Genomic DNA, 43,777 nt, shown 5'->3' on the forward strand with positions numbered 1-43,777 from the left:
GAATAATAGTAAAAGTTTCGCTCTTTCTTCTGCTAGAATTTAGAAAATGAAAACGCCCTGCATTAAAAGGAGGGTGATGTGAGAAAGTAAAGTTTCCTAAAGATGCCGAAAGAAAAAGAAAATTCAAGATGATTAAAAAATTCATTATAATTCATTATTCAGAAAGCAAGAAATGAGAGAATCACAATAGAACAAATTGTATATGGAGACAAAGTGAAATGGATGTTGAAATTCAAAGAGTTTTTGATCTTCTTAATAACGAAAGATTCAGAGCAGGATTATCACTCCTTAGACTTAACTCACAATTGATAGCGGCTGCTCAAGCCCATTCCAACGATATGGCTAGGCATAACTATCTAAACCACACTGGTTCTGATGGTTCATCAATGGTAGATCGGATGACGCGATATGGCTATAATTATCGGTGGGCTGGAGAGAATATTGCATATGGTCAAACCTCTGCTCAAGAGGTAATGCAATCTTGGATGAATAGTGCAGGTCATCGTAAAAATATTCTCAATCCTAAGTTTCGTGATGTTGGGATTGCATATGCTTACGGAAATACATTCTATTGGACACAAAACTTTGGTGCATAGCTATTTTTGAGAATCTTGGTAAGAAATCCGCGCCAGGGAATTCGTCAACTGTATCTGGGGCATAGGGCATAGGGTATTGGATATTTTCCCCAGTCCCCAGTCCCCAGTTCTCAATTTAAACGTCTTCGGCAAAAATGAAGCGATATAACTCGCTAGGATCTGGTTCAGGACTACTTTCAGCAAATTTAACTGCTTCGTCAATCACAGCTTGAATTTTCTTTTCCACATCTTTGAGTTCTGCTTCTGTGGCTAAATCATGCTCTAGCAAATAAGCAGCTAACTTTTTAATGGGGTCACGAGCAAACCAAAATTCTTTTTCTTCCTTGCTGCGGAGTTCGTCTGGGTCAGCCAGAGAGTGACCACGGAAGCGATAGGTCATGGCTTCAATTAAAGTTGGACCTTCTCCAGCACGAGCGCGGGCTACGGCTTCTTGAGCCACTTGTCGCACTGCTAAAACATCCATTCCGTCTACTTCCACACCCACCATGTTAAACACACTGGCTTTTTTGTAAATCTCTGGTTGGGAAGTGGCGCGTTCGTGAGCCATACCAATCGCCCACTTATTATTTTCTACCACAAACAGAATTGGCAGTTTCCATAAAGCCGCCATATTCAATGTTTCAAAAAATTGACCGTTGTTAGCAGCACCATCACCAAAGAAGCAAGCGGTTACTTGGTCTGCATTTTTATCTCCCAGAACTTCCCGACGATATTTAGATTGGAAAGCCGCACCAGCAGCCACGGGAATACCTTCGGCTACGAAAGCATAACCACCTAATAATCGGTGTTCAGCAGAAAACATATGCATAGAACCACCGCGCCCTTTACTGCAACCTGTGGCTTTACCAAATAATTCCGCCATAACTTCTCGTGCGGGCACTCCAGCACTTAAAGCGTGAACGTGGTCACGGTAGGTACTGGAAACGAAATCTTCACCAGGACGCATTGCTCCTTTGATGATGCCACTACAAACTGCCTCTTGTCCATTGTATAGGTGGACAAAACCAAACATTTTTCCTCTATAATACATTTCGGCACATTTATCTTCAAATAAACGCCCTAATGTCATATCTTCGTATAAGCCCAATCCTTCTTCCTTGGTGATTTGGACTGTGGCGTTATTAAATGTGGGTAATACGCGCTCTTGAATCATGCTTGTGAAGTATTCCTATTGTAAAACAAACAAGTTAAGTTTGTCTTTGATTACGTTAGCGATAAATTAGCCAGCGTTGACAAAATTAAATTAATTAATTAATCAAAACCTATTTTATAGGGTAACAATCAGGATAACTGGCTTTCTGCATAGCGATTAACAATTAACGTGATTTTATAACCTAAGTTACTACTTAAAAAACACCTGTCAACTATCACCTGTCCCCGTGGCGTAGCACCTGTCCCCTGTCCCCGTGGCGTAGCAACTGTCAACTTGAATTATTTCCCCGTGAGTTTGACTAGTCCAATACCACCAAAGTATAGCCCTAAAACTGCACCTGCTAAAAGACTTTGGGTTAAAGGATCTGTAGAAGGTGTTAAAATCGCTCCTAAAACCACTGATACCATAATTACATAACGCCAGCCTTTTAACATGATTTGTGAAGAAACAATTCCCAAGGAAGCCAGCAATAATTGAATAACTGGAACTTGGAACGCTAGTCCTGTAGTGAATAATAATAACAGCACAAATTCAAAATACTTGTCAATTGACCAAAGTTGCTCCACAACATCAGCACCATAGTTAATGAAGAATTGCAAAGCAGCAGGTATGAGAGCAATATACGCAAATATCAATCCCCCTAGAAATAGCAGGCTTGACCCTAGCACTACAGGAATGACTAAACGACGTTCCCGCACTGTCAGTCCAGGCAGCACAAATTGGATGATTTGATAGAGAATAAAGGGTGTAGTTAAGATTAAACCACCATAAGCGGCAACTTTCATGGAGACAAAGAAAAATTCTCCCGGTGCTAATTGCAGAAATTTAACGCCGTGAGCAGGAACTTCTAGTAATTGTACCAGGGGTTTGACTCCGATAAAACAACCAACAATACCGACTACCACAACTATCAGGGAATAGAAAATTCTTTGTCTCAACTCCTCTAAGTGGTCAAAAATTGACATTTCTACTTCCCCCGGTAACTCATCTAAGGGGTTAATAGCTGGTTCTCTCGATCCTTCTGGGTTGAGGTCCGGGGAATTTATAGTATCTACGTCTTGTGAAGAGGTCATGAGTAAGAAATCAAAGGAAACATTTGTGAGGCAATATTCGTTAACTATTTTGACACTCTTATTATAAATAGGCTCAAAAACTCTTGAAGTTGTCGTTAACTCAGGAAAATTATTCTACTGATTTTATTAATTTTTGGTATTATTTGCATATTTATTTTTATTTTCCCATTTTTAACTTTATCAAATTAAAGTATTAATTATGGCAAATGCTGTTGAGCAGATTGCTAAATTAATACTACCGAATTAATCAGTATTAATTGCAGATAAAATCTCATGCCCTAATTAATTAAATGGCTGTATAGCTTATTTTAGATAGGTATTTAGTGCTTATATACATACAAACCATCAAGACAAGAGAAATCAAAGAGTATATTTTTTACAGTATTTTATATGTTGACGCATAATATTCATATTTGTTTATTGTAAAAAAAACTTTTTTTTATCCGGGTTTTACTCATCAGAATGACAGGTGGTGTCATGACCATTACAGTGTAAACCGGATTTTTATGCTTCTTAATTTAGAAAGATTTTATCAAGCTTGTAATCCTTCTCGGCCTTTGATGATTGAGAATTTAGACGACCGGAGCTATTATTATATTGATTTTGCTTCAGTGCGTGGGGGTAAGATCATTGAGGCTTTGCTGCGGACTATTACTAGAATTTCTCCCAATACACCAACTTGTCAACTATTTACCGGACATTTGGGTTGTGGGAAATCAACGGAACTGTTAAGGCTCAAAGCAGAGTTAGAAGCGCAAGATTTTCATGTTGTCTATTTTGAGTCCACCCATGTTTTAGAGATGGTGGATATAGATGTTACAGATGTTCTTTTAGCGATCGCTGGTTTGGTCAGTAAAAGCATGGAAGCAATAAAACTCCGTGTCCAACCTACGTACTTTACTAAATTGTTTAGTGAGGTGGTGGATTTTTTGCAAACACCGATAGAATTAGGAGTAGAAGCCGAATTATCCGTAGGTATTGGTAAAATTACCGCCAAAACCAAAGAAAGTCCACACTTACGCAGACGGTTAAGAGACTATCTAGAACCACGGACAGAAAATATCCTCCAATCAATTAACACAGAACTACTAGATCGAGCCAATTTAGAACTAAAAGCTAGGGGTAAAAAAGGATTAGTAGTCATTGTTGATAACTTAGATAGAGTGGCCATCCGTCCATTACCTTCTGGGCGATCGCTACCGGAATACTTATTTATTGATCGAGGAGACCAATTACGAAAACTGAATTGCCATATAGTTTATACTATACCTTTAGCACTAACATTTTCCAACGATAGCGCCCAACTACAATATCGTTTAGGAGGGGGACTAGCACCAAAAATATTACCACGGTCTGCTCTACTAGTTTTATATTTATTAACCGACGAAAATCACAAAAGACCCTTTAAAACCCATGCAGAATTAAAAGCAGAATTGTCAGAATTAGAAGACCCCAGTAATTTGGATCTAATTTTGAGTATTTTGGTTAATTCAGGATTGGTTGTTATCTTTCATAATTCTCCCAAGCAATATCAATTAATTCACGATTACTTAGTACACCTAATTCGTCATTTATAACAACAGGAATCTGGTCAAGACAACACAATTAAACTGTGGAATCGTAACGGTGAGTTACTGAAAACTTTACTAGGTCATAGTTCTGTAGTCAATAGTGCTAGTTTCAGCCCTGATGGTCAAATTATCGCCTCTGCAAGTACAGATAAAACAATAAAATTATAATCCGAATCTGAATAGAGGTGATGCTGATGGTGATCAAAGTTATCATAATTGGTGTGAGAATAATTAGATCAAAGCAATAATAATTATTAACAATAATAACAACTCAAAACTGAGAAATGACTATGGAAATTACTTTTTTACCAGATGATGTTACTGTTAATGCTCAAGTGGGAGAACCTTTATTAGATGTAGCAGAACGGGCTGAGGTGTCAATTCCCACGGGTTGTCTGATGGGTACTTGTCATGCTTGTACGGTAGAATTGGATGATGGGGAAATTGTCCGGGCTTGTATTACCGCAGTTCCACCCAGAAGAGAGAAATTAACCATACATCTTTTTAGTGATCCAAGTTGGTGATTATTAGAAATTTAGTAAAAATTATAGCGTATTAACATTAGGCTGAGGTACGCTTTTGGCGGTCAGGATGCCTGCACTACAAGATTTTTATTATATGTGTAACTCATAATATCGCCAACTCCTGTAAATATGCGTCCCTAGAAACCGTTGTAGGGACAATTCATGAATTGTCCTTACAACCTTGACGAGAGGTATTTAATTATGCAATTCTGATTTTATAAATTTTGTCAACTACCCTGAGATAGTTGGATAAATAAAAATTAGTGTTTAACTATGATAATGTCATTAAACCGAACAGAAAGTGATGTTTAAACTCTATTATAGAATATGCGGCAATCTACCCCTGACAATTACAAAAATTACCAAAATCACCAAGATTTGATCCGACAACTGATAACTTTATTAGCTGTTGTTGGTTCTTTTTTAGTGAATATAGCATTAAACATTTTTCCACCCTATGGACTTTCCTTAGATGCGGTTTATGAAAAATTTTACAAAGGTGTACTGATTATCCCTGCTAACTATGCTTTTGGGATATGGGGACTAATTTATTTAGGATTATTCACTTTAGCAATTTATCAATTTCTCCCCTACAAAAGAAAAGATGAAGACTTACGAAAGACAGGATATTTATTAGTTATTACTTGTATTTTTCAAAGTATTTGGTTGTATTTATTTCTATCTAGATTTTTTATCTTGTCTGTGGTGGCCATGTTCGGTACTTTAGCACCACTAATGGTTATTTATCATCTTTTGCGTATTGGCAGAAAACGAATATCTGGGAGAAAAAAGTTATTTTTACATATTCCTGTGAGTATTTATCTGAGTTGGACTAGTGTTGCAACTATGGTGAATGTGGCTTGTGTACTATATTTTTATGGTTGGAATGGTTGGGGACTTAATCATCAAGTATGGGCTGTGATCATGCTTGTGGTAGCTGCAACAATTGCGACTTTAATCATAATTACGTGCGATGATATTATTTATGTTTATGTGACATTCTGGACATTAATAGCGATCGCCGTTAGACATAGTAACATTGATTTAGTGCGGAATTTAGGCATATTTTTGCCGATTATTTGCCTTGTGGTGGCACTAATTAAACGTTCCCGTGATTAAATAAAAATGATCTTAAACGCAGATAGAGGCCAAAATCAAAAATTACCCTGATCAAATTCTGACTCTTTGCGCCTTTGCGCCTTTACGTGAGGTAAATTCATAGTTTTATTCACCAAAGACCAGAATAAAGCACTTATAACCAAAATAAAAGGAGTTAACCAATCACCGCAGCGTACATATAAAGTTTGAGTTTGACGAGGATAAATAGTTTCTGCGTGGGTTTCGTAGGTATTGTATCCTGATTTCCATAAAGTTTGACCATGAGGATTAATAAATGCGGAATAGCCGGTATTTGTTGCCCTTACAGCCCATCTATCAGTTTCAATTGCTCGCATGATATCCTGGGCATGGTGTTGATTTGCCATTGCTGGCGTATAATGAGCATCATTAGCAGAACTGAGGATAAATTTCCCACCCCTAGAAGCTTGATAACGGAAATTTTCCGCAAAAGCTGATTCATAACAAATACCAATAATCACCTTACCAAAAGGAGTATCAAAAATTTGATTAACTTGACCCGGAACTTGATGTGCTTCTAGTGGTGATAAACGTTGAATAATTCCTCCTAAAATATTTTCAAAAGGAATATATTCTCCCAATGGTACAAGTTTAGATTTATCGTAACGGCTGGTAATTTCTCCATTACCAAGGACAGTAAATAAACTATTTGTATAGCTAGTTCCTCTTTCCCCAAAAGCGCCTATCCAAGCTATAACACCCCGTTCTCGAATAGCAGCTAACAGAGGAGTTTGAGGTAAATTACGGGCAAAAATAGGTATAGAAGCTTCTGGAGTAAGAACAGCTTGGACACCTTGATTAGTTAAATTTAAATATCCTTGAGTGTAAGCTGTCATAGCCTGACGCAAACCTTGAGGAAGAACCTTAATTTTATTAGGAATATTACCTTGAATAATACCAATTTTTAAAGCTGTATTTGGGGTAAAATTCAGGGGGTTGTTATAGAGAATAAAGCCCATAAAATGGGAGGTAATTAATAGTGTGGTGGCTAGGATTAAGTAAGAATTAACGAACCACAGAGGCACAGAGGACACAGAGGTTTTTGGATGAGGTGTTCTTTCTGCTTTTGCGCTTTTGCGCCTTTGCGTGAGATATTCAGCAACAAAGCCATTAAAAGCGACAATTACCGCAGTGACAGTATTGGGTCCTGAAAGTTGTCCTAAATGGAGAATTACGAGATTGTATGCTGATTGAGTGTAAGCTAGAGAACTCCACCATAGGGGTCCGGTACTCCAGAGGCTTTCTAAGCTACACCAAATGGTTGTGCCAATGAGGACACGCAAATAAGGGTTTCCCCTGTCTAGACGCACCATTAAAGCCGCCCAAATAGAGACGAAAATTCCCCCCCAGAGGCTGATAAATGCCCAACAAAACAGGGTAATAGTTAAGCTCGGTAGCCAAGGGACACCCAGCCAGTCCATGGGATGAATACCTGTAATCCATGACAATGCGACACCGTGATAACCGATGCCCCAGATGAAGCCAAGAACAGGGGGAGATGGATAATTTTTATCTGCCTTTGGTGTAAATTTAACTACTAGCATCCACAAGGGGGTTAGGGATACCCAGGCTAAGAACCATGCACCAATAGGGGCGACGGTTGTTCCCATGAATATGCCACTGAGAAGAGACAAGGTATAATATGTGATATTATTAGTAAATTTTAACGGTCTAAGTTTGATCATTTGCTGTAAATGAAATTGTCATTTTTAAAATATTGGCTGAGTAACTTTTCATTTATGGGCGGACAATTAATATTAGCACCAAATAATCCCTTAACTGTATTTTGATAATCGAATTTTGGTTCGGGGATTTTTTGCTGTGAAGTTGGTGGAAAAAATGCAGACATGATTTCTAATTTTTTATCTGCTGATTTTTGCATCAGATTAATTAATTGGGAGTACCATTCATCATAACTAATCTGTGGTAATTGATAACCTAGTTTACGAATTAAATTAAATAAGTGATTCATAGATATAATCTGCGGGTTTAGCAAGTGAAAAGCTTTTCCTAAAGACTCTTTTTGAAAAGATAAATATACAATTGCTTGACTGACATAATCAACTGGTGTTAAATTATCTTCCCAGTCAATGTTAGGTGTTGCTCCCAATTGCATACAAGTTGTAATGATTCTGGAAAATAAATCTTCAGTATTGCAAATACCAATTTGGCTATGACCGATAATTCTAGCTGCTCTATATATTGTAACAGGTAAACCCCGTTCTCTTGCCTGCATTACTAACTTTTCTGCTACCCATTTACTTTGAGAATATCCACTTAATAATCCTTGATAATAGTCTAAAGGATCTGATTCTAGTAAGACTTCATTTTCAGGATAATTTTCTGGACAGAAGACGGAAGTAGTAGAAACAAAATGTACAGGTTTAATTTTAATTTGACTTGCTAAACGTAAAATCTCTTGAGTACCCAGTACATTAGTAGGTTTTAAAACTGAATAGGGATAAATCAAATTTACAGAAGCACCATTATGATAAATAATATCAATTTGACTAGCTAAATCTTGAAATTCTTTTTCAGACAATCCCAGGAGCTTTTTCTCTAAATTTCCAATGATAGGTATAATTCTTTGACTATGCTGTTCATTCCATAGCTGATAAAATGATAGCTTATTTTTCAACTTATTCCTAGCTTCAAAAACATTCTCAGCGCGGACTAAACAATGAATATTAGCTGAGGTTTTTTCTAAAAGTTCATGTAATAGATGAACACCTAAAAAACCAGTTGCACCAGTTAAGAGAATATGTTGTAACTGATTAGTAAATTGTTGAGGTAGATTTTGTGGTTTAATGCTACTATCTAAAATAGCATCACCATAAAAATCGTCAGTATGAGTGATATTATCTACGGTTTGTAATAACTGATTAATAACTTTTGTTAAACCTGCTATTGTTGGTTCTGTAAATAAATATTGTAATGGTAAATCTATTTCTAGGGTTTGTCTAATTCTAGATATAATTTGGATGGTTGCTAAAGAATGTCCACCTAAGTTAAAAAAGTTTTCCTCGACGCTAACTTTTTCTAACCCTAAAACTTGACACCAAATTTCTGCTAATTTCTGCTCAAGGGGATGACGAGGTAATATATAATCAGTTTCATGATTTAATTCTAAGACTAATGCAGATAAAGCCCGACGATTGATTTTTCCTGTAGGAGTTAAGGGTAATTCTGCTAATCTGACAAAGAACGCGGGAAGCATATAATCTGGTAAGTTATGCTTCAAGAAAGAACGTAAATCCTGCTGAATATTGCTATGGTCTTCGGTGACAACATAAGCGACTAATTCCTTATTTCCCGGTTGAATTTCTCTGACAATTACTGCTGATGATTTAACTAAAGGATGTTGTGCTAAAACTGCTTCAATTTCTCCTAATTCAATTCTAAAACCACGAATTTTAACTTGATAATCAATGCGACCTAAAAATTCAATATTTCCATCTGGTAAATATCTAGTTAAATCTCCAGTTTTGTATAATCTTGATGATTTGGAACTGGGAATGGGATTGGATATAAATTTCTCGTTGGTTAACTGTTTGCGGTTTAAATATCCTCTAGCTAAACCAGCGCCACCAATATGTAATTCTCCAGGTATACCGATAGGAACAGGTTGTAAATTTTGATCAAGAATATATATTTCTGTGTTAGCAATAGGACGACCAATAGGTACAGAATGGGTGGTATTTAATTGATAATTTACTGGAAGTTGATAAACTGTACTGGTGATAGTAGTTTCAGTTAGTCCATAAGCATTTATCCACTGAATGTTTTGTCCTTTTTCTGCTACTAATTTTTGCCATAAAGCTAATTTTTCCGGTAAAACTTGATCGCTACCTGTGATAACTAAACGTAAACTATCAGGAATTTGACTTACTTTTCTATCTATTTCCAATACCCATTCTTGCCAATAAGGTGCAGGTAAATTGACGACTGTTAAACTTTCTTGTCCTAAAAATTCGCTAAACTCTATTAAATTTGTAAACATTTCCTGAGGACGCATGATCAAAGTTGCACCACTTAACCAGGCGGGAAAAATTTCTTCTGCGGCAACATCAAATATAAATCTGGTAAATTGTAAAACCCGATCATGACTATTAATTTGATATTTGTCAATGATACTAGTAGCATGATTAACTATATTTTGATGGGTAATCATTACTCCTTTGGGTTTACCAGTTGAACCAGAAGTATAAATTACATAAGCTAAATTTTCTGGTTTGATTGCACTAATTGGTGTTTCTATATTTTGCTGAGAAATGATTGTTAAATCTGTATCTAATAAGATAATTTTCCCTTGATATGGGCTGAGTGAAGTTTCCCCTGTTTGTAAGGGGGAACTAGGGGAGGTTAATAATTTTTCTTGGGTTAAAATGATAGAAACTTGAGAATCATCTAAGATATCTGCTAATCTTGCTTGAGGATATTTAGGATCTAAAGGTAGATATGCACCACCAGCTTTAAGAGTTGCTAAAATGGCTATTAATATATCTAAAGAACGTTCTAAATACAATCCTACTAATACTTCTGATGTCACACCACAATTTTGTAAATAATTAGCTAATTGGTTAGCTTTTTGGTTTAATTGAGTATAGGTTAATTGTTGATTACCAAATTTAACTGCTATAGCATCTGGTGTTTTTATAACTTGTTGGGCAAATAATTCATGAATACAAAAAGATTCAGGATAATCTTGCTGTGTATTGTTCCAATTTTCCAAAATTTGCTGTTGTTCAAATGCTGAAATTATAGGTAATTGTTTAATAGGTATTTCTGGGTTATTAACGATTCCATTTAACAAGGTTTGGAAATTTTCTGTAATTCGGGTGATAGTTTCCTGGGTAAATAAATCACTGCTATACTCCCAAACTCCAATTAATTGTGTACCCCCATCTTCTATAATTAAAGATAAATCAAATTTTGAAGTTGAATGTTCTCCTAGAAAAGGTTGTAAAGTCAGTCCTGGTAGTTGTAATTTGTCTGTGAGTGAATGCTGAAGATCAAATAATATTTGAAATACAGGATTATAACTCAAGTTGCGTTGTGGATTTAATGCTTCTACTACTTGATTATAAGGGATATCCTGATAATTATGAGCGTTCGTAGCTACTTGACGAACTTGGTTGAGAACTTCCCTAAAGTTGGGATTTTCAGTGAGTTTAGTTCTCAAAACTACAGTATTAACAAAATAGCCAATTAATGATTGTATTTCCTGACGATTTCTACCGGCCATAGGAGAACCAATTAAAATATCATCTTGACCACTGTAGCGATAGAGTAGAATTACAAAAGCCGCTAACATGGTCATAAATAATGTAGCGTCTGACTGTTGGGTTAATGTTCTAATTTTTTGGCTTAAATTGCTATTAATTGAAAATTCGTAAATACCTCCGCGAAAAGATTGAATTGGGGGACGAGGTTTATCTGTTGGTAGTTCTAATAATGGTGGTATGTCTGCTAATTGTTGTTGCCAGTAATTTAGTTGTTTTTTTCTAATTTCTGAAGTAAATTTTTGTTTTTGCCAAATTGCATAGTCAGCATATTGAATTTGTAAATCTGGTAATGGTGATTCATTTCCTGCGAGATAAGCTGCATAAAGTGTAGATAATTCTTGTAATAAAATTCCTGTTGACCAACCATCAGAGATGATATGGTGCATATTTAAAAGCAACACATAGGAATTTTTATTGAGTTGATAAAGTGTAGATTGGAATAAATCATCTTCACTTAAATTTAAAATTTTATCAATTTCTTGATTAATTAGTTGTTGGACATTTTGTAATTGTTGTTTAGCGGGAATTTGATCTAAGTTAATCACTTGCAAGCTAATATTAATTTCTGGTCTAATTACCTGTAAATTCCTACCTTCTATTTGTTGGAAATTGGTACGCAAAATCTCATGTCGTCTAACAATTTCTGTAATTGCTTGTTCTAAAACTGATATATTTAAACTACCACTAATTTGTAATGCAAGAGGCATATTATAGGTGGCATTATCCTGAATTTGGGATAAAAACCAGAGTTGTTCTTGACTAAAAGATAGAGGTGCTGGTTCAGAGTTGGGACGAGGGAGAATAATTTCTGTTTGGAGATTAATACCTTTTTTATTGAGGAGGAGTTTGAGTAAATCGCGTTTCTGGTTAGTTAAAGAATTTTCTGTGCTAGTCATGAGATGTTGTAGTTAAAAGTGAATTGAGTTGTTAGTTTTAAAAATCAAGATCAAGATCAAGAGGGATAAATCCCTCGCTAATAGGTTAGTGGGAAGATGCAGAAGTAACTGCTTCAGGAAAGGTTGTTACTGTTTGATTTGTATCTAAAATTATATCTATATCTGGTAATTCTTCTTCTACTGATCTTAACCGGGGAGAAAGATAAGCCAAGCAGGTAGAGATCATGGTGAGAATTCCTAATAGGATTAATAGAAGGCTCATTCCCCGACCAGGACCAACACCAATAATTTGTCCAATGGTATTAGTTAAGAAATTGTCACCAGACATTAAAGGTTCAAAAACTTTTTCTGCTAAAGGACCAACAATGATGTAACCTAAAGGGTAAAGAGAAAATTCTATAGCATCTTTCATGGCAAATACTCGACCCTGAACATTGATATTTACTTTTCTTTGAAATATTGCTTGCATAGGACTGGAAGCAAAGGTGGAAATGACAAAATATAGGCAAATCGAGACGGTAAACAGAATCAAAGAGGGAGTTAGTCCAGAGATAAATACAAGTATGCCACCAATAAAAGTAGACAGACAAATAATATCTGTATTGCGCTCGAAATTTCCGCAAATACTAACTAATAAACCCCCGATAAGCATACCAGAACCAAAAATAGAAAGGATAGTTCCTAATATATTAACAGAAGCATAAGTTAATACTAAAGGGGTGGTAATGACGTGAATTCCACCAACGGTAAATATGGATATAGCCGATAAAAACATTAATCCTAATAAACCAGGTCTTTCTGTTAAATATTTCCAACCATAAGTTATATCTTCTAAAAATGAAATTGGTACAACTGATTCGGTAGAGGGTTTAATTTCTGGAAATCGCAAAAACATTAAAGGAATAATAGCAAAAAATAAGGTAATAAAATCAATAACTATAATGCCTTGTAAGTGAATCCATCCTAATAATAAACCCCCTAAAGGTGGTGCAATAATGCGGGCTGCACCATGTAAAGAACTCATCATGCCATTAGCACGATTCAGGTGTTTTTGTGGTACTATCATGCTATTGGTAGTCATGTAAGCAGGATGTAGAAAGGCTAAACAAGCAGAACTGAAAGTATTAGCTAAATAAATATGCCATACTTCTAATTTACCAGAGATAAATAAAGCAGCGATCGCTAATGTTCCCAAACTTCCGCACATATCACTAATAATCATTGTCCAGCGCTTATCCCAGCGGTCTATAAATGTACCAGCTATAGGTGAAATTAACAAAAACGGTAATGTATTAAATAAGGTGATTAAGGCAAATTGTGTGACTGAACCCGTACGTTCATATACCCAAACATCCAACGCAAAAGCGGTAATACTAGAACCTATAAAGGTGATGACTTGTCCTAACCAGATAATTAAAAACAGCCGCATTTCGCGGATTGTGGTTATTGCTGTGGTAAACATGGTGTATAAGTAATAAATTGGCAATATTTTTATATTACAATAACAGGTGAATTTTTTATTACTGTGTCGAAGTTATAAACAAACTTCTTCGTATTCTTCTGATCTATTAATAGTTTCAGCAGACGTTACTACCCAATGCAGTATATCAAGTTTATGGGCTAAAGTGGCTACAGTAGGAGACGCAAATAAACTTTGCAGAGATAACTCAATAGCGAAAGTATCACGCAACCGAGAAATTACCTGGCCAGCTAAAAGAGAATTACCTCCTAATTCAAAAAAGTTGTCCTCCACACTCAAAAGAGAGATGTTTAAAACTTGTTGCCAAATTTGAGTAATTTTCTGTTCTACTTCGTTGCGGGGTGCTATATAATCACTTGTTTCCTGACGGATATACTGCCGTATTAATTTGTCTTTGTCAATTGCACCATTTGTAGTCAGGGGCATTTCTAAAAGTTGTACTAATTTACAATTGCAACTAGTACCAAAACTGTCATTTATTTGCCAGTTCTGTAATTTTATATCTGTTGAATTAGTAGTAAAATAAGCGGTTAATGTTTGTAAATTCTCAGATGTCATTAACCAACGACGAATATTAAGACTATTACCATCTAAACCGACAAATAACTGTGTTTGATTATGGTGCAAACTGGCAAACATAGAAGCTATGGCTTGAGAACAAGACATAGCAGAAAACCCCTTGGTATTCATGAGATTTTGAATCTCATAACCCTGACTCATACCTGTATCATTCCACATACTCCAAGCAAAACAATAGCTATTTAATGTACTGTGAAATTGTTGATATTGGGAAAAACGATCAATAAAACTATTGGCCGCAGCATAACCACCTACAGCAGTGCTACCAAAAAAGCCATGTAAAGAAGAAAAATTGATAAAAAAGCTGTGGCTATGATTTTTAATCAATTGGTGTAATGTCCAAGTTCCTAACATCTTAGGAGTTAACATAGCTAATAATTTTTCTGGGCTTTCTTCTAATAATAATTGCTCATAAAATATCCCAGCTAAATGAATAATACCATCCAATTTTTGACCCCAATTTGCTTCAGATTTGGCCACTATTGACTGCAACTGCTTTAAATCGCAAATATCAGCAGCTTCATAGGTAATTTCTCCCCCAAGCTGCTCTAGTTCCTGATAAGCTTGTAGACGTTGGGAAATAGGATCTATTTTTTGTAAATGCAAATCCCAGGTACTTTTTTCTGGTAAGGCAGTTCTACCAATTAATAATAGTCGAGCTTGGTAATTCTTCAACAAATATTTAGCAATTTCTACTCCTATACCTCCCAGTCCTCCACTCAATAAATAAGTTCCACCTCGCTGAAAAGGAATTGGCTGTTTAGGTTCATTGAGCAATTCTACTTTTTGCAAGCGAGTCACAAAACGTCCCCCATTTCTATAGCCAACTTCCCGTTCTTTGCTAGATATTTGTAGTTCTTGAAGAAGATAATCACCATTTTTTTCAACATTTTTTTCAACTTCCTCAAAATTTAAATCAACGTGACGACAATTTAACCAGGGTAGTTCTTGAGGAATGGTTTTTAGCAGTCCCAAAACTGGAGACTTTTCATAAGCTATTAAGTCAGTTGATAAGATAGACTGAACGTAACTAGAAACAAATAGTAACTTAATTTGATGGTCAACTTGATGTTGAGAACTCTGAACTTTAGCTAAGGCTTGAACTAGGAATAACAAACTATATATGCCTGGTGTTTGCGCTTGTTTAATAGCATCTAAACTCGTAACTTCCCCACTATATTTTTCATAAGTCCATAGGTGGATAATTTGCCCAAGCATGATCTTATTATCTGCTAAAGAGTTGAATAATAACTGATAATGTTCTGCTTTTTCGGGATCTATTTCATAGGATAAATTATTGATTTTTAGGAAATCTTCACCAGATGAAACAGTTATGTATGGCAGATTATATTCAGATAATCTATGAGAGATATATTCTCCTAATCCAGAATTATCAGTAAAGACTAAAGTAGAATTGGTTATGTTCAGAGTATCATGGTTAATTATCGGGCATTTTTGTTGCCAAACTTGCCGATAAAACCAATCGGGAATAGTATGATAATTACCAAACAAGATATCAACTTGTTTAATAATTTTTTGAAATTCACCACTATGAAAACGCTGACTTAGTTGAGAGCGTTGAATCTTCCCAATGGCAGTTTTAGGAATAATTTCTTTAGCGACTGGAATCAGATAATCTGGATTAATTCCCACTTGTTTAACTATCTGGGTACGAATCTCTTTCAGAAGATTAAATAAGGCATCATCAACTTTTTCCGTATGAAAGAATATTGCTAATCTATCGGTATTGTTATCATTTAATCGTACAGCACAAGCAGCCGTATAAGAAATTTCTACTCCTTTAACTTCCTCTACAGCAGTTTCGATTTCGTGGCAATAATAATTGACACCATTAATAATAATAGTTTCCTTAGCTCTGCCGGTAATTACTAAATGTCCATGACTAATAAATCCTAAATCACCAGTATCAAACCAACCAGATTCTAATAATGCTTCTTGATTTGCTGGGGAATTTTTATAATACCCCTTAAAAACTGCATCACCTCGTACTTGCAATTTACCAATAGTTTCTTCTAATAACAATGAGTTTTCCCGGTCTACTATTCTGATAGAAACACCAGGAATTACAGTCCCAAGATCAGTAAAAGTTGTACCCTGATGATTACCAATTTCTAATCGTTTTAGTTGTCCTTTTAACGAGGATTTATCTATGGTGTGAAAAGTTAAAGGATGTTCTATTGTGGGCTGATAATAGGTAATTCCTGAACCCATTTCTGCCATACCAAAAGCGGGACGGAGTGCTGTTTTTGGTAATTTATATTTAGTGTGCAGATGCTCAATAAACTCCATTGTTGCTTTATCAGATACGGCTTCTCCTGCGGTGAGGAAAAATTTAATACATTCTAAATTCCAATTTTGTCTTTGTTCTTGTTTGAGGGCATGATTAATCAGACCATAGGCAAAATTAGGAGACCAACTATGAGTAATACGGAATTTATCAATTAAGTCTAACCAATTGAGAGGACGACTTAAAATATATTCTGTTTGCACATAAACCAGTTGACATCCTATATCAATGCAGCGAATATGCCAATCAGAAATACTACCAATATGGTCAAAAGGTAGCCAATTAAGAATGACATCTGAGGAGCTAAAATTACAAAGTATATTCACTCCCCTAGCACGAGATATGAGATTTTTATGGGTTAGACCTATACATTTTGGCATTCCTGTACTACCTGATGTTAGGTTAAAAAAGGCTATATCATCAGGTTGACTAGCATGATAATTTAAGTCGGGGGTATTAATTCGTAATTCTTCGATTACACAAATCTTTAACTCTGGATTTAATTCTGGATTTGGCAACCATTGACTGAGAGAATTGAGATTTTTTTGTAAATATTCATTGGTCAGAATAAATGGATTATCTAATAATTGCCAAACATGACAAATTTTATCTACAGCTTGGTTTTTTTCTTCATAGCTTTGGAGAGGGGGAATGATTACGGGAACAAAACCTCCTAGTAAGCATCCCCAAAAAGCTGGGATAATATCAAAGTTTTGGGACAATTGAAAAATTATTTTATCTTGGGGTTTAAGTCCTAAGTTTCTCAACCCAGTTAAAATCCTTTGGGCTTGTTGCCATAAGTCTTGATAAGATTGTATTTTTTGTGAGCCATCAGATTGAATATAAATAATATTATTACTAATATTAGTATTTGATTTTTGAGCGGTTTTTTCTAGTAATTCTCCTAATGTTTGGGGAGCGTCTTGAGGATAGTTTAGAGGTTCTCCATGACTAATAGCTAGTTTTTTTGGTTCTAGCAATTGTTGATGTTCTCTGTTATTGCTGGATAAGGTTTTTTGTCCGTGAGTTTGATGATCTTCAGAGTTAATAACTGAAATTTCTGGTAATAAATCTGTTAAATGCAGGGCAGGAATTTTGTTAATTTGTGGTTCAACTATGACGGCAACACGATCAATTTCTCCCATTGACTCCAGTTGTTTTTCTACATTAGCAATTAAGCGAGAATCAATCACAGCTAATTTCATTAGAGCAACTTCATCTATCTGCCCTGTAGCTGTTAAGGGAATACTAGAAACAGGAACGTAGATTTTTGGTAATATTGGGAATAAAGATGTCGGTAAATTATTTTGTAGTTGGGATTTAATTTGTTCTGGGGATAGGCGTACACTAGAAACGATGTAAGCAATTAATTGAAATTGACCATTTTCGCCTTTTTTGGTGACTACAGCACAGTCTTCAATAAGGATATTTCTTAATAAAGCTGATTCAATAACTGAGATATATTTGCTGATTTCTAGATTATTAATTGGCTGATTCATAGAGTTAATATTATTGATGTTAAACATTGCTAAAAATCTCCTGACAACTGATTTGATTACTAGTACAACACAGCGTAAGTTAGGCAATAATTAAAAATACTGAAAAATAAAAAGCCTTACACTAAAACCTTTTCAACCCTGTCACCTGTCACCTGTCAACTGTCAACTGTCACCTGCTATAGGCATTTAAATGGCACTGTAACCACCATCTACCATTAAAATTGCACCTGTGACATAAGTAGCAGCGTCGGAAGCGAGAAAAATCACCGGACCAACTAATTCTGTTGGTTCACCTCTTCGCTGCATGGGAATTTTTATTTTTAAATGTGCTTGATCTTGCTCTGGAGGTAAACGAAATTTTTCCGTGCCTTCCATAATATTATTGATATATCCGGGGGCAAAAGCATTAACACGAATCCTATCATTTGCCCATTCTACTGCAAGCGATCGCACTAACTGATTTACACCTCCTTTGGACGCAGTATAAGCAGCACAACCAGAGATACCAATTACACCAGCTATGGAAGAATTCATAATAATTGATCCACCTGTACCTTGTGCCATCATTTGTTTAGCTGCTAATTGAGAACAATTAAAATACCCCTTTAAATCAACATTGATAATTGCATCCCATTCCTCTTCTGCTAAGGAAATGAAAGGTTTGATAATATCAATTCCCGCATTGCAAACTAAAATATCCAAACGGTTGTAATAATTAACAGTTTGCTGAATTAAATTTTGGCAATCTTGACGTTTAGTAACATCAGTTGTTAAGGCTATAGCGTCCCCTCCTGCTGCTTGAATAATTTTCGCTGTTGCTTCGGCTTCTATTTGTTTAATATCAGCAATTACTACTTTGACACCCACAGCAGCTAATCCTTGAGCAATTACTTTACCAATTCCTCTAGCAGCACCCGTAATAATAGCAACTTTACCCGTTAAATCAAAAAGATTATGTTCCATTTGTTTTCTTAATTAATAAATTATTCTTGCTTGTTCATGCCAATGTAGATAATAAATCATCAAGTTCATCTTGACTCAAATCTACATCAGGAAAGTCCGAAGGAGTATAACCACCATTTTCTAAAGAAGTACAATGTGTAATTAATGTTTTTAACTTCGATATATAATCATTAGCGAGATGAGTAATAGTTTCTCTCTGATGAAGATTTTGACTGTAGACAAAATAAATTTCTAGTTTCCCTTCTACCACCTTGCCTACTACATCTAATATATGACCACGCGCTGCTTTAGGGCTAAAAATTCGCCCTGGACTTTCTGAAGCAAATCCTAATAGAATTGGTTCTGATTGAATTTGGTCAAATTGTCCGAGATAATTAAAAGATATCTCAGATTGGGGCAGTTTTTCCAATTGTTGACAAATATCAATATTTTGGCACAGATAACGGAGGATACCATAACCAATACCACGATTAGGAATTTTTCGCAATTGTTCTTTAATAGTTTTTAAATTTTCCCCAAGATCAGAAGTTTTCCCTAACTGCAAAAATACAGGATAAATAGTAGTAAACCAACCCACAGTGCGAGATAAAACTACATCATTAAATAGTTCTTCCCGTCCATGACCTTCTAAGTCAATCAGTAGGGAATCAGCACCAGTCCATTGAGAAAAGGTTTGCACTAAAGCAGTTAATAAAATATCATTAATTTGTGTATTATAAGCAGAAGGTACATCTTGAAGTAAAATCCGAGTTTCCTCTGTTGTTAAAGCCACATAAATCTCTTCAGAACTCTCTTCCGTATTCAAGGCTTTTTGGGCGGCTTTCACGACAGAAAAATCTAAAGGTAAAGGTTGAATATGGGCTGGAACTTGAGATAACCAGTAATTTAATTCCTGTGTGATTGCTGGGGAATTGCCATAGTTTTGTTGACGAATTGCCCAATCTTGAAATGATGTAGTTTTGGCAGGTAATTCGATAGATTTTCCTTGTTCTAGTTGACAATAGGCTGTTACTAAATCATCTAATAATATTCTCCATGATACACCATCAACTACCAGATGTTGAATAATTAAAAGTAAACGACTAGATTTTTCTTGACCTAAATTAAATAACACCACTCGCAACATTGGACCTGTTGCTAAATTTAATGTTCCTTGTAATTCATTAGCTTTAAATTCAATCGCTGCTGACTGTTCTGTACTTGGTATATCAGAAAAATCAATTACTTCAAAAGGCACTAATTGATCATGTTGATCATGATCACTGTTGATATTACTATTTATTTGTTGCCATTGGGAATCAACTTTAATAAAGCGCGTCCGTAGGGCATCATGATGAATAATTAACTTTCCAATGGCCTGTACTAATAATTCTGGCTGAATCTCTGCTGGTACTTGCAACATCATTGCCTGATTAAAATAGTGAGGTTCACACCAATTTTCTGCAAAAAACCATTTTTGAATCGGTGTTAGGGGAACTTCTCCTATTACTAAACCTTGTGCGGCTACAACAGCATTAGTATGACTGGCCACGGTAGCTAATTGGGCAATAGTTTGATATTGAAATAGCTGTTTTGTAGTAATTTGGATACCTTTTTGATTGGCACGGGCAATAATTTGGATACTCAGAATTGAGTCTCCACCTAACTCAAAGAAATTATCATCAATGCCGATTTTTTCTAACCTTAAAACCTCCTGCCAAATATTAGTTAAAACTGCTTCCGTAGGAGTGCGGGGGGCAATAAATGTTTCTAATTCGTTAACTGTTGATGGAATTGGTAATTGTTTACGATCTATTTTACCATTAGGTGTTTTAGGTAAAGCATCTAGAAATACAAAAACAGCAGGGATCATGTAATCTGGTAACTTTTGTTTGAGAAAATTCTGTAAATTAGAGCGATTTAGTGAAGGTTCATTAGTAACTATATAAGCAACTAATTGTTTAATATTTGGGTTATCTTCTCGAACTACAACTGTTGCTGCTGTAATTTGTGAATGAGCAGTAAGAACTGTTTCAATTTCTCCTAACTCAATTCTAAAACCACGAATTTTTACTTGATCATCTACCCGTCCCAAAAATTCTATATAACCATCAGGTAAATAGCGGACTAAATCACCAGTTTTATATAAACGAACGGATGGAGAATCATCAAAGAAATGGGAAATAAATTTTGCCGATGTTAATTCTGGATTATGCAAATATCCTCTAGCTAAACCAGCACCACTAATATGTAATTCTCCAGGTATACCAATAGGAAAAGGTTGTAATTTAGCATCTAAAATATATGTTTTGGCGTTAGGAATTACTCGACCTATAGACTGTTGTTCGCGCTCATCTTCCACTTGAGATACATTACAGAAAGTTGTAACTACTGTGGCTTCTGTGGGTCCATAGGTATTGATTAAAATTGGCAACCTTGACCAAGAAGATAATTTTTCTTGTAAATAGTTTTGCCAAAGTTTTAATTTATCTGGTAGTAATCTTTCCCCACCAATATTGATCAATCTGATGGTTTCAGGCAAAATTATATCTGTAGCTACTAATTCTGATATTAATTGTTGCCAGTAAGCTGTAGGTAAAAATAAACCCGTGATTTGCCATTGACAGCATTTTTGCAAAAATATGGAAAAGGAATTTAACATTTCTGCGGTGCGTAATACTAAGGTTGCACCGGAAGCTAATGCAGAAAATATTTCTTCTAAAGCAGCATCAAAATTAATGGATGCAAACTGGAGTATTTTATCATTATCGGTAATTTCATATTCTTGAATTGCTGCCTGAACGAAATTCACTAAAGACCTATGTTCAACTACTACTCCTTTGGGTTTACCAGTTGAACCGGAAGTATAAATTACATAAGCTAAATTCTCAGGTTTTACCTCACTAACTGGGTTGTCTTGACTTTGAACAGAGACCGTATTTTCTAAATGGTCTAAATAAATAATTTTAGTGCTACTATCAACTGTTAAAGATGTCAGGTACTCCTTAGTTAGTATTACCTTAACTTGAGAATGATCGATCATGTAGGATAAACGTTCAAGGGGGTAATGAGGATCAAGGGGAAGATATGCAGATCCAGCTTTAATAATTGCCAGTAAACTAATAATTAGTTCAGATGATCTTTCTAAACAAATCCCTACTAAATCCTCTGGTTTGACACCCAAATTTTGTAAATAATGTGCCAGTTGATTAGCTTGAGAATTTAACTGTTGATAGGTAAGTTGTTTATTTTCATAAACCAGTGCAATGTTGTCAGGATAAAGTTTAACTTGTTCTTCAAATAATTGATGAATACATTTATCTTTGGGGTAATCTTTGTCTGTTTGATTAAAAGTAATTAATATTTGCTCTTTTTCTGCTGCTGTCAACAAGGGTAATTTGTTAATATATTCATCGGGATTATTCACAATAGCTGATAATAAAGTCTGTAAATGATCTGTCATTCTGATCATTGTATCTGCTGTAAATAAATCCGTACTATATTCCCATTGACCAATAATTTCTGTCTTGGTTTCAAACAGAGCTAAACCTAAATCAAAGGCAGATATTCCCCGTTGCACCATGTGAGGAGTGATGATTAAATCAGGTAACTCTATGGTATCTAAAGATAGGTTTTCCCAGGCAAACATGACCTGAAAAATTGGGTTATAACTGAGAGAACGTTCTGGATTTAATACTTCTACAACCTGCTCAAAGGATACATCTTGATGATCATTAGCGGTTAAACTTGTTTGTCGTATTTGTGCTACTAATTCAGAAAACTGGCAGTTATTTTCAATTTGATTACGGATAACTATTGTATTTACAAAAAAACCAATTAATGTTTCTACTGCTACTTGTTTGCGGTTAGCAACTGGACAACCCACACTAATATCATTCTGACCAGTATAACGATAAAGTAAAACTACAAAAGCTGTCAGGAAAGTATGAAAGGAAGTTACCCCTAATTTTTGGCTTAAATTCCTTAATTGTTGAGTCAAATCACCATCAATTTTAAATTCATGAGTTGCACCAGCAAAACTTTGAATAGCTGGACGGGGTTTATCTGTTGGTAATTCTAATAACGGTGGTTTATCAGCTAATTGTTGTTGCCAATATTTTAGTTGTTTTTGTAATATTTCTCCTGTAATATTTTCCTGTTGCCATACCACAAAGTCGCCATATTGTATATTTAATTCTGGCAAAGATATGGGAGAACCACTAGCAAAACTCTGATAGAGATGACATAATTCTTTAATGAAAATACCCATTGACCAACCATCAACAATGATGTGGTGGATAATAATTAGGAGAATGTACTCATCTGCACCTATACGCAATAGTTTAAATCGCCATAAATTACCGTTTTCTAAGTTAAAAGATTGACGAACTTCGCAGGTAATGTAAGATGATATTTCTGTTTCTAAATAAGTTTGTAAATCTATAATTGGCAAGTGAAAAGTAAAATGAGAATTGATTTTTTGATAGGGATTACCGTCAATAGCAGGAAAAGCAGTTCTTAAACTTTCATGACGACGAATAATTTCTTGAATACTTTGTTCTAAAACCGTGATCTTTAGCTGACCTTTAATTCTCAATTGTAAAGATTCATTATAAGCAGTATTATCTTGATCTAATTGATGTATAAACCACATTGAGCTTTGGTTATAAGACAGTGGTAACATACCCGTTCTATCTACAGACACTATGGGTACAAAAACATCTTGAGTGGAGGTTTTAACCTCTTTAAAAAAAGCAATAATTTCCGGTTTGCGTTGCACTATTTCCGCTTTTAAAGATGGTGTCATTACTCCTTTAGGAGCTTTAATTTTCAGTTCTTCTCCTTCTAGGGAAATTGTGATATCTAAACTTCTTAACTGCGATAGGAAATTAATTGTATTCATGGTATTTTCTTTTAGTATCTTTTATTGATGTATTTTTGAATCTACTGCTGTGCTAACATTGCCTGTACTTGTTCTGGGGAAAGTTGGGCAATTTCTTGGATAGTCTTAGCAATCTCATTGATAATTTCCTCTCCACCAGCTAATTCTCCTAGTACAGTAGCTAATTCTTTGACGGTGGGAGAATTAAACAAATGACGAATAGTAATATCCAATTCTAGTGTCTGGCGAATTTTTCCAATTAATTGTATGGCTTTGAGTGAATGTCCTCCTAATTGGAAAAAGTTATCATCAATTCCTACTTGTTTAACTCCTAATACCTCAGCCCAAATTTCTGTTAGTATTTCTTGAATTGGGGTTTGTGGTGCAATATAGATTTGATTTAATTCTGGTCGCTCATGCGTGGGAATTGGCAAAACTTTACGATTAACTTTACCATTAGGATTCAAGGGGAAAGAATCCATTTGCACAAATACAGAAGGAATCATATAATCTGGCAATTGAGTAGCCAGATATTTTCTCAGTTCAGAAGTATTGACATTTTCACTAACTACCGGAATAAAGTAGGCTACGAGAAATTTTTCCTTAGCATTTTTCCCATGAGTAGTTATTACTGCTTGAGTAATTCGAGGATATTTACTTAAAATTGCTTCGACTTCACATAAATCAATTTGATAACCGCGAATTTTGACGAGATCATCTATTCTTCCTAAAAACTCAATATTACCATCTGGTAAATATCTTGCTAAGTCTCCAGTTTTATACAGACGATGATAAGGTGATTTATCAAAAGGATTAGGAATGAATTTCTCTTTGGTTAATTCTGGACGCTGAAAATATTCTCGCGCTAAACCATAACCACTAACATATAATTCTCCCACAATTCCCACGGGTACAGGTTGGAAATGTTTGTCTAAAATATAAACTTTGACATTGATAGCTGCTTTACCAATGGGTGCATAAACAGGCCATTGTTCTGGATTTTCGCTAAAGGCATAAGTCGTCACTAAATCTGCTTCTGTTGGTCCATATAAGTTATACAAACGGCAATTTTTCAGTTGTTTAAATAAATCAATCATTGGTTGGGTGATTTGTAATTGCTCACCCGCAGCACAGATTTCTCTTAAATTGCTAAATAGTTCTATTTCTTGTCCGTAAAATTCTGCTAATTGCTGTAATAGACTAACGGGAAGAATCACTTTTTGAATGGGATTATTTGCCAATAATTCCATTAATTTTCCTAAATCTAAACGGGTATTTTCGGGAATCAGATACAGAGTTCCACCAGTACCCCAAGCAGCAGCAATTTCGTGATAACTAACATCAAAACTCAAAGGTGCAAATTGTAAAACGCCGACACCACAAGCCATTTTCGCTAAGTGATGTGCTATTAAGTTGGTCAGAGAATAATGGGGAACAGAAATTCCTTTAGGTTTACCTGTAGAACCGGAACTGTAAACTATATAAGCTAGGTTTTCAGATGTAATTTGAGTAATTGGGTTGGTTTTGTTCTCTAAATTAATTTGTGTCCATTCCTGATCTAAAATTAACCGATGATGAGGGAAATCACATGGAAGTAAGCCTTGTAAATTGGTTTGAGTGATCAGCACAGGTACTTGAGTATCTGCTAAAATTAACCCCAATCTTTCTGGAGAATAATTAGGGTCTAAAGGCACACAAACACCACCAGCTTTGAGAGTTGCTAAAATAGCGATCGCTACTTCTAAACCCCTCTCTAAGCACAACCCTACAGGTATATCTGCACCCACTCCTAATTTTTGCAAATAGTGAGCTAATTGATTAGCGCGGTTATTTAATTCCCCATAAGTTAATTTTTGATCAGCAAAAACCAAAGCTACAGCATCAGGTGTTTTTTCTGACCATTTTGTAACTAATTCGTGGATATTTTCTTGGAGTAAATTTTCCGCTGCTGTTTGATTACTATCTACCAAAAGAAATTTTTGTTCCTGGGGAGTTAATAGAGGTAATTTTCCAGGTAGACTGTGAGGATTAGCCACAATTCCCAGTAATAGAGTTTGCAAATGACCTATCATTCTCTCAATTGTCTCACTATGAAAGCGATCGCCCGCATAAATTAAATTTAATTTTAATTCTTTCTCTGGTGTCACTGTCAAAGTTAGCGGATAATCAGCGTGTCCAGTATTGGTAATTTTGATTATTTGTAAGTCATGATCTGCTTGGAGAAGCTCTTGACCCAGGGGTAAATTATTAAAGACTACAAAACTTTCAAATAAAGATTGACCCCGTGGTATATCACTCCAACCTTGAATTTCTACCAATGGAGTATATCCATATTCTTCTCGTTCAATTTGTTCTAGTTGCAACTGTTTTAACCAAGATAAAATTCCCATATCTTCGGGAATTTTCACCCGCACGGGTAAGGTATTCACAAACAACCCAACCATTGATTCTACACCAGATAAAGCCGGAGGACGACCAGAAATGGTAGCACCAAAAACTATATCAGCTTCACCACTATAACGACTTAAAAGTATTCCCCAAGCCGCTTGTATCAGTGTAAATAATGTTAAATAATTTTCTTGAGTCAGGTTTTTTAAACTAGCTGTCTCCTCTGCTGACAAGGAAAAATACTTATGATTATATTCTCCACTAATATCTTTTTTACGGTGAAGATTATCAACTTGTAAAGGTGTAGTTGCCGTAAAACCTTGCAAATTTTTACGCCAATAAATTTCCGCTTGTTGAATATCTTGCTGTTGTAACCAACCAATATAATCTCGATAAGGACGGGTAGGTGATAAATATAAAGTTTCTCCTTTATTTATAGCTGTATAAAACTGCCAAACCTCTTCCATGATCACTGACAAACTCCAGCCATCAGCTAAAATGTGATGGGAACTCCAGATTAATTCATAATTCTTATTTCCCATAAAAATCAGAGTAAATCGCATCAAAGGAGCTTTATCCAGGGCAAAATATTCATCCTGATCAGATTGACAAAAACTATCTAATTGCTCTTGTTGTGCATCTGATGATAGAGAACTCCAATCTAAATTTACCCAAGGAACATTAACTTGTTTTTGGACTATTTGTAAAGGTTGTTTGGGGTTTTTCCACACAAACAAAGTCCGCAAAGCCGGATGACGTTCAACTACTTTACACCAAGCTTTTTCCAAGGCTAATATATCTAAGTTACCCTGCAAACTAATTTGAACTTGCGATAAATAAGCCTTTGATTCTGGGTTATAAAGACTATGAAATAACATCCCCTGCTGCATTGATGATAAGGGATAAATAGCTTCAATATTTTTATTCGTTTTATTACCAGAATTTTGCATAGTTACCATTGCTTATTAATCTCCACAAATACAAATCAATCTACAAACTTAATCACTGAATTACTTAAAAGGCTGAAACAGATAATCCCCCGTCTATAGGAATCGTTATTCCAGTGATATAACTAGAACATTCTGAGGCTAAAAAGACTACTAAATTAGCCACTTCATCAGACAAACCTAAACGACCAGTAGGAATTTTACCAGCAATTCGAGATCTAATTACATCAACTGATTGATTTTCCTCCTGGGCTGCAATTTCTAAATACTGGCGATGTCTGGGTGTGTCAATTAAACCAGGATTAACTGTAGTAATCAAAACATTAAATTTAGCAGTTTGACTAGAAACAGATTTAGTAAAATTCATTAAAGCTGCATTAGCCACGCCTGATTTAATTAACCGGGGTGAAGGTTCTTTTCCTGATGTACCCACAATATTAATAATCCTACCCCATTTGTGATTTTTCATCCCTGGTAACACTAAATTTGTCATGCGAATATAACCCATTAATTTAGCTTCAAATACTAGCCGCCAGTCATCATCTGATAATGTTTCTACTGCCTCACTAGCAAATGATGCTCCTTCAGAATTATTAATTAAAATATCAATTTTTCCAAATTTATCTAAAGCAGTATTTACTAAATTATCAGAATGATCAGCTTTATGAACATCAGCGGATAAAGCAAGTATTTCTAAATTTTCTTTTTCTCGACTTAGTAGCTTTTCAATCTGTTGAATTTTCTCAAAATTGCGTCCACAAATAATTAATTTACATCCTTCCTGTGCTAATGTTTGGGCAACTGCAAGACCAATTCCCGCACTAGATCCTGTAACTAAAGCCACTTTTCCTGTTAATCCTAAATCCATCAAAAATATACCTCTAGTAATAACTAATAATTTAAGAACAATGTGGCAGCACAATTTTTATTAATGTCACTGTTTCTGATGCTGAATTATAACCTGAATGAATTACATTGGCAGGAGCATAATAAATTTCCCCTCTTTTGATCTCCTGTTGTTCTCCTCCTATATTGATCATCATTTTACCATCAATAATCACCCCTATTTCCTCACTGTCAGATTGCTGGTTGGAGGTTTTTTCTCTTGGAGGAATTTGGGTAATAATGGTTGTAAACCAAGAGCCGACGGCGATATGGCTGGGGAAATTTGTAATTTGATCTGAAGTCGGTTTTAGGTCTATAAAAGCTGCTTCATCAGTTGATAAATTAGTGAGCCGTTTCACATCAAAACAGAATATGGATTCATCTGAATAATTTACTGAACCATGGGGAACTTCAGAGCCAGCACTATAAACTTGTTGTAACGGGTTTAAAATTTCTTTCTTACCATTCACATTCATCTCTAAATTGCCAGAAATTACCATCCCCATTTGACTTTCAGGATGTTGATGTAGTGGAAAACAAGCTCCAGGGGCAATGTAAGCAAATTGAAAAACAATATCCTGACATTGAAAAGCCGCTAAATCTACATGACTAACTTTGATATTTTGATAAGAGGGAAAAAATTTAGACATAAGCTACGCTGGGCTTTTTGTAAAAAACTGACCAACTCATAGGTATTGTTCCATGAATTGAAACAAATTCCAAATCATAATATTGTCGTGCTTTTTCATTAGTAATGGCTAAATCAGCTAAACCTTGATGTACTTGTTTAGCTGCTACACTGGTAGAGTTAACTAATTCTACTGTCATTTCTTGATGACTATATTCTGCTGGTAAAAGTTCCGATAACAGCGGTAATGATGCAGGATGGGTAACAATCCTACTACCTATAACTTTAAATTCTTGATCTTTTCTTTTGGCTAATCCGTAGACAGGAGTTGGATGGACAAATATAAAGCCTAAATCAAATTTAGGGTGCATATAAAATTCGTTAATTTTCTCGTATGCGTGAGGTACTAAAGCTAAATCTACTTGCTCGATTTTTAACGCTTGCTGTAGGTCTATAAAACTATCAAATAATTTCACTAAAACATTAATTTCCTCTGGTTCAATTTGACTGATTAGATATTTTAGCGCCGCTTCACTGCTAGTGCCGCTAGGTCCTAATGTCCCTAAAGTTAAAGTCTTGGATATAGGGATAGGGTACTTAAATTCAATTTGAAATTTGATCATAAACTATTGCTATTGCTGAACTAAGTTAAATGTGTAATGTCCCCACAAGTTCAAACCTAAACTAAAAGTATGAAGATTTTTGCCCTTCACTGTGCAAGATTTTTAAGCGAGTAAATCACACCAAAAATCTATCATGTATGCCAAATTTAATTGTATTTTTTGATACACTTGATATTTAGGCTTAATTTCAGCGTTTAATATTAACCAACTACATTTAATTACTTATTGTTCACATTAGTCAATTAGTATTGAAAAAAATATTGTGTGATTTTAGATACTATTGTATATGTAAGAGATATAGTTAATTTAGATTAAAAAATATTCTGTGATTTTAGATAGCATTGTATATGTAGGAGATATAGTTAATTTAGATTAAAAGTTATACCAGAAAATTCCTATCCCCGACTTCTACAAGAAGTCAGGGATCTTGCTAATTAGCTATTGTGCGTCCTCTAGTTCTCCATTATCACCAGTATCGGGGGGAACAATCGCAACTCCGGTAATGGCATCATCTTCATCTAAACGTTGCACTTTAACTCCAGTGGCTGACCTTGACTGAATAGAAATTGCATTCACCGCTTGACGTATAATAATACCCCGATTGGTGGCCATCATGATTTCGTCGTCGCTGTTGACAATTCTTAAAGTGGCTAGTTTGTCTTTGGTTTTGCGGGTCTTGAATTTGGTGGCCATTAAACCTTGACCAGCCCGGTTTTGCAGTCGGAATTGAGAAACAGGAACACGCTTACCATAACCGCCTACGGTAATGACTAGTACCCATGGTCCGGTACTATTGCTGTTACTGGTTTCTGCGGTTTCTTCGATATTTTCAATTTCAGCAATTTCTAAGGTTTCTTCTATTTCTGCTGTTTCTTCTATTTCCCCTTCTGTGCTAGTATCTAAGGTGTCGAGAATGGCCGCAGGTAGGATATCCATACCTATGAGTTCGTCTTTATCCTTGAGTTTCATGGATTTTACACCACGAGTGGCTCTACCCAGAGGACGCAGTTGGTCATGAGTACAGCGGAAGTGAATGGCCATACCTTGACGTGAACCGATTATTATGCTGTCTTCTACTCTGGCTCTTCTCACCCAGCGTAGTTGGTCACCTTCTTCTAAGGATATGGCAATTAGTCCGTTGGCGCGAATATGGCTAAATGCTTCTAGGACGGTTTTTTTGATGTTACCGCCTTTGGTGAGCATCACAAGATATTCTTCGCTGCTAAATTCGTCTACGGGGACAATAGAAGTAATTTTCTCTTCCTTGGGAATGGGTAACATTTGGACTATGGGTGTCCCCCGACTGGTGCGCGAACCTACGGGTATTTGATAGGCTTTGAGTGAGTAGACCACTCCGCGATCGCTAAAGAATAAAATGCTATCATGATCACAGCAAGTTAAAAAATGCTCGATGGTATCATCATCTTTAACTTTAGCACCTGCCTTACCCCTAGTAGCGCGGTTTTGAGATTCAAAGGTGTTGACGGGCATCCGTTTGATGTAACCTTGTTCTGTAACCAGAATCACTGCTTTTTCGTTAGCAATTAGGTCAATGTCATCTATGTCTCCTTCTCCATGGGTGATAACCGTGCGGCGGGGTGTAGCAAAGCTGGCTTTAATTTGGCCGATTTCCGTTTCGATGATTTCTAAAACCCGTTCCCGTCTGGCTAAAATATCCTGTAAGTCGGTGATTTTCACTTGTAATTCTTCGTGTTCCAGGCGAATTTTATCCGCTTCTAGCGCCGTTAACCGTCGCAACTGCATTTGTAAAATTGCGTCTGCTTGCACTTCGGAAAGTCCGTAATTGGTAATTAACTCTCCTTTGGCTGTGGGTGCGTCCGGTGCATGACGAATTAAAACAATAATTGCATCTAATTGTGACAGAGCAATTAGTAATCCTTGCAATAAGTGATCTCTTTCTTCTGCTTTCCGTAATTCGTAGCGGGTACGGCGTTCTATGGAGAAAATGCGGAAGTCCAGGAAAACGCTGAGGAATCTTTTGAGGTTAAGGGTTTGAGGTTCGCTATTGACTAATGCCAACATATTCGCCCCAAAGTTAGCCTGTAGGGGAGTTTGCTTATAAAGGTTGTTTAAAACGACACGGGGATAGGCATCACGTTTTAATTCGATGACGATTCTCATGCCGTCCCGATCGCTTTCATCGCGGATATCTGCAATACCTTCGATTTTCTTATCATTCACCAATTCGGCAATTTTTTCGATTAATGCGGCTTTATTGGTTTGATAAGGTAATTCGGTAATGATAATTGCTTCCCGTTCGGGACGGTTGCGTTGTTCAATGGTTTCAATATTGGCTACACCCCGCATGGTGATTGAACCGCGACCTGTGGTGTAAGCTTCTTTAATACCACTGACTCCCAATATCTGCGCTCCGGTGGGAAAGTCGGGGCCGTGAATATACTGCATTAATTGTATGTCAGTAATTTCAGGATTGTGTATTAATGCTACTAATCCATCAATCAATTCTCCCAAATTATGCGGGGGAATATTTGTCGCCATTCCCACTGCAATTCCCGAAGAACCATTTAACAGGAGTTGGGGAATGCGGGAGGGTAAAACCGTTGGTTCTTGTTGAGAACCGTCGAAGTTATCAGCAAAATCTACGGTTTCTGCTTCAATATCTTGGAGAAGCGCAATACTGGTTAATGCGTGCAATCGGCATTCTGTGTACCGCATAGCCGCTGGTGGATCATTATCTACCGAACCAAAGTTACCATGACCATTTATCAGGGGCGATCGCATGGAAAAATCCTGTGCCATCCGCACCAAAGCGTCATAAACCGCAGTGTCACCGTGGGGGTGATATTTACCCAATACTTCCCCTACGACACGGGCGCATTTTCTAAAGGGGCGATCATGTAGCAAACCTAGTTCGTGCATAGCATACAGGATGCGACGATGCACAGGTTTGAGACCATCCCTAGCATCTGGTAACGCCCGACCCACAATGACGCTCATAGCGTATTCTAGATAAGACCGCGACATTTCATTTCGCAAATCTGTCGGGATAATCCTCTCCTGTGAGGTTGTCATAGACTCCAAAACTCCAAAAAATGTAAATTTTAGCTTTCAACTTGACAAAATACAAAATTATGTCAAATAAACTTTGAATAGTTGTCATATTTTGCTATAATTCTAACACATTGTCACCCAATTTGCACAAATACTATCCAATTGGCCAAAATAGTCAATCAAAACCAGAAAATGAAAGTTGATTTTGTGTTTATTAAGTAATATTAGATCATCTAAAATTCAAAAAAATAAACCCATTAAATCAGCCAGAGAATTAAACAATAGAAATCAATAAGAAATTGAGACAATTTTAATTTATAATTTCTAAATTTATAAATTAACGAGAATGAAAGCGATTAAGTTAGTTAAAACAAACTATACACCAATTATCGATATTATTAAGTACAGATATTAATGATAAAACTCTTGTGGTGCGGGCATCTTGCCCACATAAGGTCTGCCTCACTCAAAGCTACTTGCTGTAAATGCCTATCTATTAATTATTTGATGATAGTTCTTCCTCATCAGTTCTATCATAACAAATTTTAAATCAATTGTCAACCCCTAAATCTTCTTTTTTCCCGCGACTTGATTGAGAAAATAAGACATTATGTGATTTAGGGTGCGTTCAGCTTTGTGTGACGCACCCTTCCATTAGGAAGGAGGATAACCAGCAGCAATTAAAGCTTCTTTGATAGCAGTTTCCGAAGCTTGAGTATCTACATTGACAAGTTTTGTTTGAGGGTTAGCTTCCACAATAGCATTAACATCAACAATTTTAACGGCATTAGTGATTTTATTAGCACAAACAGAACAAGACATTCCCGGAACAGTAAGTTGAATAGTCATAAACAAAAAAGAGGTGAAAACCCAATTACAAATAAGACAATGTTTGCAAAAACAAAAATATTATATCCTAAATCCTCCAGATTAATTAGTTAATATAGAACATATTTGATAAGAAAATCAAGAAAATCGTGGTTTGGGTTAAATAAAACTACAACGAAAGTTTTAACCCTGAATTAATTTTTGAAAATCTGGCTCATTTTTTAGATGATCAAAATCAATATCATTTCCAGCGTCTTCTCGATAATTAGGATTAAACTCAATGGCTTTTTGCAGATTTTCTAAAGCTAATTTAACTTGTCTTTGTAGTGCATAACAAGCAGCTTTGTGATAATATACAATATGATAATCAGGTTTAATTTCTAGTGCTTTATCAAAACTGATAATTGCTTGATTATCTTCTCCCAACCTAACTAAAGTATAACCGCGTTTATCCCAAATTTTAGGAGAATTAGGTTGAAATTCTAAAGCTTTATCAAAAGAAGCAATTGCGTCTTCATAGCGTTCTAACTCTACCAAAGATAAACCACGATTTACCCAAGCAACTCCATCATCAGGTTGAATTTGAATAGCTTTATCAAAACAGTTAAAAGCTTCTTGATGTTTTCCTAATTTTCCACATGATACACCAATATCACACCAAGCTTGATGATATTCGGGATTAATTTTAATAGCTTGATTATAGGAAATAATAGCATCTTTATAGCGGTTTAATCTATTGAATAGAATACCACGTTTGAGCCAATTTTCTGGATTTTCAGGTTGAATTTTAATGATTTGTTCATAAATAGCTAAAGCATCTTGATGACGTTTTTCTAAAAATAGCTTTTCTGCTTCTTTTAGATAATCATTAAGAGATGGTTCTGGTGCTTTTTCTATGACTGGGGGAGGTGTAATTTCCGCTAGTTCTTTGAGAATTATATCTTTACGTTGTTGAGCATCAATTTCTAATTTTTGCAGATTTTCTAAAGTAACAATTTGCTGTTTTTGAACATCATTTTGTAAGTCTGAAAACTGAGATGTAAATTCTTCTCCAGATTTTTCTAAATCGTCTATAATTTGCTGTTGTCGTTGAATAGCTGTATTTTGTAATTCTGTAAGTTCCTGAGAAAATTCACTTTCTAACTTTTGCAGATTTTCCAGAATAGTAATTTTCTGTTTTTGGACATCATTTTGTAAATCTGAAAACTGAGATGTAAATTCACCGCAGGATTTTTCTAAATTGTCTATAATTTGCTTTTTTCGTTGAATAGCTGCATTTTGTAATTCTGTAAGTTCCTGAGAAAATTCACTTTGGGATCTAGATAAATCCTCAATAAATTGATATTTCTGGATTTGCGTATCAGTCTTTAATTCAGTAACTTCAGATTTAAATAGATTATTGAGATTTTCGATATTGTTGATCACTATATCTTTTTGATTTTTAACATCTAATTGAAATTGAGATAATTCACCGGTAAATTCTACTTGTAATTTGACTAAATTCTCAAAAGTCTGATATTTTTGTGCTTGAGCTTCTGACTCTACTACCTGAAATTGAGATATGAGATTACTGCGAGATTGTTCAATGTCAACAATAGCAATATCTTTTTGATTTTCCACCTCTAACTTGAGTTTGATAAATTCAGAAAATAGCTCAGTTTCTAATTTTTTGACATTGTCAATTGTAATTTTTTGCTGTTGAGCAGATAAATTTAATCGTTCTAATTGAGTATTCAATGTAAACTCTAAATTACTGATATTTTCTTGAGCAGATTTCACCTCAATTTCCAAAGCTGTTAAAAACTCTTGTTTTGATTTAGGTAAATCAGATAAAAGCATGGATAAATTTTCTTGTTCACCCTGAATCTTTTGTTTAAAATTATCAACTTCTTGCGCTAATTCTTGCGTAGTATTTTGAGATTCTCGAATCAGGTTTTTAGCTTCTGTTTGAACTGTAGTTAATTGAGTTTGCAAATTTTCAATCCCTTGAATTTGTTGCATTCCTCGTTCTACAATTTCCCTAATTATAGCTCGACGAAAAAACCATAATACCGCAATTAAAGCTACAGGAAATAAACTTAAAATAGTTAACCAAATATTGATTAAGGTATTTGTGCGAGTAAAAGCAATTTCTAAATCAGATTTGACTGGTTTTTGCGCTAATTTTTCCTGGTGCTGATTTGATAGTACCTGAGCGGTAGCAGATGGTACAATGCTTTGGCTAATAAAAGCCGTTAATAGCAGTAAAGGTGAAAAGAAAATGGTGCTTTTTAAAGCTAGATTTGAGAAGATGGGCTTTTTGTTCTTCATGACAATTTTCCCTAGCAGGTGGTTAGTTTTGATAACGGTGTGTTTATACTGCATCTATGATAGATGATTGGTGTCAGGTTACTGAATTTTTAGGCTTTTCGATATTAACAGATTTGGGGACAAATATCACCTATTCTAGGATGGAATTATGGATCAATCGAAGAGAGGACATCTAGAATTAACCCCTGGTTGCTTTTCAAGCTGAAAGGGCTTAAAATGATTAAAAGTAAAATCTAAGAGTTAAAGTAAATTCTGTGTTGGATTACATAACTGCAAATCTACCACTGTTTGCGAATCTAGATAGAAAACTAGTAGTGAAAATAGACGATATTGGTGAAGTTAATTTCCAGCAAGCAAATTTTCTCATCAATGGAGAAGCTTTAAATTCTCTAAAAAAACTACCAGATTCATTAGTGCAAACGGTGATCACAAGTCCTCCTTATTATGGTCAAAGAGACTACTGTAGAGAAGAACAAATTGGAATTGAAGAAAATCCAGATGAATACGTAAACAAACTTTTAGAAGTATTTGATGAGGTCAAAAGAGTTTTAAAAGAAGATGGGACGCTTTGGATCAATTTGGGTGATAAATATATAGATGGAAATTTAGCAGGACTACCTTGGAAATTGGCATTAGCTCTTAAAGAAAGAGGATGGATTTTAAGATCGGATATTATCTGGTATAAACCTAATGCCATGCCATCTTCTGTTAAAAACCGTCCAACAACTGATCATGAATATATATTTTTATTTGCCAAAAGTTCCAAGTATTACTATGATGCAGATGCTATTCGTGAACCTCATGTAACTTTCTCTGAAAATAGTAAAATGCGAGGAGGACGGAATCATTTAGGTAAAAAAGGGGGAACTCCAGAACAAGGCAAAAATTCAGGTAATTCTAATTTGCATAATGGCAGATGGGACCAAGCATTTCATCCTCAAGGTAGAAATAAAAGAACAGTTTGGGAAGTTCCTTTATCTAAATTTAGAGAGGCACATTTTGCTGTTTTCCCAGAACAATTAATAGAACCATGTATTTTAGCGGGTTCGTCTGAAGGGGGAATAGTTCTTGATCCTTTTTTTGGTGCTGGTACTGTAGGATTAGTTTCTATGAAGAAAGGACGGAAATTTATTGGTATTGAACTTAATGAAGATTACTGTAAAATTGCCATCAAGCGAATTTTTTCAACATAATTATTCAATTGATTGGAAAATATCTAAAATCTCCTTGAGTTTATGATTCAGTAATGGTTCTAATTCAATTATTTGATTGGGATTTTTATCAATGTGAATAAATTCTTGTGATTTCAGGGAATCAAAATCTATTTTCCATGCTTCAGCTATGATAATTGGAATACATTTATATCCATCATTTTTCGCTTTTTCAATTGCTTGGTTAATATCTCTGGTAAAAAGTAAAGCATGACCTCCACCAGTTGTTTCTCTGGTTTTAACTGGAATTAAAATTGTTCCTTTCTCTCCCATAATCGTTACATCATAAGTCTCACCACCAAGTTTAATTTGATTTTCTCCAATTCTCAGTTTTATATTGTTATTTTTGAATATTTCTTTCAAATTTGTGCGAATAATTGCCTCAAATAAATTTCCTTTTATAGCTCGACGGCTTCCTTCTAATCGTTCCATCATAACTTCGCAAATAGGAAACCATTCCCATCTTTCTGGTTCAGGTAAAATAGTAGATACATATTCACGCACATGATTTAAAAGTATGGCTTTACGCTCATTAGCTGTTCCATCAATATTTTTGAGGATGTTTTGTAATCTTTGTATGGGAGCATCTCTAAAAATCCAACCTAAAAACAGCCATTTTGCTTTACTTTCAGGATATGGACGAGCAATTCCGTCATATAAATTTAGGTCTTTGGGAACTTTGCGCTTTAAATATTTTAGTAACACTTGTTGTGCTTTGTATGAATTTTTTTCAAGAACAAATTCATGTAGATTACTATAATTTTCTGATTCTATAAAGTTAATAAAATCATCAAAAAAAAGCTTATTTGAGTTAGCAATAATTGCCAGTTCTTTCAATCTGATATTATCAGCAATATTAGTCATTAAAAAACTCTCTAGGTGAAATATTTAACGCATTTGCAATTTTATGAATATTCACAAGACTAATATTTCTTTCTCCCCGTTCTACCCCTCCTACATAACTCCGGTCTAAGTTACATAAATGCGCTAATTCTTCTTGAGATAGACCCATCTTTTGCCTAATTTGACGTAGACGAAGACCAAATTCTTTTTGGACGTTTTTACTGTTAGATGTTGTCATAAAGACAATTAAAAGCTATTAATGTCTTTAAGTCCACGGACTTTAAGTACCATAATCATGTCTAATGAAGTATTAATCTTTCCCCAAAGATAACCTATATAATTTGACATAGTAGTGTACAGAGTGCAGAAACCATGAAACAAAGATACAAGAAAGGCTTACAAACATTGATTAGTTTTAGCTTATTTACCACCTTCCTCGCTCCTTATGGAGTTACAGCTACTCCTCCACGGACTCCAGATAAAACGGTCAACTGTGAGCTTCTAGTCGTGGGTGGTGGACTCTCAGGAGTAGCAACAACTTATGAAGCTTTACTTATGGGAAGAACAGTTTGTTTAACAGAAATAACCGACTGGTTGGGGGGACAAATTTCCTCTCAAGGAACATCTGCATTAGACGAAAGACCAACTCAACGATCTAAACAATTCTATTCTCGCGGTTATTCCGAATTAAGAAACCGCATTGAACGCAAATATGGTAAACTTAACCCTGGTGAATGTTGGGTAAGTGATTCTTGTTTTCTCCCTGGTGATGCTCATGATATTATCACAAAAATGCTCAAAGATGCCGAAAAGAAAGGTAAGGGAAAATTACAATTTTTTCCGAATACAGTAATTAAAGATTTAGAAATTAGTCAAAATGGCAAAATTATTAATAATGCGATCGCAATTCAACATCAACCATTACCAGGTACACCACCTTTAAATACTAATACTTTATCCCAAACTATTGCAGATGCTTATAGTTATGAAAACTCATCTCTATTCAGGAAAACTATTATTCGTTTTCTTCCTAAACCAACTCCCAATAAGTTGGGAAAATGGTACGTTATAGACACAAGTGAAACCGGGGAAATTATTGCTTTAGCAGATGTTCCTTACCGTTTAGGAATTGATGCACTTTCTCACCTTGAACCTTCATCTTCTAGCACAACCAATGATCCTTATTGTACTCAAGGTTTTACTTATACCTTTGCTATGGAGGCAACAAAATCACCGCAACAAATCACAATGCCGTCATTTTATCCCCAATATGCACCATATTTTAGTTATGAATTAAAGCGATTAGCAAACTTTGATTTAGTATTTACTTATCGCAGAATTTGGAGTCCCCAAACAGGACAATTAACTAAATTTAATGGTGTGAAATTTACCGTACCCACACCAGGGGATATTTCCATGCAAAACTGGACTTGGGGAAATGATTACCGTCCAGGAACAGCCGCAGATAATCTGATTTACACTCGTCAACAATTAGAAAATTCTGGACAGTTAAAACCAGGAGGTTGGCAAGGTGGACTACGCACAGAAACCCTCCGCAAAGCTGAAGAAAAGGCTTTTTCTTATTTTTATTGGTTGTATGCAGGAACTACAGATTCTCAATTAGGAGAAGGGGTGAAACAACCGCAAACAAATATTCGTTTTTTAACAGGTTTAGATTCACCTATGGGGACGGTTCATGGTTTATCTAAATACCCCTATATTAGGGAAGGAAGACGTATTATTGGCCGTCCTAGTTGGGGACAACCGGAAGGTTTTGGGATTTGGGAAGTTGATATTTCTCGTCGTGATTATAATGATGAATATTATCGAAAAAATCTCCCAGCAAATATGTATCGCAATTTAAAAGCAACAGTGGCTGGTTTAGAAGTAACATCTGTAATTATGGGTAAAATTTCCCCAGAAAAAGTTGTTCGCAGAAGTCGCTCTACAATTTATCCTGACGCTGTAGGTATTGGTCATTATGCGATAGATTTTCATCCTTGTATGGCAAAAACTCCAGCGGAATTACCTGGTAATACGGAACGTGCAGGAGAAAGAAGAGGTGCGGGTTTTGCTTATCCTTTCCAAATTGCACTCCGGGCAATGATTCCCCAAAAAATTGATAATTTATTGGTAGGAGGAAAAAGTATTGCTACTAGTCATATTGCTGCTGCTGCTTATCGAGTTCATTCTTTTGAATGGTCTGCTGGTGCTGCTGCGGGAACTGTGGCCAGTTTTGCTTTAAAACAAGGAATTGACCCCTATGAATTAGTTAATGATTTACCTAGACAAGAACCACAATTAGAAATTCTAAAACAGATTTTGACGGAAAATGGTAATCCTACGGCTTTTCCTGATACTTCTATTTTTAACGAAAATTGGGATGATTGGCGGTAAGTTTAGTCTTTTTGGGGTTTACTGTGTAAACCCTGATGATTATTGTGAGTTGGGATCAGATTTTTTAACTTTTAACTGGAAAGTCAAGAAGTGAAACTGTAGCTTGTTATATGAATCGAGTCTATGGTTATCTAATTTTTGATAACTTGTCTATCCAACGAGATTACCAGAAAATTATCATCTTACTATGTCGCAACCAAAAAAAGAACCAAATGGATGTGGATGTGCCAATATTCCATTTTCTTTAATTATAGTTATTTTCGGAGGTGGTTATTGGTGGTTTAGCCAGAAAGGAAATTTAGATATGAGTAAATTTTTGCCTCAAAGCCAACAATTAACTATTCCAATTTTAAATCCTACCCCGATTGCTTCTACAATTCCTACTTCTGCATCATCAAAAATTTTCAATATTCCTTCTAATCCCCAGCCAATTGCTTCGGCAATTCCTGTTCCTGCTGGATCAAGCCCTGGTAATATTATTCCTAATAATCAACTGGCCATCAAAAAAAATTTACCCCAAACTAATTGGCAAAAAAAGGTGATTAGAGGAATTTATTTAAGTCGTTACCAAGTTAGTAATAATGCTAATGAACAAACAATTCGGGCTAGAGTTCGTTACTATCACTCTCAAGGTTTTAATACCATTATTCACGGGGTTTGGGGTAATGGTTGTACCATGTACAATAGCAAGGTGATGCAGCAAACTCTAGGTTATAAAAGTTGTCCAAATTTATTTGAAGATCAATGGCTAGATTGGCTAATTGATGAGGCACATAAACAGGATATGCAAGTCCATGCTTATTTTGAGAAGGGAATTAAAATAGATAAAAATAGCCCGATTTTTGATTTGGCGATCGCTCAGAAATGGATTGTTCCTGGTATAGATAAAACTTATGCTGGTATTGACCATTATGTGCTTGATGTAGAAATTCCTGAAGTTGCTAATTTCTTCAAAAATATCTTAGTGGAATTTGTTCAAAGGTATCCCAAAATTGATGCTGTACAATGGGATGATTATTTAGGTTATCATGCTGAATTACCTGGCAAAGTAGATCGTACCACTAAGTTAACTACTTTTGTGCAGCAAATGATCACGGGGATGAAACAAGCTAACTCGACCGTTAGTTTTGATATTTGCCATCATAACCCCTATTGGTCTAGACGATATTTCGCGGCTGATTGGCAAAAATGGAATGTTGATCGGGCATTTATTCAAGCTTATAATGATGCTAATTTTCCAGAGGAATTAAATTATGTGAAAAATTCGGCAGGAATTGCTATTACTGAGAAACAATTCCATCGTTTAAAAGAAATAGTAAATAACCCTACTATTAAGAGTGTTTTAGTTTTTCCCGCTTCTGGAAAACCAGAAGAAACGGCTTCTACCTTCAACAGCTTAATCATGAAATCAAATGGTTTACCTTAACCAAATATTAATCTGGTAGAAATTCAGAATTGAGGGTTTGTTCGCAAGTGTATGGACATATTTCGGGAAATATTTGTTGACCTAATTGAGTTTCTCTCATTGCTAATGCTAAACCTAATTCGTAAGCTGTGAGAAAAACTTCTTCTAAATAAGGTTTCAAACTAGGACTATCTTGTAAAAGTAGTTTGATTTGAATACGTTGTTCTCGAATTGTACTCAACCAACTACTACTGCGTTTTTCTGTTTGAAATTGCCATTTTAATAAATGTCCTAGCAATAGGGCTAATCTATTTCTTAATTCTTGTCTTTCTTTTCTTCCCAAGGTTTCTAATTCTTCAATTAGGTTAACAGTATCTAATGTATCCCATTGTTGAGTTTTGAGTAAATTAACCTGTTCTTGAGTCCAAGCATAAAAATCATTTGTATAGAGTGAAAAGGTGTTCATTTTCGCACCTGTTATCATATTTATAGATTCTGATTTCAATTGTATTCTGGATATTATATCCTAAGTCCTGAAAAGGTAAAGTATTAATTACATGATCTACATGATCAATTTCAATTAATATTTTGACATATTATCGGCTTGTGCTTGACTACTAACCCAGTCAGCAATAGATTAAACTAGTTATTTGTAATCTTAGTTTGAACAAAGTCGTTTTTGGCTCATTTTTCTATGGTGACAAAACTTGTGGATGTGTATACTATGGCCTCAGCACCAACTGTGACACCTGACCGGGTTAATCAAGTGACTCGCAAAACCTATCCTAATTATAAGGTGATTGTCTTGAATGATGATTTTAACACTTTTCAGCACGTCGCTGAATGCTTAATGAAGTATATTCCTGGTATGTCGAGCGATCGCGCGTGGGATCTAACTAATCAGGTTCACTACGAAGGACGAGCAATTGTCTGGACAGGACCCCAAGAACCAGCGGAATTATACCACCAGCAACTACGTCGCGCTGGGTTGACAATGGCTCCCCTGGAAGCAGCCTAATATGTCTAAACCCACCGATGGTAGACTTGTTTGGAATCACTCTACCCATATTCCCGGTCTAATTCCCATTTTAGAACGCTTGTGCCAACACAATGGCATTCTTACTGTCACCCCTGCGGTAATTGGGAGAGCCAGGGGTCATGCTCCAAAAATGCAGTTGCGTGTGTCAGTACCCATTCGCGGTGGTTATAAAATCATTGCGCGTCAGGGTAAAACAGTACAGGAGGTGTTTATCCTCACAACTTTACTACAGGATGAACTGGAAAGTGCGATAGCCATTGCTATGAAAATTGCGTAAATTATGAATTTACAAACAGCAAGGTTAGAACTAAATTTCTGTTTTAACCTTGACTTTTGATTATTCTTCAATTTTATGAATTGCAAATTTATGTAACGGTAAACTCAAGATACAAGAAAATGTTAAAAAATATGACAAAGCTGTAGTAATTCTCAAAAATATGATGATAGCTTCCTCATCAAATAAAAATACTTTTTCCATCGCAAAAGCCAGACAATAAACTAACCAATAACCAAAAGTCATTCTTAATAAATCTGCTTCTGTTTGTTGGATATCGTCTATTTCTTGATGATCATCATTTAGCAACCATAAACCGAGAATACAAGCGACTGAGGAAATAGCAACTACAAACTCATGGCCAGATAAATTTATCGTAGTCATTGATCCTTGTCTCCATTTTCAATGTTTGATATTTCTATGGAAATCTAGTCTAAAGGATTATGCCTAATGGTTGTACAAAATAGTTACAAATTGCAATGCTTCCACAACTTTCTTCACATATAACGGATTATTTCAAGTTTTATGACAATGTTTAATTTTAATTTAATTTAAAGATTTATGCAAGGAATGATACAATTAAGTATTATAACTAGAATCAAGTTGCTCTAAAAAATAGAAGAGTAATATTAGTGTTGAGTTAGTGTTGAGTGAATAATTATCATGCAAATCAAAGCCATAGCCCTCTCCTTAGTTTTGGGTCTTTCTTTACCCATAGTTGCAGATATTTATGTTCCGAGTCAAGCTGTAGCTAATCTTGCTTTTCCAGAGGGAAAATTTTTTGATGTCGAAGGACAACTACAACCACCCAGTTGGAATTTAACACTTTGGCAAGCTCAAGGTAAATATTACTACAAAAACTTAAATCTCAAAACAGGTAAACAAATTTGTTTAATTGGTGCTAAAGCATCTGGTACTCAATCGCGTCCAGTATTCACGTGGACCAATGGTAAATATAAATATCGAGTTTCTTGGCAAATTGTGCAACGGGAATTGATCAGATTAGAGGTAATAGATCCTTCACGTAAGGTGATTTTAAAT

General features: G+C 35.4%; 30 protein-coding genes and 1 pseudogene. 11 read left to right on the top strand and 20 right to left on the bottom strand.

The window, feature by feature from the left end; genetic code table 11:
• The first annotated feature begins 218 nt into the window (after positions 1 to 218).
• Positions 219 to 596 (top strand): CAP domain-containing protein, encoded by a 378-nt coding sequence (locus ACIR310F_RS0109540; RefSeq protein ID WP_028083642.1) that lies wholly within the window; start codon positions 219 to 221, stop codon positions 594 to 596.
• 115 nt (positions 597 to 711) lie between these two features.
• Here ACIR310F_RS0109540 and pdhA read toward each other — a convergent pair whose 3' ends face one another.
• The 3 genes from pdhA to tatC all read right to left on the bottom strand — a co-directional run bounded on the left by pdhA (position 712) and on the right by tatC (position 2,822).
• Positions 712 to 1,749, bottom strand: coding sequence for a pyruvate dehydrogenase (acetyl-transferring) E1 component subunit alpha (gene pdhA, locus ACIR310F_RS0109545; RefSeq protein WP_028083643.1), 1,038 nt, complete (start codon positions 1,747 to 1,749; stop codon positions 712 to 714).
• Positions 1,750 to 1,877: 128 nt separating this feature from the next.
• On the bottom strand, positions 1,878 to 2,021 hold the full coding sequence (locus ACIR310F_RS25465) for a hypothetical protein (protein WP_155963730.1): 144 nt from the start codon (positions 2,019 to 2,021) through the stop codon (positions 1,878 to 1,880).
• A 6-nt stretch (positions 2,022 to 2,027) separates the two neighbouring features.
• Entirely contained in the window at positions 2,028 to 2,822 is a 795-nt protein-coding gene (gene tatC / locus ACIR310F_RS0109550) for a twin-arginine translocase subunit TatC (protein WP_028083644.1), read from the bottom strand.
• A gap of 506 nt (positions 2,823 to 3,328) precedes the next feature.
• On the opposite strand from tatC, the pseudogene ACIR310F_RS21990 reads away from it, so the two are divergent.
• The 4 genes and pseudogenes from ACIR310F_RS21990 to ACIR310F_RS0109565 form a co-directional block, all read left to right on the top strand.
• Positions 3,329 to 4,171 (top strand): annotated as a pseudogene (locus ACIR310F_RS21990) (P-loop NTPase fold protein); the annotation flags it as partial.
• A gap of 285 nt (positions 4,172 to 4,456) precedes the next feature.
• The gene (locus ACIR310F_RS24245; protein ID WP_071604813.1) at positions 4,457 to 4,561 is read left to right on the top strand and encodes a WD40 repeat domain-containing protein; all 105 of its coding nucleotides are present in this window, start codon (positions 4,457 to 4,459) and stop codon (positions 4,559 to 4,561) included.
• 116 nt (positions 4,562 to 4,677) lie between these two features.
• Complete coding sequence (locus ACIR310F_RS0109560; protein WP_028083645.1) at positions 4,678 to 4,917, top strand: 2Fe-2S iron-sulfur cluster-binding protein; 240 nt, start codon at positions 4,678 to 4,680, stop codon at positions 4,915 to 4,917.
• Between the two features lie 327 nt (positions 4,918 to 5,244).
• A complete protein-coding gene (locus ACIR310F_RS0109565; protein WP_028083646.1) occupies positions 5,245 to 6,036 on the top strand; it encodes a hypothetical protein in 792 nt (263 codons plus the stop codon).
• 35 nt (positions 6,037 to 6,071) lie between these two features.
• On the opposite strand, the gene lnt is transcribed toward ACIR310F_RS0109565, so the two are convergent.
• The 13 genes from lnt to ACIR310F_RS0109630 all read right to left on the bottom strand — a co-directional run bounded on the left by lnt (position 6,072) and on the right by ACIR310F_RS0109630 (position 35,567).
• Positions 6,072 to 7,739 (bottom strand): apolipoprotein N-acyltransferase, encoded by a 1,668-nt coding sequence (lnt, locus tag ACIR310F_RS21995; protein WP_081677571.1) that lies wholly within the window; start codon positions 7,737 to 7,739, stop codon positions 6,072 to 6,074.
• Positions 7,736 to 12,235: a non-ribosomal peptide synthetase family protein gene (locus ACIR310F_RS0109575; RefSeq protein WP_028083647.1), complete on the bottom strand. Its 4,500-nt coding sequence runs from the start codon at positions 12,233 to 12,235 to the stop codon at positions 7,736 to 7,738. Before ACIR310F_RS0109575 ends, lnt begins: the two co-directional genes overlap by 4 nt.
• Positions 12,236 to 12,320: 85 nt before the next feature.
• Positions 12,321 to 13,697: an MFS transporter gene (locus ACIR310F_RS22000; RefSeq protein ID WP_051289538.1), complete on the bottom strand. Its 1,377-nt coding sequence runs from the start codon at positions 13,695 to 13,697 to the stop codon at positions 12,321 to 12,323.
• 72 nt (positions 13,698 to 13,769) lie between these two features.
• Entirely contained in the window at positions 13,770 to 18,128 is a 4,359-nt protein-coding gene (locus ACIR310F_RS0109585; RefSeq protein ID WP_196803190.1) for an SDR family NAD(P)-dependent oxidoreductase, read from the bottom strand.
• 159 nt (positions 18,129 to 18,287) lie between these two features.
• A complete protein-coding gene (locus ACIR310F_RS0109590; protein WP_028083649.1) occupies positions 18,288 to 19,064 on the bottom strand; it encodes an SDR family NAD(P)-dependent oxidoreductase in 777 nt (258 codons plus the stop codon).
• A 34-nt stretch (positions 19,065 to 19,098) separates the two neighbouring features.
• Complete coding sequence (locus ACIR310F_RS0109595) at positions 19,099 to 23,946, bottom strand: non-ribosomal peptide synthetase (RefSeq protein ID WP_028083650.1); 4,848 nt, start codon at positions 23,944 to 23,946, stop codon at positions 19,099 to 19,101.
• 41 nt (positions 23,947 to 23,987) lie between these two features.
• Positions 23,988 to 27,272, bottom strand: a complete 3,285-nt coding sequence (locus ACIR310F_RS0109600) for a non-ribosomal peptide synthetase (protein WP_028083651.1) — start codon at positions 27,270 to 27,272, stop codon at positions 23,988 to 23,990.
• Positions 27,273 to 27,327: 55 nt separating this feature from the next.
• On the bottom strand, positions 27,328 to 28,128 hold the full coding sequence (locus ACIR310F_RS0109605) for an SDR family oxidoreductase (protein ID WP_028083652.1): 801 nt from the start codon (positions 28,126 to 28,128) through the stop codon (positions 27,328 to 27,330).
• Between the two features lie 31 nt (positions 28,129 to 28,159).
• On the bottom strand, positions 28,160 to 28,795 hold the full coding sequence (locus ACIR310F_RS0109610) for a cupin domain-containing protein (RefSeq protein ID WP_028083653.1): 636 nt from the start codon (positions 28,793 to 28,795) through the stop codon (positions 28,160 to 28,162).
• Positions 28,788 to 29,396, bottom strand: a complete 609-nt coding sequence (locus tag ACIR310F_RS0109615; RefSeq protein ID WP_071604810.1) for a type 2 periplasmic-binding domain-containing protein — start codon at positions 29,394 to 29,396, stop codon at positions 28,788 to 28,790. The genes ACIR310F_RS0109610 and ACIR310F_RS0109615 overlap by 8 nt, the downstream gene beginning before the upstream one ends.
• A 438-nt stretch (positions 29,397 to 29,834) precedes the next feature.
• Complete coding sequence (gyrA, locus tag ACIR310F_RS0109620; protein WP_028083655.1) at positions 29,835 to 32,450, bottom strand: DNA topoisomerase (ATP-hydrolyzing) subunit A; 2,616 nt, start codon at positions 32,448 to 32,450, stop codon at positions 29,835 to 29,837.
• 633 nt (positions 32,451 to 33,083) lie between these two features.
• A complete protein-coding gene (locus ACIR310F_RS0109625) occupies positions 33,084 to 33,278 on the bottom strand; it encodes a heavy-metal-associated domain-containing protein (protein WP_028083656.1) in 195 nt (64 codons plus the stop codon).
• Between the two features lie 162 nt (positions 33,279 to 33,440).
• Positions 33,441 to 35,567, bottom strand: coding sequence for a tetratricopeptide repeat protein (locus ACIR310F_RS0109630; RefSeq protein WP_028083657.1), 2,127 nt, complete (start codon positions 35,565 to 35,567; stop codon positions 33,441 to 33,443).
• A 254-nt stretch (positions 35,568 to 35,821) separates the two neighbouring features.
• On the opposite strand from ACIR310F_RS0109630, the gene ACIR310F_RS0109635 reads away from it, so the two are divergent.
• Positions 35,822 to 36,760: a DNA-methyltransferase gene (locus ACIR310F_RS0109635; RefSeq protein ID WP_081677572.1), complete on the top strand. Its 939-nt coding sequence runs from the start codon at positions 35,822 to 35,824 to the stop codon at positions 36,758 to 36,760.
• On the opposite strand, the gene ACIR310F_RS0109640 is transcribed toward ACIR310F_RS0109635, so the two are convergent.
• A complete protein-coding gene (locus ACIR310F_RS0109640; protein WP_028083659.1) occupies positions 36,761 to 37,642 on the bottom strand; it encodes a hypothetical protein in 882 nt (293 codons plus the stop codon). It lies immediately after the preceding gene.
• Positions 37,635 to 37,859 carry a helix-turn-helix domain-containing protein gene (locus ACIR310F_RS0109645; protein ID WP_028083660.1) on the bottom strand — a complete coding sequence of 75 codons (225 nt, stop codon included), beginning with the start codon at positions 37,857 to 37,859 and terminating at the stop codon, positions 37,635 to 37,637. The genes ACIR310F_RS0109640 and ACIR310F_RS0109645 overlap by 8 nt, the downstream gene beginning before the upstream one ends.
• Positions 37,860 to 37,993: 134 nt before the next feature.
• On the opposite strand from ACIR310F_RS0109645, the gene ACIR310F_RS0109650 reads away from it, so the two are divergent.
• Both ACIR310F_RS0109650 and ACIR310F_RS0109655 read left to right on the top strand, forming a co-directional pair.
• Positions 37,994 to 40,018 carry an FAD-dependent oxidoreductase gene (locus ACIR310F_RS0109650; protein WP_028083661.1) on the top strand — a complete coding sequence of 675 codons (2,025 nt, stop codon included), beginning with the start codon at positions 37,994 to 37,996 and terminating at the stop codon, positions 40,016 to 40,018.
• Positions 40,019 to 40,205: 187 nt separating this feature from the next.
• On the top strand, positions 40,206 to 41,444 hold the full coding sequence (locus ACIR310F_RS0109655; RefSeq protein ID WP_028083662.1) for a family 10 glycosylhydrolase: 1,239 nt from the start codon (positions 40,206 to 40,208) through the stop codon (positions 41,442 to 41,444).
• 7 nt (positions 41,445 to 41,451) lie between these two features.
• On the opposite strand, the gene ACIR310F_RS0109660 is transcribed toward ACIR310F_RS0109655, so the two are convergent.
• Entirely contained in the window at positions 41,452 to 41,889 is a 438-nt protein-coding gene (locus ACIR310F_RS0109660; protein WP_028083663.1) for a DUF29 domain-containing protein, read from the bottom strand.
• Positions 41,890 to 42,117: 228 nt separating this feature from the next.
• Between ACIR310F_RS0109660 and clpS the strand changes: the two genes are divergently transcribed.
• Positions 42,118 to 42,441: an ATP-dependent Clp protease adapter ClpS gene (gene clpS, locus ACIR310F_RS0109665; protein WP_028083664.1), complete on the top strand. Its 324-nt coding sequence runs from the start codon at positions 42,118 to 42,120 to the stop codon at positions 42,439 to 42,441.
• 1 nt (position 42,442) lies between these two features.
• Positions 42,443 to 42,739 (top strand): DUF2103 domain-containing protein, encoded by a 297-nt coding sequence (locus tag ACIR310F_RS0109670; RefSeq protein ID WP_028083665.1) that lies wholly within the window; start codon positions 42,443 to 42,445, stop codon positions 42,737 to 42,739.
• Positions 42,740 to 42,799: 60 nt separating this feature from the next.
• On the opposite strand, the gene ACIR310F_RS0109675 is transcribed toward ACIR310F_RS0109670, so the two are convergent.
• Complete coding sequence (locus ACIR310F_RS0109675; protein WP_028083666.1) at positions 42,800 to 43,120, bottom strand: hypothetical protein; 321 nt, start codon at positions 43,118 to 43,120, stop codon at positions 42,800 to 42,802.
• A gap of 279 nt (positions 43,121 to 43,399) precedes the next feature.
• Here ACIR310F_RS0109675 and ACIR310F_RS22005 point away from each other — a divergent pair.
• Positions 43,400 to 43,777, top strand: a 378-nt coding sequence (locus tag ACIR310F_RS22005) for a hypothetical protein (protein ID WP_196803191.1), incomplete at its 3' end; no start/stop codon positions are given.

Origin of the sequence: Dolichospermum circinale AWQC310F (genome assembly GCF_000426925.1) — a bacterium.
GTDB classification, from domain to species: domain Bacteria; phylum Cyanobacteriota; class Cyanobacteriia; order Cyanobacteriales; family Nostocaceae; genus Dolichospermum; species Dolichospermum circinale.

Bases quoted from the DNA above. Each gene is read 5' to 3' on its own strand.
- gyrA (WP_028083655.1), bottom strand. From the start codon at position 32,450: ATGACAACCTCACAGGAGAGGATTATCCCGACAGATTTGCGAAATGAA.
- ACIR310F_RS0109645 (WP_028083660.1), bottom strand. From the start codon at position 37,859: ATGACAACATCTAACAGTAAAAACGTCCAAAAAGAATTTGGTCTTCGT.
- ACIR310F_RS0109670 (WP_028083665.1), top strand. From the start codon at position 42,443: ATGTCTAAACCCACCGATGGTAGACTTGTTTGGAATCACTCTACCCAT.
- ACIR310F_RS0109610 (WP_028083653.1), bottom strand. From the start codon at position 28,795: ATGTCTAAATTTTTTCCCTCTTATCAAAATATCAAAGTTAGTCATGTA.
- tatC (WP_028083644.1), bottom strand. From the start codon at position 2,822: ATGACCTCTTCACAAGACGTAGATACTATAAATTCCCCGGACCTCAAC.
- ACIR310F_RS0109630 (WP_028083657.1), bottom strand. From the start codon at position 35,567: ATGAAGAACAAAAAGCCCATCTTCTCAAATCTAGCTTTAAAAAGCACC.
- ACIR310F_RS0109565 (WP_028083646.1), top strand. From the start codon at position 5,245: ATGCGGCAATCTACCCCTGACAATTACAAAAATTACCAAAATCACCAA.
- ACIR310F_RS0109615 (WP_071604810.1), bottom strand. From the start codon at position 29,396: ATGATCAAATTTCAAATTGAATTTAAGTACCCTATCCCTATATCCAAG.
- ACIR310F_RS22000 (WP_051289538.1), bottom strand. From the start codon at position 13,697: ATGTTTACCACAGCAATAACCACAATCCGCGAAATGCGGCTGTTTTTA.
- ACIR310F_RS0109605 (WP_028083652.1), bottom strand. From the start codon at position 28,128: ATGGATTTAGGATTAACAGGAAAAGTGGCTTTAGTTACAGGATCTAGT.
- lnt (WP_081677571.1), bottom strand. From the start codon at position 7,739: ATGATCAAACTTAGACCGTTAAAATTTACTAATAATATCACATATTAT.
- ACIR310F_RS0109585 (WP_196803190.1), bottom strand. From the start codon at position 18,128: ATGTTTAACATCAATAATATTAACTCTATGAATCAGCCAATTAATAAT.
- ACIR310F_RS0109540 (WP_028083642.1), top strand. From the start codon at position 219: ATGGATGTTGAAATTCAAAGAGTTTTTGATCTTCTTAATAACGAAAGA.
- ACIR310F_RS0109625 (WP_028083656.1), bottom strand. From the start codon at position 33,278: ATGACTATTCAACTTACTGTTCCGGGAATGTCTTGTTCTGTTTGTGCT.
- ACIR310F_RS0109575 (WP_028083647.1), bottom strand. From the start codon at position 12,235: ATGACTAGCACAGAAAATTCTTTAACTAACCAGAAACGCGATTTACTC.
- ACIR310F_RS0109595 (WP_028083650.1), bottom strand. From the start codon at position 23,946: ATGAATACAATTAATTTCCTATCGCAGTTAAGAAGTTTAGATATCACA.
- ACIR310F_RS0109660 (WP_028083663.1), bottom strand. From the start codon at position 41,889: ATGAACACCTTTTCACTCTATACAAATGATTTTTATGCTTGGACTCAA.
- ACIR310F_RS0109590 (WP_028083649.1), bottom strand. From the start codon at position 19,064: ATGGAACATAATCTTTTTGATTTAACGGGTAAAGTTGCTATTATTACG.
- ACIR310F_RS0109675 (WP_028083666.1), bottom strand. From the start codon at position 43,120: ATGACTACGATAAATTTATCTGGCCATGAGTTTGTAGTTGCTATTTCC.
- ACIR310F_RS0109600 (WP_028083651.1), bottom strand. From the start codon at position 27,272: ATGGTAACTATGCAAAATTCTGGTAATAAAACGAATAAAAATATTGAA.
- ACIR310F_RS0109650 (WP_028083661.1), top strand. From the start codon at position 37,994: ATGAAACAAAGATACAAGAAAGGCTTACAAACATTGATTAGTTTTAGC.
- clpS (WP_028083664.1), top strand. From the start codon at position 42,118: ATGGTGACAAAACTTGTGGATGTGTATACTATGGCCTCAGCACCAACT.
- ACIR310F_RS0109560 (WP_028083645.1), top strand. From the start codon at position 4,678: ATGACTATGGAAATTACTTTTTTACCAGATGATGTTACTGTTAATGCT.
- ACIR310F_RS0109640 (WP_028083659.1), bottom strand. From the start codon at position 37,642: ATGACTAATATTGCTGATAATATCAGATTGAAAGAACTGGCAATTATT.
- ACIR310F_RS0109655 (WP_028083662.1), top strand. From the start codon at position 40,206: ATGTCGCAACCAAAAAAAGAACCAAATGGATGTGGATGTGCCAATATT.
- pdhA (WP_028083643.1), bottom strand. From the start codon at position 1,749: ATGATTCAAGAGCGCGTATTACCCACATTTAATAACGCCACAGTCCAA.